We start from the raw sequence: 57,671 nt of genomic DNA, 5'->3' as shown, positions 1-57,671 counted from the left end.
AAACTGGAACTGAAGAAGCAGCTGTGCCTACTGGCTGTGGAACTCACTTCCGAGATTGTCGAGCTGCGTAAGCAATTGCGCAAGGCCAAAACATACCACGACCTGATGGATAAGGACCTTAGGGAACTTTCGCTCCAATTGGACGAGGGCCTCCCTAAAGCCGACAACCAAGTTTAAGCCAATCCGGATACATTTAATACACTTACGAAATCTCGGTATTTTTGCCGAGATTTTTTTTGTGATTTTCCCTTGTTTTTATCCATCAAGAAACATATATTATACGTGGGCATCCCACGGATTTTACACCCGATCTAACAGGAATAAATCAGCTCGTTGCTCTTGTGGTTCAGTTTAGGCGCGCATCGACGCGAAAAACAAATCCCCGAGGCGCTGCTATCATTGTAAAATAGTAGTTTCGAGTGTTCGTACCGTAGGAGATGCCCTTTTTTTATTGTGGCAAAATTTGCCGGGGCGAAAATGGAGATCTCCGAAAAACTATCCAAACTTTTAGAGAAAGCAGAATCCGAAGATATTTTTGACAAGGCCGTCGTAGGTTATTTGCTCCCAGACGGCACGAGCCACACCGTTACGCTCAACACCCCCGAAGACACTGTTTTCGACATTGCGTCGCTCACGAAGGTCTGCCCCACCTCGACGCTTGCGCTCTCGTACATTCTCGAAGGCAAGCTCTCCATTGATGCCAAAGTCATCGACTTTATCCCGGAACTCAAGACAAACTACCGCGACCAGATTTGCGTTTCGCACCTGCTCACGCACAGCCTCGATTACCGAGTGCCGATGAAGACGCTCAGAACGCTCTCGCCCGAAGGAATCCTGAACGCCCTTTACACGTACCAGTTCAGTGCTGCTCCGGGAACAATTTTCAACTACGGAAACCCGGCAAGCGTATTGCTCGGCATTTTGTTGCAAAGGCTTACAGGCAAGAACTTGCAGGAACAAGGTAACGAACGATTCTTTACGCCGCTCGGCATGACGCGTTCGGGCTACAACCCGCTCACACGCGTCCCGAAATCAGAAATTGCCGCAACCGAGCTTTGCGAATTTCGCCATCGAGAAATCCAGGGTGAAGTCCACGACGAAAGCGCTTGGGTTCTGCAAAAGCTTTTCCCCGTCGGGAGTGCCGGCATGTTCAGTTGCGTCCCCGACCTTCTGAAGTTCGTGAAGATGATTCTGATGGACGGCAAGTTCGAGGACAAGCAAATCGCCCCCGCCGGAATCTTGGACATCGTGAGCCACAACGCCCTTGCCGATAGCGTCGGCGCACAGACCGCCCTCGGCTGGGAGCTGAATGCGCCTAAGTTCATGGGAACCAAGGTCTCGCCGCAAGCGTTCGGTAAAACCGGGTTCACGGGTGCAAGCATCGTCGCCGACCCGGACAAGGGAGGCGCCATCATTCTCCTCAGCAACTTCACCTACCCGCACCGCGAACCGAACGCCGACAGGATTCACGCATTCCGCGCCACACTTTCAGACGCGTTCTTTGGCGCAATTTCGGAATAAAGCAAAAACGGCCCGCGATGCGGGTCGTTTTCGTTCAAAGGGGGATTCCCGCTCGGTGGCGGGCTTGACAAGTTCTACAATCAATAGATCCTTCGACTTCGCTCAGGATGACACATTAGCGGCCAGCGGCCTTGCGGAGCATTTCCTTGCGCTGGGCTTCAGCAAACATCTTCGCCATTTCCATGCGGTTGTCAAGGATTTCCTTTTTCTTGGTTTCTTCCTTGCAGTTCACGCACTTGGTTGCAGTCGGTACGGCCATAAGTCTCGCCTTCGGAATCAGCTGTCCACAAATCTTGCAAACGCCAAAAGTTCCATTCTTGATGCGCTTAAGAGCTTCTTCCAAATAAACGAGGTACTTGCCTTCGCGGGCTGCCAGCGAAAGGTTCGTTTCAAGCGAGTTGATGTCCGTTGCAGAATCTGCGCCTTCGGAATCGCCGCCGTCGCCAGACTGATTCTTCTGGTCCAAAAATACGTTAGCCTTTTCGGAATCGCTCTGGGCGGTCACAAGCTCGCGTCTCTTTTCCAAAAGCATTTCTTCAAAGAACTTAAGATCAGCATCGCTCATCTTTACGGGTTTCTTCTCAGCCATATTAAACTCCTTCTTTGTGAGTTACACTGTGATAAGCACCGCTTTAAATTATCTTTTTTTTACAAAAAAGAACAATTAAAATATTATTTTTCAAAAAAAAATGTTGATAAGTCGGTAAAAAAGGAGTTGTCCGGCTAGAATATATCCACGTTGAGCTTGAGGCCGTCTTTTTTGACACCGCTGAGCAACGCATCGAAGTCTTTTTGCAGCAAATCGAAGTCTTTGTGGAGCTTAGAAGACTTATCGAGGAACATTCTTGCCGAGCCTTCGCTTTCGTCAAACTTGGTGACAATGGCGAGCGCCTCGTTCTTAGAAACTTCAACACGGTCCAACAGTGCACGCACGCGGTCCAATGTTTCGTTTGCCTTTGTAGCGCTTTCGCCGCCGCGAGCCGAAAGTTCCTTAAGCGAGCGTTCAAGATTTTCACCCGCAGCCTGGTAACCGTCGAGCACTTCATCCACTAGGGATTTCCACTTGCGGATATCAGCATTGGTCACGCGGATTAGCTTCTTGACCTTCTTGCCAACACGGTCCATGCGCTTGCCAGTCTCGCCCACAGTCAACGAATCCGCAAATTCAGTAACCATTTGCTTGATTTCGCCAATATCCTTGAACACCGCGGCAAGATTTTTCGAAATTCCCGATGTACCCTCATCATAAAGGCCGCTTACGGTATCGCCGTCGGCAACAAGTTTGCTCGAGTTTCCGGTGATGATGCTCATTTCGCGTTCGCCCATGAGGCCAGCCGTCACGAGGCGGAATTCAGAATTCACGGGAATCTTAGCTTCGGCAAGCACGCGTGCAGAGACATAGACCGCTTCGTCCGTAAGTTCCACATCAACTATCTCGCCCATCGCAATACCACGGACGCGCACAAGGTTCCCCGGAGAAAGCGTACCAATCGTTTCGTACTTTACGACAAACGTATAGCGCTTGTGGTAAGGGCTAGACGGATGGTAATAATAAGCCGCCAGCCCACAAGAGACCACGATAACGAGAAAAATAAGACTTGCTACAAAATTTTTCTTGATTTTAAACAGCAAACTATTCATAGAAAGACCAGTTCTGCGGATTAAAATCTAGCAAATCATCGGTGAATTCACCCTTTGCCTTCGCCTTAATCTTCTGCATCAGGGACTCGTTGAAGTCCTTCGCCACGTTCTGGCCGCTCATTTTCATAAGCGCATTCATCGCAATGACTTCAGAAATCACGGTCATGTTCTTGCCAGGCGCCACAGGCAGCACCACCTTCGGGATACTCACGCCCATGACGTTCTCTTCAATCTCGTTCAAGCCCGTGCGCTCATACGAGACATCCTGGCGCCACTGCTGCAGCTCGACAATAATCTCGATTTTTTTCACCTTGCGAATTGCGTGGATACCGAACATCGAACGAATATCCAAGATGCCCACACCGCGAATTTCCATGTGATGACGAATCAAGGGATCGGGGCGGCCAATAATCGACTTGCCCACATGGCTGATGTGGACAACATCATCTGCCACCATGCGGTGCCCGCTTTCGACAAGGTCGAGCACGCATTCGGACTTGCCAACGTTGCTTTCGCCCACGTAAAGCATGCCCACACCATACACATCCACGAGGCTTCCGTGAATAATGGCGTGCGGAGCAAAGAACTCGTCGAGAATCCTTTGGGTAATCTTGAAAAATTCAAACGTATGGAGTGTTGTCGAGAACAGCGGAATGTGCAAACGGTTGCACATATTCCTAAGTTCGTCGTGCGGGGTCTGCGCATGAGTCACGACCCACATCGGGGCGCGGAACACGGACAAGTTCTCGAAAATTTTCGCACGCGCTTCAGGACCGACGGATTCGAGATAATTCCATTCCGTATGTCCAATGACCTGAATCTGCTGCGAACTATAAACTTTAGTATAACCTGCCATGGCTAGGCCAGGGCGGTGGATTCCGCTTTCTTCGATGCAAGACTGCATGTCCTCATCGGGGCAATGCTGCACCATCTGCAAATCTTTGCCGTAGCGGATAAAAAAGTCCCGCACCGGGAATCTTTCTCGGTGCAGGATCTTTAAGTCGTTCAACCTATCAGCCATTACGTGAGTTCAGAAACCGGCTGAGATCTGTGGTCATTCTGCTTGTCGTTGGCCTTCTTGAGCTGGACCTTGATACGTTCAAGCGTGACATCGACTGCCTTGCCCATGTTCTCTTCGTCGGCAGAAGCGACAATGACGGAACCTGTGATGTTGACAGAAATTTCGCAATGACGCTGGTGTTCAACTTCGTGGTCAAGAATTACAGAGGCGCTAGTGATATTCGGGTAAAATTTGGCCAACTTATCCATTTCTTCCTGAATACGGTCCTGAAGACCTGCCGATGCGTTAAAATGACGAGCAGAAAACTGAATATCCATAATGAACCTCCGTATGTTAATGTTAAGATATATTAACGTTAAAAAAACTCTTTGGAACTTCCGTTCCGCAATTAAAGTATATACATCTTTTTATTTCAAAAATCCACAACTAAATTGGATTTTGCAAAAAAAATCGTTCCATCTTGGAATATTTGCTATGACAAATAGCCCAAAATCATGATTTTTTAGCGTTTTCTTTGGTTCTTGGGCAAAATTTTGAGTTCTTTTTCGCGGTATTTGGCGACTGTACGGCGAGCCACCTTGATTCCCTGCTTCAAAAGTTCGTCGCTGATGTCCTGGTCGGAGAGCGGAGAGGACTTGTCCTCTTCGTCAATGAGCGTCTTGATGGCATCGATAATCTGCGCGGAGCCCACTTCTTCGGCATCCGGAGCTGTGCCCTGCTTCACACCCGATGTAAAGAATTGTTTAAGTTCGTAGATGCCGTAAGGCGTTTCCACGTACTTTTTGTCGGTCGCACGCTGCACCGTGCTCACAGCTAAATGAACATCATCGGCCACATCCTGGAGGATCATCGGCTTGAGGAATGCGGGGCCGTTTTCGAAGAACCCGCGCTGGCGTTTGACAATCGAGCGCATCACAAGCTCAATCGTCGAGAAGCGGTTATCGACCGCCTTGATGAGGTCCGTCGCCTTCGCTAGCTGCGCCTTCACATATTCCTTGTCCTGCTTCGATGCAGACGGGTCCGTAAGAATCGCCTTGTACGTTTGGTTGATGCGAAGCGACTTCTGCATCTTGGTCTTAAAGCAGACGACTTCGTAATTGCCCTTCTTTTCGACAACCTTCAAATCCGCATTGATAATGTGCGAATACGAATGCGAAAGCTGGAAGCCCGGATGCGGGCGCAAACGCGAGAGGCTTGCGACAGCCGTCTTGACTTCGTCGGCGGAAACGTTCAACGCCTTTGCAATTTTTGCATAGCGGAGCTGCAAAAGATTCTCGTATTCTTCTTCGAGAATGCGGATAGCAAGGCTCGGAAAATTTGGAATCGCGTACGCCTGGATGAGGAAGCATTCACGCTGGTCGCGGGCACCAATGCCGCTCGGCTTGAAGGACTGCAAAACGTGAACGGCTTCGCGCACCGGGAGGCTTGCGTCTTCGAGCTTGAGTTCCCCGCGGAGCATGCGTTCAATCTCGTCGATGTACTTGTCGTCCGACTGGACAACCATCGCTTCAGATTCATTGTCGCGGTTGGCATCGCAAAGGAATCCATCGTCGTTAATGGAGTTGATGAGGTACTGGACCAGCTTGCGAAAATGTTCTTCAGTCACACCGTTTTCTTGCAACTGTTCCTGCAATTCACGGGTGCCGTTCCAAAGTCGGAGCTGGTCTTCGAGCTGTTCCTGCAAGCTCTTGCCCACGTCCTTGATCGGGCGGTCCCAATCTTCGTCCGGGTCCTTCCCGCCAGAATTCAAATCGTTAAAAGGAGCGTCATCGTACGATGTGCCATCACCCAAATAGCTATCCCAGTTCACATCCGAAGATTCCCCATCGAGGTAACTGCTATCGACATCGGCGGTATCGTCCAAAGAACCGCGAGCCTTGTCCTCGATATCATCGGGAATTTCATCGGAATCGTTTGCTCTCGGGTCGAGTTCTTCGGGGTCCTTGTCGACGGGAACTTCCTGATCGTCAAAGTCGCCATCGTCCACTTCCAAGAGCGGGTTGACTTCGACTTCTTCCTTGATGGCGGTTTCCAGTTCCTGCGAAGTTTTCTGAAGCATCTTCACAGACTGGAGAAGCGCAGGAGATAGAGTCTGCTCCTGCGTCTGTCCAATATTTGCCTGCATTCCAAGATTCATAATAACTCCTAATCCAAGCGGAAAGAATCACCGAGATATATGCGACGTGCTTCAGGGTCTTCGGCCAAGTGTTGCGAAGAACCTTCCGTGAGCACCTGGCTCTTGTACATAATGTAAGCGCGGTCCGTAATCGAAAGCGTTTCGCGAACGTTGTGGTCCGTGATGAGCACGCCCATGCCGCGGTCCTTGAGTTCCGAAATGATAGACTGGATGTCGGCAACGGCAATCGGGTCAATGCCCGCAAACGGTTCGTCGAGCAAGAGGAACGAGGGGTCACTTGCAAGCGCACGTGCAATTTCAAGACGGCGGCGTTCACCACCGGAACAGCTCATGGATTTCGTCTTGCGAATATGCGTAATCTTGAATTCTTCGAGAAGCTGTTCCAACTTCTTTTTGCGCTCAGCACGCTTCATGTCTTGCGTTTCGAGAATCGCCATGATGTTGTCTTCAACGGAGAGCTTGCGGAAGATGGAAGCTTCTTGCGGGAGGTAACCCACGCCGAGGCGGGCGCGCTTGTACATCGGCTTGTCCGTCATCTCGATATCGTCCAAAAAAATGTGACCTGCATCCGGGCGGACCATGCCCACAATCATGTAGAACGTGGTCGTCTTGCCGGCACCGTTCGGGCCGAGGAGCCCGACGATTTCGCCCTGCGAAACTTGAATGGAGACATCGCTCACCACCTGGCGGTGGCCATAAATCTTGCGCAGCTTGTCGGTGCGTATCGTGCTAACCAAATTTTTCACTGTGCGTCCTCCGTTTTCGTTTCGCCCACCGGCTTTGATATTTCCCTGCGGCGGTTGAAAAGACCTCTCAACTTTTTATCGTTCGCTGATTCCTTTATCGTCGTTGAATCGCTTTTAGTCAAATCCTTCTTTGAACTTTTTTCTTTTGCAGCAAGCGAATCAAGCCTAGCAAGCGAATCCTTCTTGGCATTTTCCTTGATACGGTTCGCCTTTTCCAAGTCGATAAACCGCCCACTGGCGTTCGTTTTGCGGCCCAGGAGCTTAAGCGACTTCACGGCGTTCTTCTGAGCGTCGAACAAAATGTGAATCGTATCGCCTGTCGCCTCGTTCTTGCCAGAGACGGTCCTGTCCTTTTTCACGTAAAAGTAGGTGCTCTGCGCCTTGCCCGAAACAACAGCGCGGTCCATGCGGCCCTTTTTAAAATACAAATCGAGGCGGTCGCCGTCCATCAAATTGCGATATTCTTTCAAATCCGTTTCGTAGAAAAATCCCTTGGCGTTCACGTTCACGTAAAGGCGTTCAATTTTACCCTTTTTGAATTCACAGTAGAGCGTATCGCCAAAGGCTTCAGTCACGTTGCCGGGATTGCCGCGCTTCGGGGCTTCGTTCTGGATGCCATGCGCATTGCGGATTACGAGTGCGGACTTGAGCATCTTGCCTGTTTCATCGAGCACGAGAAAAATGGAATCGCCCGTGAGGTGGTAATTCTTCATGTCGCAAGTCGGATGGCCCTTCATGCTGAGCCAGTTTTCTTTGCGATTAAAGTAACCCGTATCGCAAGTGACCACGAGATCTTTCTGCGTGAGCTTCACATCTTGAAAGGCTTGCGCAAAGCTGTTCTTCTTGTCGAAAATGAGGGAGCGCGATGAAATCGTCACAGTATCGATCGTTCCATTCTTCTGCTTTTCGTACTGATAAAGTCTCGGCGACATCGGAATGGAGACAATATCTTCTTTGCGGTCATACTTGAGGTACTGACCGGTCATGAGGTAACTGCCCGCAGAATCGCCTGCGCTCACTTCGCCGGAGGCAATTGCAATTTCGCTTTTTCGTTGGTAAGAGCCATTCCTTGCGCGCACAAATCCAGACGGATGCGTGAAGAGGAACCCGCCGCCACATTCAACTGTTTCGGTGTTACGGTTCCAGGAGGCGCGCTGCGTCTTGAACGCAACACTATCGTGAACAAAGTGGACATTGCCGGTCAAGAGGAGAGTTCCGCGCTTGCGGGACACGTCGAGGTTGTCGGCGTGGTACATGATGAGCGGCGAAGACTGCGCAAATGCGAGAGTAGACGCAAAAATCAATGCGACGATGGAAAGGAGTGCGCGGAAATTCATTACGGCATCCCTGCCTTCGGCTTGAGCGGGAGACCGCGTGGCGGAGCCTTCCTGGACGGTGAAGATGCAGGCTTTACCGCCTGCGATGACGAGGACGGCGGATTGCTTAAACGTTCCGCCTCAGCCTGTCGTTTGTCTTCATCCTTCATACGCTTTGCCGCATCCTGGAAAATGCCCGTCACGTTCGAAAGGATTTTCCAGTTGTCGAACTGCGCATCGCTTTCAAAACCGACACCTTGCAACACGTCGCCATCTTCAGAGACAACGCGCACATAGCTTGCGGTTCTGACCAAATTATCCTTCTTATTCCAGAGGAGCGAATCCGCACGGACCGAGGCGCCCTTGGGAGTCAGCGCATAAACGTGACCGTAAGCGTAAACGTACGTGAATGTCATGTCGAGACTGCCGGAGTCCGCACGCAGAAACGCCACACGCTCGCCGATGGAATCATAAATGTCCACGAACACCGGACGCACCGTCACGATTTCCTTGTCGGCCCAACGTTCCAGATAAGCGGTTTTCAGGCGCCAGTTGAGTACGCCCTTATCGTAGCTGTCGAGAAGAGTCGTATCGGTAAAGAGCATCTGCGGGCGCTCGACGCGAATCCAAGGCTTGGGTTCTTCGATTTCTTCGCATCCAAGCAAAAACGCAGCTAAAATGGCACAAGCAAGAACGCCCGCCGGGCGAGATGCCTTGCGAGACACATTACGAGATGCACAACAAGACGCCGCCGGGCGAGATGTCGGCGCAAACGCATTTTGGACATTCTGAATATTCTGCAAAAATTGTGCCACAAACACAAATTACAAATATAAAAGCACGTTATTTAGGGATTTCTTGGAAATTCGAGGGAATTTGGACGGATTTCTTAGTGATAAGCTCCATTTCAGCAGGACTCAATCCAAGATATTCGTCCACCTCCCCTACTTTCCACCCTTTCTTTCCCAACTTTCGTTTCTTTAATTTGTCCATAAGCTAAAATCTTCCTCATTTCAGTCATTTTTTCTTCTTTCGTTCCACATCTAACAGAATTTCCGACTGAAGAAATTCTGCGTATTCCTTTTCAAAAGCCATCTTCTGTTTCAGGTCAGACATAACCTTTTCAAAAGTCGATTTAGTCTTTTTCATAACAGACGCACTCCTCATACTAAAAGTATCATCCCTTTGATGTGGAGTCAAGGGAGCGATTTTCAAGAGATAACCAAAATATTCATTACAGCCAATATCAAAAGTATTGATTTGTAATGACATTTATAGTATATTTAATAAAAAAAAAGGAGTCGAACATGGCGACATTGCAATTAAGAGTAGATGATGAATTGAAGAAAAAGTCAGACGACTTGTTCCAATCACTGGGCTTGGACACATCCACCGCTATTCGCATTTTTTTGACATTCGCTATCGAAAAGAACGGCATTCCTTTCGATGTCCGCCACGCCCCCGAAGATTTATCTCTTGAAAAGGCGATTAGTGATACGCGGAAGCAAGAGAATCTACACGGTCCCTATTCATCTGCGCAAGAAGCCGTAGCCTCCATGCTGGAGGATTAAGTTTGTACCAAATCAAATACACCAACAGAATGAAGCACGATGTCAAGACCATGCAAAAACGAGGCAAGGATTTAAGCAAGCTCGTTTCCGTTCTTGACAAACTATCAAAAAAAAATTCCTCTCCCTCCCAAGTGTCATGACCACCAACTTGTCGGCAGTTTGAAAGACTTTAGAGAATGTCACATCGAACCCGATTGGCTTTTGATGTACCAAATAATTAACGATGAACTGATTCTTTCTGCTACTGCAACAGGAACACACGCTGATTTATTTGGAAAATAACGCAAGATTGAATACAGAAAAAAGGACTGCGCGAAGGCAGTCCTTTTGAAAAGGGGATTCCCGCTCGGTGGCGGGAATGACAATGCTAATTAGCCTTCGCAGCCGAGCATGAAGGCCTTCTTGTTGCCTTCGTGGAACTTTTCGGCAAAGAGCTTGTTCAAAGCGACGAGCCATTGGTCCACGGTGAAGTCGAAGTGCTTGGAGAGCTTGCCGAGCATGGCGACGTTCAAAGCCTTCACGTTTTCGAGCTTGGAAACATCGATGTCAGCCGGCGTGAGGAGCACGCCGCCCTGCTTCATGTAGGCTTCGTTCACGACAACCTGAGTTTCGTCAAAGACAACGAGGTAGTCGGCTTCGCCGCACGGGATCATCGGGGACTGCACTTCTTCATCTTTTGCAAAACGCACGTCAGAAGCGATGGAACCACCGCGCTGGCTCATGCCATGGACTTCGGCTTTCTTCACGTCGTAACCTTGTTCGAAAACAAGTTCGGCCATCACGTCACTAGCCTTGATAACGCCTGTGCCACCGAGGCCTGCAAATTTAACGTTCATTACGCTCATAATTATTCAACCTCTCTATTAAAAGTTATTGTTCTTCTTGGCAGCGGCTTCTGCTTCGGCCAAAGCCTTTTCGGCCTTTTCCTTGTTTGCCTTGTCCCAGGCAAGGATGCTCTTGAGGGCGAGAATGCAGGGGCTCTTAGCAACGATAAGCGTGAGTTCGTCCTTTTCGAGGGATTCCTTCACGAGGCGCTTGAATTCTTCCGGTTCCTTGACCTGGTTGACTTCGTAAACGTTGTCGAAACCGGCGACCTTTGCAACTTCCTTATAGTCAATCTTGTAGGCCGGGCTGTGGTCGAGGTGACGGCCCGTACCCGGGTGTTCCTGCTGGCCGGTCATAGCAGTGATGCTGTTGTCGAGGATGATGACAACGTGGCCAGTTTCCGGGCGGTTGTAGCCTGCTTCCACAAGGCCGGTGATGCCACTGTGAACAAACGTAGAGTCACCAATCACGGACACGACGCGCTTTGCCTGTTCGCGCGGGAGCACGTTACGGAGGCCGATACCCATACCGATGGCGGCACCCATGTCAATCATGTAGTCCATGGCGCTGATGGGCGGGAGAGCAGCCAGCGTGTAGCAGCCGATGTCACCGGAAACGATGCAGTCGAGTTCCTTAAGCACGGCAAAGGAGCTGCGGTGCGGGCAGCCCGGGCAGAGCATAGGCGGCTTACCCTTGACCGGAACCGGATCCGGGTTCTTGTCGCCAGCGATAATGCGGCGGACGCGGTTCACGTCGAGTTCACCAAAGCGGAAAATCGGGTCAAACTTGCTTTCGCACTGGATGCCAGCGGCCTTGATGTTTTCAGCAAGCCACGGGTCGTTTTCTTCGATGACCATGAGGCGCTTGCCTTCGAACTTCTTAGCGAAATCCTTGATGAGCTGCATCGGAAGCGGATAAGTCATACCGAGCTTGAGGATGCTTGCTTCCGGGGCGGCTTCGCGGACGTGGTGGTAGCTGATGCCGCTCACGATAATACCGAAATCGGCGCTGCGCATTTCGACCTTATTCGGGCCTTCGGCCACGTTCCAGGCTTCCATTTCGTCCATCTTGGCGCGAAGGCGACGGCCAGCCGGCTTCGAGAATCCCGGCACCATCACGTGCTGGGCGATATTGCGTTCGAAGTTCGGCACCATTGCCGGGAGTTCTTCCTTCGGCACGACGATAGACTTGGAATGGTCCACGCGGGTGGTCATGCGGAGGATGACAGGAATCTTGAATTTTTCGCTCGTCTGCATGGCGATGCGGAAGAAATCGTAGGCTTCCTGGGAGTTACTCGGTTCGAACATCGGGCAAACGGATGCCTTCGCGTGGTTACGCGTATCCTGTTCGTTCTGGGAACTGCCCTGGCCCGGATCATCGGCAACAATCCAAACCATGCCGCCATCGACACCGGTGTAAGTTGCGGTATAGAGAACATCACTTGCCACATTCAAGCCAACCATCTTCATGGTGACCACACTGCGGGCATGTCCAAAAGCGGCACCGAGAGCGACTTCGGCAGCGACCTTTTCGTTCGGAGCCCACTGGGCATAGCCGCCCAGTTCAGAGTAATCTTCCAAGATTTCGGTAGAAGGCGTTCCCGGATAGCCTGCGGCAAGCTGCACATTGCAATGGCGCATGGAAAGGGAAATGGCTTCGTTGCCCGAAATCAGCATCTTTTTCGCATTTGGATCAAAAGCTGGCATGATATTCCTTTTTTGTTTTAATCGTTTTTTAAACGAACTGCAATATAGAAAAAAACTATTTTGCGCATCCTTGGCACGGACTTCAAGAAACGCTCAAGTCCGCATTTGACGAGACTTCTGCAGCAAAGTTCAAAAAATTGCACTTGCAAATTCGCGAAAAGTTTAGGGAAAGCGTCATTCGAAATTCAAAAAAGGAGATGCCAGAGAGGAATCCGGCATGTCAAAGCAAAGGAATATGATTCCATGCAGAAATGCCCCACCGGCTTTTTCGTCAAGCAATGACTTTTTTGAAGAAAAAATAAAGAGTTTGTTCATTTTTTATCAACAAAATGCTACCCCCATCTTTATTTTGAACATATTTTTTGTATTTTTCTCAAAAAGGAAATTTTATTTTATGTGGATATCAAAAAAGTTATTCGCACTAGCCATTGGAACTTGTTCGCTTTTCGCCGCTTGCGGCCAAGATTCCAACCCCAGCAATTTTTCATCAGGGAGCAACACTCCAAACACTCCAAAATTCGAAGCATTCAGTTGCCAAGAAGTTTCTGACCCGAGCGTTTCGGCAGAACTGGAAAAAGCAAAGGCGAATATCGCAGACATTTTAAAAGATATCGGCAAAGGCAATTTCAAGAACGCGCAGGTCGTGAGCGCTCAAACCAAGGGAACCTTCAAAAGCGTCCTTGACAAGTATCCAGGCAACTGCGAAGCTCAATTGGGCTACGCCTTGAGCATCATCACCGACCTCGTCAATAACAAAGATATCAAGTCGTTCATCGATACTGTCCAGAACAAGATGGACCTAGACGACATGGGCATAAGGGACTTCAACCAGCTCCTCATTACAAGTGACGGGAAACTCCTCACCACATTTGCCCAGGACGCTATGGTCCAGGCAATCCCGTCTATTGACTCGGCTATCATTTACATGAAGAACATTGTCGGTGATGACAAGTTCATCTGCAATTACACCTACGAAGACAAGACCTACGAACTGGACCGCGGTGAATTCGCTCCGGCACTTGCCGCCATGTTTGTAACCAAGGCAATCCTCACATTCGGCGCAAGCATCAACATCGATTTTTCGACTGACAACAAATACGACTGGATCAACGACAACCGCTTTACCGCCCATGAAATCACTGAATCTGGCGCTCGTAAAATCATCTCCCTCATGAGCAAGGAAAGCGCTTTCTCCAGAGTCTACAGCAACTGGACTGCCCGCTATACAGACATCCCGAACTTGCTCGATACGGCCATCGCTTTTGTCGAAGTCGGGTTGCAATATGGCATTGACGAAGCCAAGAACGGTAACGCCACTCAAAAGAACGACCCCTACATTGTCGGCGATGACGAAATGTCGGATGTGAGCGTCCGCGATTTCCAAAAGGCCATCGACTCCCTGGAACACTACCGCGAGTCGTTACATACCGGTGTCACCATCACGCTTCCGCATGGCACGAAGCTCGTCGTGAACCTCGCCAAGTTCTTCCAGATTACGGACGGATTCCAGCAATACCTCCCCTACCACAAGTTCAACGATGCCTCGATCTGGAACATTCCGGTTGAAGGCTTTGAATGGTCCACGGATTTCGGATATCACGGAGTTACTTACGCCGAAAACGATCTTATCGACGCCGTGAGATATCAAGTCGAAAAAACAATCAAGTTCGACTATTTCCACGCCCATGTAAATCAAGACTACTCAAATCCGGAGAGGTTGTATTTCTGCCTCAACTACGAAATTGGCGACAACCGATTCAACAAGTGCTACGACCTCCAGTTCAACAACTGCGTGGTGTCCTTCTCTCCGATTTCCCACAATTACTACAACGACAATGTCGTAGAATTCGTCCCGTCGTCGGTCACGCTCAACTCTTCCGTGTGCAAGGTCGAAAACGGAGTCCGCCTCTTTGCAAACGCATACCTCGACGATGTTCCCAACGCATTCGACTTCACCAACGCCTCGGGCGCAAAGACTATCTCGTTCCAGAAGCTCGCCAACGGAAAGCCGACTGCAGACGGCACAAGATACGAGGACTACACGTTTGACGACATGCAGAACTTTATCTTCTTCCCGGACATTACGTTCGGCGGAGTTTTCCCGGGCATGACAACCGACGCCTTCTGGAACCTCCTCAAGACGGAATTCCGCGACAACGAAGATTAAGATTAGTGTCAAACACTAGAAGCACTTTACTTGCGCTTGGGCTTGGCGCGATTCAGGTCCTGGCGGCAAGCAATGTCGGACTCGCCGATTGTGGCGGGCTTTTTATGCTGCACCAAAAAGACAAGCACTTTGCAGCAAAGGGCTGCAGTGTCAAAGACTCGTTCAGCATCAAGAACTTCGTTGTGCATGGTTCAATACAACATTTAGACATCCGTTCCCGTTACACCGAGAACAACTGGCACCTCAAAAGTGTGAGCAGACAAACTATTGCAAGCGCGGGATTTGAAAGCAATTTCAAAAACTATTCCCTAGGCCTCGACGTAAGCACTCTGCCGATGGTCATGCCCAAAGCAACATTTCACCGTGACGATTCCCTGTTCAGCGCAAAAACCCGTTTCGCCTTCGGCTCCATAAATCTAGGCACCATCAGTTGGATCCCCACAAAAAAGACTGACCTCATCAGCACCATTCCCGTCGATTGGGAGTCACACTTTGTCTATAGCGAACTTTCGGCAGGCTCCAAGATAGGGAGCCATTACTTTAATTTATCTTTAAATTATATTCGAACATTTCCACGCAACCCGGACAAGGAATACTACCTGAGAGATTCCGCCGGGGTTCTCATTCTAAACGGCGAATATGGCCACACCTTCAGCGGCTCCCGTCTTGACGCGGGCTACGCATACTTCGACGCGGACATGACAGTTTACGGGATTTACCACGAGGAGACAAGCCGCAAGCGGTTCATGTATCTTCCGATAGAAGCAAATGTACACATGGCCTACGCCAGATGGCAAAAGGAAAGGTTGTGGACGCACCTAGAGCTCATGCACATTTCGGGTAAAATATTCTCGAACCAGGAACGTTTTTACGAAACACTCGCCCTTAACAGGGCTCTCCCAGGCTCGGTCCTCAAGGGACTATCGTTTTCGTTTTTGCAAAGGACTTTCCGTGCCGATGCGGAACTGGACGCATCCGCAATCGTCGGCGGAGCCTCTTACTACTGGAAAATGGGCAAGCGTTACATTTTTAAGCCAAGCATCGAGCTTGACTTCTTTGGCGCGGGCGGCGAGGTGGACATCCAAAAAGAAATCGAAACGGTCATCCTGACGACCCACCAAGTTACAAACGAAAAAACGCTACGCAAGGTCAGCAGCATCGGAAGCGTCCTCTCCCTCGGCTTTGAGTTTCAGAAAGAAGGGCCGCTCAGCCTTTCTCTCCAATACGGGATTTCGCAGATTATCCCGTTCTACGTGGATTACAAGGATTACCTCGCCGATTCCGACGGAGACAGAAGCACCCCTCAAAAGCCTTCGAATGGCAGCTCGGGCTCAACAGCGAAGTCGAACCAACAAGTCGCCAAGGACAAGAGCGGTTCCCTGGAACGAAGCGCGTCGGCACTACTGTTCCGCAACGGTTTTGCAACGCACTTGGGCATTTCCGTCAAGTTCTAGAAAGAAGGCAATGTTGGAGAAACACATGAAAATATCAATTTATTTGACTGATTACTGACAAACAAGTAATTTTCACCAGAGGGAAACGTTCCCAATCAAACAAAAACCTCGGCATTGAGTTGCCGAGGCCTCCAATTAATTCTTGCCCGCAAGTTCCTGTTCGAGTTTCTTGTTGCGGCTGTCCTGCATTTCGCAGACGTTCTTGAGGTTGTTGATTTCGGCGTTCTGCTTTGCCACCTGTTCCTTGAGGTCTTCGCACTTCGCGGCGTAGGTCTGCTCGGATTCGATACGGCGGTTTAACTCCTTGCGGAGAGAGTCCACGGAATTGTGGAGCTTTTCGACCGCGTCGTCGGCATCTTTCAAGACCGGGTTGTCACAAGTTTCATTCTCGTCGCAAGAGCAACACTTAAAAAACTTTTTTGTGATAGCAACGGTCGCTGCGGCACCGAGAATGGCGCCGACTAAAAAGCTATTCGTCTTCATGGTCAAACTCCTTGTGATTAAATCCACCTAATAATATCCATTATGCAAACATAAAAGTCAAGAAATTTTTCAAAAAAGCGGGATTTTAAGCGTAAAAGCCTAAGAAAAGACCAAAAAAAACACATGTTTTCCCCGTGGAGGATGAAGAAACGGCAAATATCCTTATACAGCCACCCAAGGAAAATGACGCTAAAAGAACAACAGCTCTTAGGGCGAGAATCCCCCCGTGACGAAAAACACAGCTTTCCGCAAAAGTTGCAAAATAGCTACAAAAAACTTATATTACACTGGACTATCGTAAGGGGTTTATGGTTAATTCGCTATACTATGTACTAGCATTCACATGTGCGCTCGTTTTGCTGATTTTCATGAATCAGTTCAGGTCTGCCTTGGACAAAAGCGAAAAGACAGACAAGGACTTTCTATTCCTCTCCAACTGGACCATTCTTTTTTGCCTTCAGGACGGCATTTGGGGTGTCCTCGGCGGTGGATTTTTTGACAGCACTACGCCATTTTTCGTATCTTCGACGATTTTTCACCTGGCGGCGGCCGTTTCGGCGTATATATGGCTGAGCTATATTTTGAATTTTATCAATATTGAACGTGAAAAGGCGATTCCTGCCAAGATGCTCTCGATTGCACTTGTGCTTTTCCAGTTTATATTGCTCATCGTGAACATCAAGTCGCGATTTATTTTTGACATAGGCGCAGATGGGGCATACATCGCACGGTCTGGGCGCAACCTGCTTTACTACTGTAAATACTCCACATTTTTCCTCATCGCACTGTTTGCCGCATACAAATTTATAAGGGCCCGAAAAATCAGTGCACGCCGCCACTTCACCGCAAGCATCCTGTTCATCCTGGCGCCAATCCTCTGTGGCCTCCTCCAAAAGGCATATCCGCTCGCGCCCTGCGATTCCATCGGCTACATGCTCGGCTGCTGCACTATCTACGCATTTTTCATTTCGAAGATTACGCGAAACAGGGACCTGTCGCAAAGGGCGGTCATCATCGCCGGGCTTTCCGCGGACTACGACCTTGTTATGTACGTCAACACGGCCAGGAATCAGATAAAGTATTACCAGGTCAGCAATAGGTTTGCGCCGCTTTTGGCCGAGAGCCGTACTGCTACCGACCCAAACAGCTTCGACAACCTGATGAAGCGAATTTTTGTCCCGAACGAGTTCAGCGACTTCATCGAGAAATCGACTCTCGAGAAATGCAAGGAAATCATCCGTACAACGCCCTATTACACGCTCCCGTTCCTTGCAAAAATTGACGACCATATCGAACACTTCCGCCTGAAAATCGCTACAGACAAGGGCAACACGCAGTCTTTCGTCGTAGGCATCATCAATGTCGAAATTGAGCACCGCCTTGAGGAGACGGCGTTAAAGCTGAGAAAAGACCTCCAGCACACAAAGCTCATCGCGAACAAGGATCCGTTAACAGGCGTCGGGAGTATCGCAGCATTCAAGGCTAAAAGCGATCTCATCGATGCAGAAATCAAGGCTAAGGATAAACTAAAATTTGCAATCTTAGAATGCGATGTGAACGACCTGAAAGTCATCAATGACACGTTCGGGCACGACATGGGCGACGAATACCTCAAGAACTGCAGCAAGGTCTTCTGCGATATTTTCAAGCACAGTCCGGTCTACCGCATCGGTGGTGATGAATTCGTCATCATCCTGTTTGGCGAACAGTACGAAAAACGCACAGAACTTTTTGAAAAGCTGAAATCATCCGTAAACCGCAAGCCAGACGTCCCAAAGGAGAGCATTTCGTTTGCAGTCGGCATGGCGGAATTCAGCCCACAGGTCGATGAATGTGTAAAGGATGTGCTCAAGAGAGCCGACACGTTCATGTATATAAATAAAGGTAAATTGAAAAGTTAGCAGCTTGTAACGTGAATAGCGACCCCGGCACGATGGCCGGGGTGACGAGTGTAAGAAAAAACCCCGAGTCTTTCGACTCGGGGCTTTTCAGCGGGAAGAGCGAGATTCGAACTCGCGATAGGATTAAGTCCTATACGTCCTTAGCAGGGACGCGCCTTCGGCCAACTCGGCCATCTTCCCATCTTGGGGACCCAAATTTTAACAAAATTTCGCCATAATTTCAAGGGGTAACAGCCAAATTCATCGTTTTTCCACAAAAAAGCCCCTAATTTTTACATATTACGGATCCCTGGGCAGGTCACCCCCTCAAAACTTTTATATCTTGTAAATCGTTAATACTCAATAATTTACGTAAATATGAATAAGTTTGTTAAAATCATCGTCGCCATTTTCCTTGTAGCCCTGATTTGCTACATCCCCTTTTACATCGTCGTGTTCAAGATTCTCCCCGAACGCGATCCGGACAACCAGTTTAACCGCGCCAATATTTTGCAGGTGCTCTCCGGCGAAACCCGCGTCTTCTACGAAGACGGCGAAAACCTGCTCGGGGCATTCTTCGACGCCAACCACCGCGTTTACGTGCCCTACGGCGATATTCCGGTCAACTTGATCAACGCCCTTATCGCGGCCGAAGACTCCCGCTACTGGACCCACAACGGTTACGACCTCAAGGGGTTCATGCGCGCCATGGTCAACAACGTCAAGTCTGGGCGAATGAGCCAAGGCGGCTCCTCGCTCACGCAGCAGGCTGTCAAGAACATTTTTGGTCGTGAAGAACGCAGCATCAAGGAAAAGCTCAAGGAATTTTTGAACGCGCTCCGCATGGAGAAGCATTTTACCAAGGAAGACATCCTGGAATTTTACCTGAACCAGTTCCACGTTTCGGGTACGGGCAAGGGTGTGGCTATCGCAGCCCAGTATTTCTTTAACAAGGAACTCAAGGACCTCACGCTCGCCGAATGCGCCTTCATTGCAGGCTCGGTCAAGGGGCCGTTCAACTACGACCCGTTTATCCAGCGCACCGAAGAACGCAGGCAAAAGGCGATTGCCCGCGGCGAGGCCCGACTCAAGTATGTGCTCGGACGCATGGTCGAAGAAGGCTACATTGAGCAGGCCGACATGGACGCAGCCATTGCAAAGCCCTTGGAATTCAACCACGGCAATTTCCGCTTCACGATGAGCACGACACTTGAACGCTTGGAAGAACGCCTCGACAGCGACTTTTTCCACGAACTTTTCCAGCAGGAAGGTATCGAAGATTGGCGCAAGGCACAGCTCGAAATCACGACAACTTTGAACGCCAAGTCGCAGGACGCCGCCAAACGCGCATTGCAGACAAACATCAGTAACTTGCAACTACAGCTCGGTGGCTTTGTGCTCCCGAAGGCGCAATTCGCAAACCGCGCCCGCACCGCTCGCAAGGGCGATTACCTCTACGGCGCCGTGGATAGCGTTTTCTACGATACGACCGGCAGACTGCAATCGCTTAAGTTGAACTTCGGACAGCTCAAGGGCATTGTCACGGAGCAATCCGTAAACGACTTTGCCAAACTCGCCGGTGGCGATGTGAACAAGATTCTCGCGACCCAGCTCAAGCCGGGCGCCATTCTCCTCGTGAGCATTATTGACGAAACCCCGATTGACGGTTACGCCCAGTGCAAGATTGAAACAGAACCGGTGCTGCAAGGCGCCCTCGTCGCCATCCAGAACGGCAAGGTGCTCGCAAGCCAGGGCGGTTTCCACAACACAGGATTTGACCGTAGCTTCAAGGCGCTTCGTCAGCTCGGTTCTAGCTGGAAGCCGATTCTTTACGCTCTCGCCCTCAAGTACCACTGGAACTACCTCGACAATCTCGAAAACGAATTCAACGTCTTCCAGTACGGGAACCAGTTCTACTTCCCGCGCCCAGACCACAAAAACAAGGGTGACGTTGTCAGCATTGCATGGGCCGCCACGCGTTCCGAAAACATTGCAAGTATTTGGCTTTTGGAACACCTCATGGACAAGCTCTCGGACAAGGAATTCGAAGACGTTGCCTGCGAAAACGGCTTTGCCCGCAGTCCGGACGAAGAACGCATCAAGTTCGTGGAACGTTTGCGCGACAAGTTCGGCCTCATGATGAAGGAAGACGTCAAGCGCGAAATCGAATTCACGAAGGCACGCGATGCGCTCGTGGAACGTTATATGAACGACGGCAAGGTATTGCAGGCCCGCGCCGTGCAGAACTTGCGCTACGGCACGTTTACGGACATCGGTTTGAAACAAGCGAAGCGCGACCCGAAAATTACGAAGTACGTAAACCACAACTTCAAGCGTTACTCTGAAATCTGGCGCGCCCGCGAAATACAGGAGCTCGACCCGGATGAATCGACAAAGCTGTTGCCGCTCGATTCCGTACAGCTAATTGAAAACTTTACGCTTGCCGACTTTAAACGTTTGAACGCCATGATTGAACCGGTCGATAGCGATGCAGATTACTTTGACATGGCTCATCTGCGTTACTGGCCGGATTACCGCCGTGCGCTTGCGATGGCCGACTACGCCCGCTTCGCAAACGAAATCGGCATCCACCAAAAATTGCAGAAAGTGTTCAGTATGCCACTCGGCGTAAACGACATTACGCTTGCCGAAATCACGACAGCCTACCAGACGCTCCTCACGGGCAAGATTTTCAAATGCAAAGACGCCAACTGGACCGAAGCCTGCTTTATCAAGGAAATCAAGAACCGCGACGGACGTACGATTTTCAGGAACAAGATGGAATCGATGACGGTGCTTGACGATACCGTGACAACGCAGATGGGCGTGATGTTGCGCTCCGTGTTCACGAACGGTACGGCACACAGCCAGCTCACCGCACTGAGCGTCAAGAATCCAGAAGGGGCCTCAAAGCTCCGTTACCCGGTGATGGGCAAGACGGGTACGACAAACGATTACCGCAACGTGGCGTTCCTTGGTGCGCTCCCGACGTACGTCAAGGAAAAGAACGGCATCGCACTGGATTCCGTGATTGCCATTGGTAGCTATGTGGGCTTTGACGACAACAAGCCTTTGAAATCGGGACGCACGCGTATTGCAGGCGCCTCGGGTGGTTTGCCGCAATGGGCAACGTTTGCGAAGGAAGAAATAGACATTCTCGGCATCCCGAAGCAAATCGACTTCCTCGACATTTCGATGATCGCCACGGGCGAAGTGCCGTTGATGCTGACAAACGAACGCGGTGAACTCACGGTAGACCCGATGACCGGTGAAGCTTTGGTGAACGGAGAAAAAGGCCGCCCGCTCCCGTGGCTCGATGTGCCGGGATTCACGCCGCCGCAAGTGCAAAAGATAGCCGCTGAAACAATTGCAAAATCTGGAATTGTCGTGAGCCTGCCAATGCCGCAGGCAAGCACGCCACCGCAAACCGGAAACGCAACAGATTCCGCGACGGTTAAAGCACAAGAAGCCGCGCCCAGTGTCGCACAGCCCGCTACTGCGCAAGCTGGGACAGCGCCAATCACAAGTGCGCCGAAGCCGCAACAAGTCATCCCTGCTGATGCAAGGCCAGTTTCAGAAGTCATGAAGGCAGATTCCATCAAGAAGGCAAAGGAAGCCGCAAAGCAGATTCCACTTGATCCGCAGCAGACGTTCACGCCAGTTCAGCCGCCAAAACCGCAAGCCGCCATGCCAAAGGATGACGACTGGGATTTGCCCGAAAACTTCAGCAGCCAAAACGCATTCGTACCTATCGAAGCCGATGCTGAGTAACAATTAGTTATCAGCTGTTGGTCATTAGTCAATAGCTTAAGCAGCAGAAGCCATCACGGCTTCTAACAACTAATGACCAATGACTATTGACTGCACTAGGTTTTACACATTCTAATTATTATCTTTGATAACGCAGGAATATTGAACTTTTTCGGAGTGTTTCATGTCAAAATCTACGGTTCTCGTTCAGGTTGCAACACTTGCCTCTGCATTCTCTCTTACCGCATGCATCGGCACAAGCCAATGTCCGTCGCCAGACGCAAACCCTTCAAGCAAAACTGAACCCGCTCCGTTCACGAAAATCATCGGGCAAGACACGGTCCAATCCGCCGAGACACAGACCGGCACGCACACCGAAATGCAGGTCGTCACCGGCGATAGCGCGTCACAACTTCTCGACCAGTTCAAAATTTCGACACCCGACCAGTTCAGCATCACAACGCCCGACCAGACGCCAACAGTTCTCGTACAAACTCGAGTCGATACGGTACTCATGATGTTGCCGCCATGCGACAAGACGCATTTTTCGCATTGCACACTCGAAACGACGATGGACCCGTACAAGGCATTCCCCGCACTCGCCAATTACGTCTTTAGCTACGCCGACACGCTCAGCCGCGCAGGCCAAACGGACTCCGCCTCCGTCATCTTGAATAGTTTCTCGACAATGGCGCCGATGTGGGAAAAATGGCAAGCGCATTCGGACACGCTCCGCGAAGCTTTCGGCAAGCGCCGCGAAGAAAAGGCAAAAGAATTCGAATCCATGGCACTCCAGATTCAGAACATGAACCGCGTGCAAGCCTCGTACAGCATGGTCGCCGAAACGGCGGACAGCTTGATTTCGCAGCTCGCTCCTGGCGACTCGCTTGCAAACTGGGCGAAAGGCCAGAAGAAAATCGCTTATTCAAACACACTCAAGAAGGCATCGAAAGAATTTGACGAAATCAAGATTCTCGCCGACGAAAAAGCGCAATTTGCAGAAGCCCGCAAGCAGACCGAAACATTCCGCATCCGCTACCGCGATTTCGAAGACACGCTACAAGTGCAGGCATTCCTGAATCACATCGAAGAGCTCGAAAAGGCGACCAACTCCGAAACCGCCAAAATGTGGGAAAAGCAAGACCCCGCCGCAGCACTTGCGAAAGCAGACACGCTCATCGCAAACGAGAAGTTTGACAAGGCAAAGGATTTGCTGAACAAACTCAAGACGAGCAAGCTCCGCAAAGAAGCAAACGAAAAGTACATCGCCCTTGCTGATGCTTATTGCAACAAGCAGCGCAAAACGACATCGCAAATTTTTGCAAAGTCTCTAAAGCAAACGGACGAAGAAAAGAAAAAGAAACTGCTGAACGACGCCATCGCACCACTCGACAAGTGCCTTGCGGAATTCCCGGAAACAACGCAGCGCGAGAAAGTCGAAAGCAACAGAAAGTTTATTGAAAAGGAACTCGCCAAGTGACAGAATGGTGGAATTACGCCCAGTACCCGGCGTTCTTTATTTTGGGTGCAGTCGTAAGCCTCATCAACAGCATCGCAGGCGGAGGTTCCACGCTTAGCCTCCCCATCATGATTTTTCTCGGGCTTCCTGCGACTGTCGCAAACGGCACAAACCGCATCGGGCTCATTATCGGGAACTTCAGCAGCGCCTATAATCTTGCGCGTCACGGCTACCTGAACAAAAAAATTTTCTTGCAGCTCTTGTTGCCGACTTTCTTCGGTGCACTCCTTGGCGCATGCTTCTTGGTTCGCATTGGCGATAAACTATTTCAGGCGATTCTCGCCGTCGTGATATGCCTTGTGGTGGTCATGAGCAACTTGCGCAAGGACATTCTCGGAAAGCCCCCTGAGACACCTCCCGAAAAGCTCACCATCAAAGGCGCCCTCGGATTTTTCGGTATCGCCATATATGGCTGCATTGTGCAGGTGGGTGTCGGTTTTGTACAAATTTTTGGACTCACGCGCTACACGGGTCTTGACCCGATTCACGTGAACGCCATCAAGAACGCACTCACGAATGTGTTCCTGATCGTAAGCACGGTTGCACTGGGAATTGCCGGAAAAATCGACTGGCCCATCGCCATCATCATGGCGGCAGGCGCATGGTTTGGCGGCTACCTTGGCAGTTTCACGCAACGCAAGAAAGGCAACAAATTCATCCAGCGCTTCATCAGCGTCTGTAGTATCGGTATGGCAATTGCCCTCGTCGTAGATTTGGCCGTAAAATGAACAAACGTACAAACGCCATAAAATTTTATTTCTATCATTAACAAGTAGGCTAAACCATACCATATTCAAAGGGGATTTTATGAAAAAGCTTCACGGACTTTCCCTGTTCACCGCAGCCCTATTGGCTATGACGCAAACCGCCATAGCCCAATTCAATACTCACATAAGCCATAGGCTCATCAGCGGAAAGTCGGTGCAGACGGTAAAAGCGGGAGACGTCATCGAACCTGTCGTTTACGAAATTACGGAACTCAATCGAGTTTATGATTTTTATATCAATTACCCGGTAAATACAACGGTCAAGACGCTGGGACTGAAATTGGATTGCGGCACACTGCCAAGCAGTAAAGCCGAGTGCACCATATCCGGTCGCATTCCGGCTAACACCCCCGGGCACGAATACGAAATGTCATTTACCGCAGCTGGGAATTATGCCCATGAATACCTGCAAATCACAACCGGTATAAACGTCACCCCGTTAAATGAACAAGTGGAGCATGTCAGCGGAAGCCTTGACCAAACAGTTACCGCAAGCGATGAGATAGAACCCATTGTGTTCGGTTATACAGAATTGCTTAAAGCAAATCTTTCTGGCGTGCCTGAGGGAATTTCGGCAAAAATAGACGACGAATCTGCTATAATTACAATTTCGGGTGCCACGGGCCAGGACCATCCCGATGGCGATTTTAATTATAGACTTGCAGCCTACATTACGGAAAAAGATTCCATCGTCTTTAACGGCACAATTAAAGTAAACCACAAGCCTTTTACAACAACATTAGTCACAAACGAAAACGAAACACAGAATGTTGTTGCCGGTGATGAAATCAAGCCAATCGCGTTCCGGTATGCGCACATGCAGAACTACAGTATTTCAGGAATCCCCAAAACTCTTGAAATCAGCCAGGACAAGGAAAAAGACCTTATCATCATTTCAGGGAACATCCCGGTAACAAATGGCGACCAGGTTTACACCATTACTGTCACCGCAAAAGGGAACGACAACGATGCCGAAGCCTCCGCCACGATCAATGTGACACACAAGCCTGGGGTAACAAAACTGGAGCATGTTAGCGGCAGTACTTCGCAAACCGTGAAGGCTGGAGACGAAATCGAACCTGTCGTATTCAATTTCGAAAATGTAACCAAATTAGACAACATCTCCGGACAACCTAACGGGAAATTCGCACTAACACCCGACAACGAAAAGCAGACCTTGACACTTTCTGGAACGGTCAGCGCCCTTTCCGAAGGCGAATACAAAATCGCAATCGTCGTTGAAGGAGAGATTAACAAGGATACCGCCTACGTTACGCTCAACGTCCAACCGAACCCAGCTACAGTCTCTTTGACCAGCGGCAAAGAAACACAGACCGTATTTGTAGGCGACGAAATCGAACCGCTCATATTCAAGTACGATTACGCAAAGAGCATTTCCATCGGCGGCACAATTCCCAAGGGCGTTGCGTACACTCAGAATAAAGACGAGAAAACGGTAACGTTCTCGGGCAAGGTAAGCGAAGAAAACAGTGTAAACTCTTATACAATCGAATTAACTGTTGAAGGGAACAATATTGACGGCAAGAAAAACACGGCTACCGCAAAAGCAGCTATCATCGTCAAGAGCAAAACTGAATCATCATCTAGCAGTAAAGAAGTAGCAAGTTCTTCGAGCGGTGAAGCAAGCAGTTCCAGCAGCGTCGTAAGTTCCAGTTCTGCAAAGTCCTCGAGCAGCGTTGCAAGTTCTAGCTCTTCCGCAAAATCTTCAAGCAGCAAGGAGAACACCGCAAGTTCAAGCTCTTCGAGCAAAAATGAAAAATCTTCGTCCAGCAAGACCACAAAGATGGATATCGCCTTGCACAATTCCCTCCATTTCAGTTTCGCTAGCAACGAACTGACGGTAAACCTCGCAAGTACATCACACGCACGCATTCAGATATTCGACATGGTCGGCCATCTGCTCGAAACCATCGATATAGGCGCATCAGCTAAAGTCAATCTCGGCCACTTGCCGCGCGGAGCTACAATCTTAAAAATTTCGACTGAAGGCTTTACAAAGACAGCAAAGATTACAATAAAGTAAATCACAAAAATTTCAGCCCAGTTCTTTTGAACTGGGCTTTTTACTGTATGTAAAAAAAATCGCGCCTAGCTAATCTGCGCCCCGTGACGTTCAAGAAGTTGCCGCAGGCTAAGGGCGTTCTTTTTTTCCTGTTCCGTTTTCAAATCCGCCATGACCTCTGCAAAATAATCGGCCTTTTCATATTCTTTTGCAATGAACGCATCCTCGTAACTCCGCTGGGCAACCGCAACCACTTCGGGATTAAATCCAATCGTGATACCCAGCTTTTTACAGGATTCCTCCATTTCTTCATCGCACATATTCATGTAATCCATGCCAATTTTTGGAATCAGCATAACCATGTCATGCAATATGTCCATAAAGACATCATTAGACAAAGAATACCGGGAGCGCAAAAAGCTACAGAACAAGGCTTCCTTGTTCATTTTCTTTCTTATAAAATAATACTTCAAGTACTGAAAGCAATGGACAATATCTTTCGAACGACACACATACTTCATGCAGCAAATAATTTCGCCGAGCAATTCATCCCAACGCTCCTCGGCACTGCTTAAAATTGCATACAAGAGCCTACATTTCGCAGACGTCGGATTCCACTGGACCACTTCGGTCAAGGCATTCTTTGCGCAAGTGTAATCCCCAAAATCTATAGACGCAAGGATATACTGGCGAAAAATCAGGTCCATCGGACAAATGGAACTAACGTTTTTCACCAAATGCCCTGGCGGCACCTGAAAAAAGTAATGGTATAGAGCCCACTCCATCTCATCGGAAATGGAGACATAGGTCACCGCACCGTCCGATTCGAACGGATGGTCCTTGATTGCATCTAACAACGGCTCAAGAATTTTCAATGACTTTTCATAATCCTGACTTTTGTACGCCGCCAAGGACAAACTCAAAATTTCCATCACGCCTCTTCGACCGCCAATGCTCTCGAGCTTTTTGCCCATGATGGCGGCTTTAACCAGGAACAAGTCCTCTAGATTTTTTGCGGTCTCGATAGAAATCATACAGCTACTAATGTACATTCATTTTTCAACGAAAACAGCCTTGTCCCCAATTTTGCGCTATTAAGTTTCTGCGGTTACTTTTTGCGGACGCTTTCTTTCCGGATTCTCGCCTTGCGCGCGACAAGCGTTTCACCAAGGCCAGCGAGCAATTCAGCAGATAAAGCCTCGTCGCCTGCGGCAAGGAGATCCTTTTGCCTGCGGTCCAGCTTTTTGATACGAGCCTCCAGGCGGAGCGCCTCTTCGCGGGAGCCAAGTTCAAACGTGCGCAGCATACATTCCGGCGGGAACGCCTTTGTGAACTTCGCCCCTCGCCCACAGCAATGCTCTTCAAAACGAGCCAGGGCATCCACGGCATAGCCCGTATAAATGCGATTGCCCCTGCAACGGAGCATGTAAACGAAGTGCGGCATTATTAGACGAGAGAACGGACCTACGGTCCTACAGACGAGAGACGAAAGAAATATAGTTAAGGAAATAGTATCTGCAATTTGAACCGTATATGGAGATGCCGGCATGCTTCGACTACGCTCAGCACAGGCTGCGGCCGGCATGACATTTCTAAGTTCTAAGATCTAAGTTCTGCCAACTATTCTTTCTTAGACACGATACTCATATAAATGGTACCGAGGATGGCTGCGCTAAAGCTTCCAAGGAGAATGCCAAGTTTCGCAGAGTCCTTGTTGCCGCCGTCTTCAAAGGCAAGGCCTGCGACAAAGAGAGCCATCGTGAACCCGATACCGGCAAGCATGCCGCCACCCCAAAGGATCTTCCAGGAGTAGCTCGGCTTCTTGGAAACGCCAATCTTTACAGACAGGAGGCTGAAGAGGAAAATACCTATCGGCTTACCGAAAATAAGCGCAAGTGCCACAGCGCCAAGCACCGGGACATCCAGACCGCCGAGTTTGATTTCGACACCGGCATTTGCAAGCGCAAAAATCGGCATGATGCCAAAGTTCACCCAAGGCACAAGCATCTTGTACAAGCGTTCCTGCAAGGAGACGCTTTCGCTTGCCCCGCGCTTGAGCATCGTAAAGACTTCATACTGTTCGTTGCGGTCCTTCGTCTCGCCAGAGAGCACGTTTCCAACACTGTTCGTGAAGCTTGCGACCATGCCTTTCGCCACCACGGCCTTAGCAGGCACGGAAAGGCCAAGGAGCACGCCCGCAATCGTCGGATGCACACCGGACTTGACAAAGAACGCCCACACGGCAATACCCGTGAAATGGAGCAGCAGCATGTTGCGGACACCGATGCGGAAGAACACGTTAAACAAGGCGAGGAGCACAAAAGCCATTCCAAGAGCGCTAAAGTTGATGCCGTCTCCGCTCGGGTAGCCAATGGCAATCACGAGAATCGCACCGATATCATCTGCAATCGCCAAAGTCAAAATCATCACGCGGAGCGCATGCGGCACCTTCTTGCCCAAGATAGCCATGCAGCCCACCACAAACGCGATATCCGTCGCCGTCGGGATTCCCCAGCCATGTGACGTCCCCGGAGGGCAGAGCGTGAGGTAGATAAGCGCCGGGAAAAGCATACCGCCAGCAGCCGCGATAATCGGGAGGCTTGCCGCCTTCGGGTCGCGCAGTTCGCCGTAGGTCATTTCGCCTTTGACTTCAAGCCCGATATTGAAGAAGAATATCGTCATCAGCGCATCGTTGATGAACCAATGCAAATCGGCCGAGCCAACCCAGCTGCCAATCGTCACCACGATCGGCAAATGCCAAAAGTGCTCGTACGATGATGGACTCAGGTTCGCCCAGATGAGAGCTGCAAGCGTCATAATGATAAGCACTATGCCGCCCGTCGTCTCCACCTTCATCAGGCGTTCGATAGGGGTGATAATCTTACGTACCGGGGTTTCCGGAAACATATCTTCAATTTTATCGCTACTTGTTACTCTTGCTGACATATGTTTTTCAATATAGATAACTTTTTACATTTTTTTGGAGCCATACCGCCGTTGTAACAGATAAATAGGAATAAAACTACAAGTCCGTTACAAGAACATCGCCAGCACGTCCTTCAGCTTTTCAATACTGACCGGCTTTGCGATATGTTCGTTCATGCCCGCCTCGAAAGAAGCCTTGCGGTCTTCGTCAAACGCGTTAGCGGTCATGGCGATAATCGGGATTCCGGCAACATCCTTGTTTTCGAACGCACGGATGCGCTTTGTCGCCTCGTAACCGTCCATCACCGGCATACGGACATCCATCAAAATGACATCGAACGGCCTCGATTTCGCCTTCGAAAGCATTTTCACGGCAATATCGCCATCTTCCACCGCCGTCACGATAAAGCCATTGTCCTGGAGGATTTCCATCGTGATTTCGCGGTTGAGGATGTTGTCTTCGACCAAAAGGATTCTCTTGCCAGCAAAGCCCGAATTGACAATCGGTTCGGCATTTCCGTCGCTCTTCTTGGACTGCACAAGCTTGAATTCAAACGTCATGACAACTTCGGTACCGACATTTCTTCGGCTTGCAATTTCAATCTGGCCACCCATCATCTCGACGGAATTCTTCGTGATGGCAAGTCCAAGACCCATGCCGCGAACATCTCTCGACACCGTAGATTCCCTTGCAAACGGTTCATAGACCATCTTGAGGAACTCCTCGCTCATGCCGACACCGTTATCCTTGATGCGGAATTCGTATGCCGCATAGCTCGACTTAGAAAGCGGCGTTTCCTTGACGCTCATCGAGACCGTTCCGCCTTCCTTCGTAAACTTGATAGCGTTCGAAAGAACCTTGAGAAGTGCCTGGCGCAAACGTTCCCTGTCGCAGACGACTTCGTCGTCATTGATGTCAACGCAATCCAGTTCAAACTTGAGGTCTTTCACCTGCAAGTCATTGCGGATATCGCGTTCCACCTCGTGCACGACTTCGAACAAGTGCATCGGAGCCTCGTTGAGGTCGAACTTGCCCGATTCAATACGGCTCATGTCGAGAATGTCATTGATAATCGAGAGCAGGCGGTCGGAACTCTGGTCAATTTTCACAAGGCAATCCTTGACGCGATCACAATCCCCCAGATGCGACGAGGCAATCGAGGTAAGGCCAATGACAGCGTTAAGCGGGGTACGGATTTCATGGCTTATGCTATTGAGGAACTCCTTCTTGGCGCTGTTTGCCGCCTGCGCTGCCGAAAGCGCCTGTTTCAAGGCCTCGGCCTGCGTTTCGAGCTGTTCCTTCTGTTCCAGCTGCAAACGGGTTGACTCATCGACACTGATAAAGCCTGCCACCATCTGCTCCTGCGCGTCAGGAGCCTTGCCCACCATTACAAACTTGAGTTGCCAGTATTCAACAGCCCCGTCAATAATCATACGGTAGTTGACGTAATAAGCGCCCTTTGCCGCAAGCTTTTCCTTCACAACTTCGCTAGACGTCATTTCCATAAACATCTTGCGGTCATCGGGGTGCACAAGCGTGTTGGCAATCAGCTTTAGGCGGTCTTCAAAATTCCCAACCTTTCTCCAATTCGGGTTGTCGGCCCAGTTGTTCTTCTTGACATAGTAAAGATGGTCTTCGCGTGTGGCCGGGTTGATGAAGCTCACGAGCGTAAAGTCTTCCGAAAGACCCTTGATTACAGAAAGTCTTTCGCGTTCAGCTTCAACCGCGACCTTTTCGTCGTTCACGTCTTCTACACCTATAAGCACATAGCCGCCACCCTTGCCATCGGCAAGACCAATCAGCGTATGGCGCAGCCAGACCCAGTTGCCATTGATGAACCAGCGCATGTCCACAACTTTACGGGATTCATTCGAACCCATCATTTCAAGGAACGCTTCCCTGTTGAACACGCTATGGCAAAGTTCCAAATCGTCCTTGTGGATTTTCGTGAGTTCGTCATTGTTCATGATGTCGTACAGCGAAACGTTGCAGTCAAAACGGCTGAGGATTTCCTTGTACAAGTCATTCTTGGAGCTCGGATAAACAACATACGAACCCGATTCCGGATTCACGTAGTAAATGTGAATAAAGTTCTTGGATAAAAGTCCCAAGAGCTTCATCTGCATATAGCGCACCTTGCCCACATCATCCTGCTTTGAACGGTCCGCCACCCCCGCAAGACTGCGGAGCGCCACGCGATGGAGCAACACAAAGTAAGCGACAAAGAACGCAAAGACGGCGATGCCAAAGCAAAGCAGAATAAAGCGCACCTTGTGGATTGGCGCCATCACCACCTTTTCGGGTGACGAGATGACAATGCTCCAGCGATTTACCGGTAAAGGCCTGTAGTAGAAGCAGTGCGCCTCTTCCCAATAATTTTCGATACAAGATTCCCCTGTCGCACCGGCAAGCACGCTATCCACAAGCACCGAGTACAGCCCTTTCTCGTTGTCCATCTCGTTTTTGTAATCGAAAATGCTCTTGAGCGAATCGTGCTTTGTATCTGCGATAAACCGTCCGTCATCGCGATTGACCACGAAAACAAACATCTTGCGGTCGTAGCGGACATCCTTGCGCAAATACTGGTGGATTAACCCCAAGCTGAAATTCCAATACGCCAGGGCGACCGTCCGCCCGTAGCTCTTGATTGGCACAAAATGGTACAAGAGCTTTTCTTCGGGCTTGTCACTTTCTAGGCGGACAGACACATGCATCCCTAATTTGGCCTCATCCTCGTACGAAATGTTCATCTTGGTGGAACTCTCCAAGACCCCATCCGGCATAATCACCATATCACCCGGCAAAAGGATGCTGATTTTCTGGTCGCGCAAAAACGGCTGCAACTCGTTCAGTTTCGGCTGCAAGCTGTCTATAGAATAATCCGCACGGTCACTCAGGGCATCTGCCACAAACTGTAGCGTTCCGCCATAATGCAGATTGTTCATGATAAACTCATTTGAAGCCACCTCGGCATATTCATGAAGTTTGTCGAAGCAACCGTTCTCGACAATTTTCAGAATCTTTTGACAAATAAACAAAAAAACAAGCGCCGTCAATGCAACAAGAATCACGGCAAAAACAAGATGATCCCGATGCATCACCCTTTCATTGTGCACGCCATCAACATTTTTCATCATTCAGCAATCACTTTTTAAGGAATTTAGACAAAATATACTTCATTTTATCTATGTCGATAGGTTTGGAGATGTGTTCATCCATACCCGCATCAAGAGCCGCCTTGCGGTCCTCTTCAAAAGCGTTCGCCGTCATGGCGATAATCGGGATGCGTGACTGGTAACCTGCCGGAAGCATTCTAATTTCGCGGGTCGCAACAAAGCCATCCATCACAGGCATCTGCACGTCCATGAGCACAAGATCATACTGGCCAGGAGTTGCCATCTTCATAAGCTCCACAGCCTGCTTGCCGTTTTCTGCAGTAAAGACCTCGAATCCGTTATCGTTAAGGATATCGCATGCAATCTGGCGATTCATCTCGTTGTCTTCGACAAGCAAAATCTTTTTGCCCTTGAAGCTGACGTTTTCCATGGAGAAGCTGAAGCCGGCACTTCTCTTTTCATGGAGCGAAAAACCGATATTCAGGACAACTTCAGTGCCCTTATTTTCTTCGCTGAAAATTTCAATATGGCCGCCCATCATCTCCACGATATTCTTCGTAATGGACATGCCAAGGCCTGTTCCCTGGATTCCGCTCACCGTCGAGGAATTTGCACGCGTAAACGGTTCATAAATCGTCTTCAGGAACTCGGCGGTCATGCCCATGCCATTATCGCGGACTCGGAACTCGAACTGCGCCGTATTCGGCTTGTCGGATTCCTTCTCGTTTACCTGCATCAGGATCGAGCCGCCCGCATGCGTGTACTTGACAGCATTCGAAAGCACGTTCAGCAACACCTGATTCAAGCGCAACTTATCGCACACGATTTTTGAATTGCAAATATTCATCTGCACTTCAAATACAAGCTTTTTCGTATCGACATCGGCCTGCACAATATCCTTGAGCGTATTAATGATATCGATAAGGTCTTCGGCATTTTCCGAAAGCACCATCTTGCCCGATTCAATGCGGCTCATGTCCAGCACATCGTTAATGAGCGAGAGCAAGTGATTCGAGCTCTGTCCCAGCTTACGCAAGTAATCCAGCACGACCTCCTTCTCGTCGATATGCGCCATTGCAAGGCCCGTAAAGCCCACAATCGCATTCATCGGCGTGCGGATGTCATGACTCATGTTCGAAAGGAACGTCGTCTTTGCACGGTCCGAAGACTGCGCCATCGAAAGCGCCTTCTGGAGCATCACCTGCTGCTTTTCGAGCAAGTCATTCTGTTCGGCAATCTTGGCATCCAGTTCCAGCTTTTCGACCTGGTCATCGCTCAAAAGCATGAACGAAAGTACAAACGAGACGACCTCGTTTTCGTCGTTGCGTTCGATGGTCGTGAATTTTGCACGGAGCCATTCGCCGCTCACAATCTTGAATTCCAGTTCACGCTGGTCAGCATCCTTCAAGAACTTTTGCACGTAAAACAGGTTCGAAAGTTTCAGCCAATCCTTTTCAAATTCATCCTGCACAACACCGCTGATATTCTTGATTTCATAGGAATAGGTACTGTACAGCGGGCGCTTTTCGACCCACGAGACATTAGACGCCTTTATCGTGCGGAACGAGTTGTCCTCGACATTGACAAAGTAAATAGACACGTAATCATCGTACAGGATGTCGTTTACAAATTCCTTGAGGATGAGGTCGTCCTTTTCGGCAAAGCCAAGCGCCACGGCCTTCGGGCTATCGAACTCGCCGCCCACTTTCACGAACTTCATTTCGCAATAATGCGGCCTGCCATCGACATTGCCGCGGTACGTCGTAATGAACGTCTTTTGTTGCGCAAGCTCCAGCTTGATATTTTCAACCGCACCGGCATCGCGCATCATCTGCTTGTCGCGTTCCCAGACAACTCCGTCCACATATTCCTCAAACGCCTTGGAATACGAAACTCCCGAACGGAAGCGGCTGCCAAAGAGCGATTCGGACTCCTTGTTCATCGAGTATGGCGTGATGGAGTCCTTTTCTAGATCGATGTAATAGACCGACGAATATTCCGATGCGAGGATGTCGATGATTTCCAAGTCTTGTTCAATCTTTTTCTGGTGCATACGCGCCGTGCGGATTTGCTCATCCTTATCCGCAAAGCCAATGACAAAGGACTTCTGCTTTTTGCTTACCGCAACGACCTTGCATTCACAAAACTTGTCCGTATAGCTTACAAATTCAAAGCTCGTAACGCCCTTTTTCTGCAGGAGCGGCTTCAGGTTCTTGACAGAGAGCTTTTTCGTGACAAAATCGACATTGTCCGGAGCCACCACCTTGCTTGCGATAAAATCTATGGAACCACTGTAAGTCTTGTCCGCAAGCGAATCCCCAATCATTTTCTGGATGTTCGAATTGAGTTTGTGCGCCGTCACGCAATCCGTTTCCAGATTGCAATAGAAAATGCACGAATAGTCCGACGCCAAAAGCGAGGTCACGGCGGCATCTTCGTCCATGCGCTTACGGCGGTTGATTTCGTTTTCGACAAAGCCAGCCACAAGCTTTAGGATTGCAAAATTTTTCTGCGACTCCTTCGGATTGTCCAAAATGACAAAGCCGTACCGCTGTTCGCTAGACACAATCGTTGCGACATTGATGTTTTTTACATCCTGGAGAGGAAGTGTCTTGTATATGCGGTCCCAGACACCGTACTCGTCATTGTGCGAATCGAGATTGACGGCATCCATGTAGCCAAGCGCATCAATCCATGACCCAATCAGGTCAAACGGGACGTGCTGAATCGCCGCCTTGTTCGGACGCACTCCCTTGCGGCACCATTCGTATGTGCTGTTGAAAAATTCACGGTCCTTGTCAAACTCCAGAATATACGCCCTGTCCGCCGCATAATAAGAAGCAAGAGCAGCAAGCAGTTCTTCGATGGCATCCTTGGAGCGGTTTTCCTTGTAAAGCAAGTCAATGCAATCGCGAATGGTGGCATCACGCTTCTGCTGTTCCGAGACATTGTACGCCACCATCATCGCCTGGTATTCGTTCAGGATTTCATCTTTTGAAACATAACATACAAAGCGGCTGAAATGCCAACCGATATGCGGGGAATAGAACCTGCAGGTATATTCCGGCATCGATTCGCCCTTCTGGAACTGGTCGATTAGCGACTTCGCCGAGAGACGCTGGACAAAGGCGCTCCGATATTCCTTGTCAACAAACTGGTCTGCAACCCTTCTGATAATCGCATCGTAATGCGGAAAGTCCGTACCAAACGAACCGCTTACATCCCTCAGTTCACCTTCGACAATCTGGATAAAGGGCTTCGAGACCTTCCCTTCGGAAAGATTGACCTTGAAATACCCGTACGCCTTGTCGAGAATAGCCTTGCCGTAAAGCTTTTCGTTGAGGGCGCTCTGGAGGCGTTCTCGCTTTGTATCAAGATCCATCGTCTTGATTTCGTCGCGCAGCTCTTCTTCAGTGGTTTTCTGGATTAGCGCAAGCTCTGTTATATCCTTGTGCCAGCCTTCAAGCCTTACACCCTTCTTATAGTCATAATTGCGGGTCCCACCGCAGCGGACAAAACGGACACGGCCGTCAGGTGCATGCCAAGGATACTGTATCTCAGGCGCCTCGCCTGCACTCATCTTGTCGACATACGCCTTGACTTCGGCAAAATGTTCCGGATCTATATTGTCAAACCAGGCATGAAAAACATCCTCGGCAGACACGCCCTCCTCAAGCCCAAGCAGCTTGAGCATAGTCGGATTTGCAGTCATACGCGGAGCGCAACCGTCGTCAATTTCGACAGCCCAAAGCCCTATGCCAACCCCGTCCAAGATATTTGTCGTCAACGGTATCGAGTGTTCATCAGCCATAAATTGCTTCCCATATCCTATCTTATAAAAATAATACGTTTTATTATTAAAATTTCAAATCAACGAAAATATTTATGTCAAGCTAAACAACACCTCAAACCGACATTTAAACCAATTTTCCAGAAAAAAGTTCAAAAAAAACAAAAAATCCGGACATCTTGCGACATCCGGACTTTTTTCCATATACAGACTCTATTAGAAGAATGCAGGCGGCCAACGCGGGTTCTTCGAGGACATATCGATCTTGTAGAAGTCCTTCTCGAAACGGCCATCGTCCATGCCGTACATCTGCATCACGTGACGAGCAATCCACTTGCCGAGCTTGAGCACGGTGAGCTTCTTCCTCAGGCGGCCCTGGCAGTCACGGTTCATGATATCTGGGAGCGTAGAGGTCGTGAGGATTTCGTCAATAGCCGGGCTGTTGAGCTTTTCGCGGGCTTCGGCACTGGTGTGGAAGTGCGTGACACCAAAGCAGACGCGGTTCGGGTTACCCTTCTTGATATGTTCGCAGCACTGCACAATCGTCGTACCGGTACGGACCATGTCGTCGAACACGATCACGTCCTTGCCTTCGATTTCTTCGATGCTGATGTCAGAAAGTTCCGGGTTGAAGGTCATGCTGATTTCACGTTCGCCAGTACGGACCTTGTCCATAACGACGCGCTTGCATTCCGGGAGCTGGAGAGCATCGAACACGGCGTTCATGAACGGGCGTGCACCCTTGTCCGGGGAGACAATCACGAGATTGTTGCCGTCCTTACCGGTCTGGACAAAGTTGCTATTCTTGATGTAGTGGGCGTAAACGTCCGTCGGAATCAAGTTGTGGAAGTTGCCTTCGAAAATTTCGTTGAAGAGGTTCTGCACCTTGATGCTGTGATTGTGGCAGGTGACAACGGCATCGACACCAGCAGTCTTCAAAAGCTGGGCGTAAAGGAGGCTCGTGAATGCCTGGCCGTCGAACTTCTTGAGGTCGATGTCCGGGCGATCCTTTTCGAGTTCACCGATGCGGTGCGGGCCGCGGTCCTGGGCGCTGTAGAAGAGGTCCGGTTCAACCAGGACGACCTGTTCTGCACCATTATCCTTGGCGGCGCGGGCCAAGATGAAGTTACGCATCGCATAGTCGTTGCGGCTGCGTTCATGGTTAGAGACAGAGCAAATCAAGACAATCTTGCCTTCCAGGCGCTTGCCGATATGTTCCAAGTCGTCCATATCCAGCATGTAGCGGGGGCAGAATTCGGAGTTGGCGAAAGTCTTCAGGGAGACCACGTCGGAGATATCTTCACGGAGGCCGATGTACTGAGCCATGTCGATGGCAAACGGATCATCGGTAAAGTTGCCGGTCACGATAAAACGATCTGACATTTTCCTAGCCTTGATTTAGGGTTGCTTTGATTTAACCCCAAATATAGTTAGAATCTATCCACGTTTCAAGTTTTAGGGCAAGAAAATTGCCAAATGCAAAAAAGCCCCGGCTTAACGCCGAAGCTCTTTTTAGATACTTTGTTCTAAAAAAACGGTCGCCGTCGCGACTCTCGCCTGATTAGGCCTTCTTGCAACCCTTCTTGCACGGAGCCTTCTTGGCAGCCGGAGCAGCCTTGGAAGCCTTGGCACCCTTGCGCGGATCGCCAGCATAGACAGCAGCCTTGCCGAGTTCTTCTTCGATGCGGAGGAGGCGGTTGTACTTGCAGACGCGGTCCGTACGAGAGAGGGAACCAGTCTTGATCTGGCCAGCGGCAGTACCGACGGCGAGGTCAGCAATGAAGGTGTCTTCGGTTTCGCCAGAACGGTGAGAAACGATCGGAGCATAGCCTTCAACCTGAGCGCGCTTGATAGCAGCGAGAGTTTCAGAAACAGAACCAACCTGGTTCACCTTGATGAGGATAGCGTTAGCGATGCCAGCCTTGATGCCTTCGTCGAAGATGGTCGGGTTCGTGACGAACAGGTCGTCACCCACGAGGTTAATCTTGCCACCGAGCTTGTCGGTAAGAACCTTCCAACCTGCCCAGTCAGCTTCATCGAGACCGTCTTCAATGGAGAAGATGGAGTACTTGTCGATGAGCTTTTCATAGAGCTTGACCATTTCAGCAGACTTGAGGGTCTTCTTGGTGCTCTTCTTGAACGTGTAGGTAACAGCCTTGGAGCCTTCCTTTTCAGTTTCCTTGTCGCAGAATTCGGAAGAAGCAACGTCAAGAGCGATCTTGATGTCCTTGCCGAAAACGTAACCAGCGTTTTCAGTAGCGGTCTTCAAAGCAGCGAGAGCCTTTTCGAGGGTCATCACGTCCTTGATTTCGTAACCGAACTTGTTCTTAGCCGGCTTGATAGCAACGCCCGGAGCAAAGCCACCTTCGTCACCAACCGTCGTATCGAAACCACCCTTCTTGAGGACAGCCTTAAGAGCGTGGAAGATTTCGGTCACCATCTGGAGACCCTTGGAGAAAGTCTTAGCGCCAACCGGAGCGATCATGAATTCCTGGAAGTCGATCGGAGCGGAAGAGTGAGCACCACCGTTGATCACGTTGCACATCGGGCACGGGAGGGTGAGCTTTTCAGTGCCATGGAGCTTAGCAATGTACTGGTAAAGCGGAAGGCCAGCATCCTTAGCAGCAGCAACGCAAACAGCCATGGAAACGCCGAGGATAGCGTTTGCACCGAGCGTGTTCTTGAGCATGCGGTTGCCGTCGAGTTCGATCATAGCGTCATCAACTTCAGTCTGCTTGGACGGATCCATGCCAACGATCTTCTTAGCGATCTTGGTGTTGACGTTCTTCACGGCAGTGAGAGTGCCCTTGCCGAGATAGGTCTTCTTGTCGCCGTCGCGGAGTTCGCAAGCTTCGCGTTCACCGGTGGAAGCACCACTCGGAACAGCTGCGTGACCAACGATACCGTTGTCAAGAGTGACATCGACTTCGAGAGACGGATTGCCACGGGAATCCAAAATCTGACGAGCCCAAACTTTAGCGATTTTAGCCATTTTATTAACCTTCTGTTAAAGTGAAAATTTTTGTGTTTTAAATATAAAAAAGTGGTTAGTGATTAGTGGTTAGTGGTTAGAAAAAATGTGAAGATTTAGTGATTAGCGATTAGCCATTGGTCATTAGTTGTTAGTCATTAGTTAACGTTTCTTCGTCATCCTGACGACCAAAGGAAGGATCCAGTAAAGTTTTAGTGATTAGTTGTTAGTAGGAAGAGGACGGTAGTTACTAGTTATGAGTTACTAGATAATTGCAGTTTGTCATCCTGAGCGAAGTCGAAGGATCCTGTGAAATTACTTTATTGCGAATCGCAGTCCCACCCAAATTGTATGAAGGTTGAACATGCTGTATTCCTTTTCAAATTCAACAGGATTTTCAAACGCCGCGGTCAAAGCAATACCCATATTCCACTTTTCGTTAACAGACCAAGTATGTCCCACATCAAAAGTGAGGCTGTAATTTGGGGCAGATGTTATCTCAATAGCACCATGATTCCGGTCTGCAACACCAGTCTTTTCCTCTTCTACCTGCGTCTCGATAATAGAAAAACCGAATGATGCGCCGGCATGGAAACCCGTCAAGGGCGATTCTTTCTTTGCAAAGGGAAATACCGTAAATCCGGCCCCAAAGAACAATCGCGTTGAAAAGGAATGAAGCTCACTATAGCGAAGATAGTCTTCATACTCCACTCTATGATTGTGGAACGCATAACCTTCATGGTCGCCATTGTATTCCACGGGTTTACTCATTACATAACAATCAAATACATGGAAACCTTCGGTGTACGCTCCCTGAATAACACCAAATACAGCCAGTTTTTCCCAGCCATACCCCACTTTCAAATCCAGCACTGGGCCATAGCCCACGTATTCCACCCTGTCCCGCGGAGCATAATCCCCGCTAGGTCCCGTATCCTCGCAACCCTCAATGTCGAGGCATTCTCCAACATGGTCATCGGCCTGTTGCAACTTGCGAGGGCGTTCCTGTTCCACGTAATCCGCCTTGGCGATGCCCAAAGAACCTTCCAAATAAAGTCCTTTGGCCGAAGCACCAGCGGCAAGAATAGAAATCACCAAAATACAGCTTTCAAAAATCTTTTTCATAAAAATGTCCTTACGAAAACCAGCCATCCTCAATCTTTACCAATTCCCATTTTCCGTTTTTCTTAGACAAATAGTAATACCTTCCTCGATCCCCATCTCCGACATTTAGTTTTACTAAATCGTGACTTTTGTTAAATACGGCATTAGATATAATCGGAGGCGATTCAAGTAAGAAACCACCCCAAAAAAGCGGTACAACAATAATCTTTGGAATCCAGAAAGATTGAATTTTCCGCCATAATGGCCAATCCCAATGTTCCCAATCAACTTTCGCATTCATAAAGTCGTTCAATAGTGATTCATATTCTTTGTTCAAAATAAGAAGCTTGTGGCCCATCGGTGTTTTATCCATGCAGGCAACTTTCGCTTCTTTCCTTCCATCCCGACGTGCATGGAACATATCAATCTTATCCATTTCATTCGTATCAGAAGCAGACGTGTCAAAATACATCACGTTCATTCTCTGAACAAAGTAAATACTATCATATATGCTATAAGCCTTTTTCAAGCCAGACACAGCCTCTTTAAGCGGGATATCCGCAATCACCGCATTTATCAAATATGTATTGTCCTCCAAATCTTTCAGATTGCCACTAGGTTCAGTAAGTTCTATTAAGGGTACACTATCTTTTTTCATAAGGGATTCGCGCTTTTCCTTATCAAGCGTATGCCAATAGGTATCTTTAGTATAAAGCTCCATTACAACTTTATAGATTTCGCGTAATTCCATCGCCAAAGAATCGTCCGGCGCAACCGTCCCGCAGAGAGAATCCGAAGTCAATTCCCATCTCGCAAAAAAGTGGTCCCTGTAATCGTTCATGGAATCGCGCAACAGCGTATCACCCGTCGCCTTATACTGCTCGTAAAATTTATACGCACGCGTAAGGACCGTGTCCAATGGCAGTCCCTTCAACGCCTCAAAGCGTTTTGCTTTTCGCACTTCATCTTCATTGGTCCGCGAGCACCCGACAAGGAACAACGCTATCAATAAAAACGGCAGCCAACACAATTTCAAAAATTTCATCATTTAACGCCTAGTACGTCTTATGGCTCTTCACAATATCCAACAAAATTTTTTCGATATCCGTTATGCGATTTTTCTGATTGACTTCAATCGTGAAATAGTTATTGTTCTTCGTCATGAGCACCGCATACGCGACACCATAAGAGCCATTTGAAGTCACCATCCAAGCAAACGCATCGCCATCCTGCCTTTCGAATTTTGTCTCGCTATACTGAATCGGCTTATCGGAATTTTCAGCTTTCGTCATCGTCTTGTAATGATCGAAAAGCCCCACGAGAATCAGCGAATCCGACTGGCCAAAATCCACACCGCTTTCAGTTTCAAGACTTTCGAACAAGCTCTTAGTCTGACCATCAATCGCCACCTTCACATACGAATCGGCCACACCTTCTGCAAGCTCGACCCGCGTATTTACACCTTCCTTCTTTTGAATTTTAAGAGGAGTCCATTCAGCAGACGGGAGTTCAAAAGTGAGCGGTTCAGGATACGGGACATCCAATTTAATCACCGGGCTCCCCGTCCAAAAAGACGTTGTCTTATGAAGAATGATATCGTTATGGTTCTTGGCACAACCGCCAAGGAACAGTACGGATGCAGAAAATAAAAGAGCAATAGACAAATTCAAATGTTTCATGTTATCGAATATACTTTATTTCAAATCAATAAATTTAAAGCCCCTTTTTGAAAATACCATTTTTTTGGAAACGCACAAACACTAGCGACACTTTGAATTTTTTACACGCTTTTATCTGGGCTCTTCTAGAGCATTCAACGTATCTTTAAAGCGTAACAAAAACTCAATGGGGTCTTTATGAACAACAAGCTTTTCATGTCTCTTTGCGTTGCACCTGTTGCAGCGATGGCATTCCAAGTCGGCGCTTGGGTCGGAGGCCCCGGACAATACCCGCAGCCCACAAAAGAGAACGTGCAGGCCTTCCAAGAATTGCAAGGCAGCAAGCTTGACCTCATCAGCTATTTTGCAGTCTTTGACGTGAACGATTGGAACAACGTAAAAGTCTACGCAGACATCGCCAAGGACAACGGCTCCACACTAGTTGTCACCTGGATGCCGAACGGCCACAACGCCCAAGAAATTGTAGACGGCAAAACGGACAACTACATCCGTGAATTTGCTAAAGGCATCAGAAACTACAGCGAAGAAATCTGGTTACGCCCACTCCACGAAGCAAACGGCGACTGGTACGACTGGGGTGTGGGCAAAAAAGGCGCCGGGAATACCGACGCAAATGTCGCCGAAGCCTTCCGCCGCATCGTCAAGATTTTCCGCGAAGAAAACGTGAAGAATGTCAAATGGATCTGGACCACGAATGTCACGAACCACGGCGAAGGCGCCACGCTCACAGGCAACTATCCCGGTGACGAATACGTCGACTACATTTCCATCGACGGGTACAATTGGGGCAAGAGTCAAAGCTGGTCCAGCTGGAAGTCCTTTGCGCAAGTCTTCGATGACGCCTACAAGGCGCTCGCAAACATCGACAAACCGCTCTTCATTGCCGAAATTTCCAGCTCCGAAAAAGGCGGTAGCAAGGCCGAATGGATTGCCGACATGTTCGAGCATTTCCGCACCGACTACTCACGCGTATTTGCCGTGATGTGGTTCAGCCAAAGCAAAGACTACGAAGGCGACTGGGCGCTCAACACCTCGCAAGATGCCGTCAACGCCTGGAAGACGGGCATCAAGAAAATGAAGACAAATTCTAAGGGCAAAAAGAGATAAATCGATATTCTACGATATCCAGCCTTCCCGGAGCATCACGACTTCCCATTTTCCCGAGCGCTTGGACAGGTAGTATAAGCCTCCTCGGCCGTAGCCATCATTCACATTCAAGGTTACCATATCATGGTTCTTGTTAAATACCGCACTCACTATGGTCGGGTAAGAATGAAAGGAAAAATCATCTTCCCAAAAACGTGGCGAAACGGGAATCTCCCACATCAAAAAACGGCGGTTCCCTCGCGCTTTCGTTTTCATAAAATTGTTCAACAACGATTCATATTCCTTGTTTAGAACAAGAACCTGCTGGCCTATCGGAGTTTTTTCCATGCAGGCCGATTTCGTTTCTTTCCACTCATCCCGCTTTATATCGAACGGATCAATCTTTTGAAAAGACTCCATATCAGCAGCTACAGTATCAACATAATGCACCTGCAGCGTTTGAATAAAATAAACGACTTTAAATACACTAGTAGAATCCTTTTTCAAGACCGACAAAGCCTCTTCAAACGGAATACCCATAATTGTCGCTTCATCTTCTTCCCTAGTATCCCATCTCCACCCAGGCGCCGTCAGTTCTACTTTTTGTGTACTATCTACCTTCCCAAGAAGGGATTCACGCTTTGCTGTATCAAGCATAAACCAATACATGTGTTTAATATGATATTCAAAAAAATATTTCGAAACCGCTTCATTGATTTCGCGTAAATCAGCCGCCAGGGAATCATCTGCCGGAATCGTTCCGCAAAGAGAATCCGTAGACCTTTTCCACCTTGCAATGAAATGACTTTTGTAATCGTTCATGGAATCGCGTAGCAGCGTGTCATTCGTCGCCTGGAACTGCTCGTAGAATTTATACGCACGCGAAAGAACAGTATCCAGAGGCAGAGTCTTCAATTCCTCAAACCGTTTTGCGCTTTTCAAATCATCTTCATTAGACTCTGAACACCCGCAAAGGAGCGCTACAAACGTCACCGCCAGCAAACAAAAATTTCGCAGAAATTTCATACACAACATAAATAAAAAATTTTATCCAAAAAGGATTATCCTTTTTGGATAATCCTAATCGGATAATGAAGATTCCCGCTCGTCCCCGTCATCCCCGTCAAGCGAGGACAGGCGCGAGGACAGGTAGGCGGGGATGACAACGGAGCCGAGAGTAGCGCGAAAGCTTGCTTTCGCATTACCGAGGCGAACAAGTCATGCGATAGCGCAATGACAGGCTCTGGCGGGGATGACAACACTCGGCATTCCGCATAAATGCAGAAAAGGCTCCGCAAAAGCGGAGCCCTTCTCTAGGATAATTCTGTGCTTGCGCGCAAGAATTAGAAACGGAAGTGAGCGAAAGCCTTGTTGGCTTCGGCCATCTTGTGCGTATCGTTCTTCTTGCGGACTGCGTTGCCTTCGCTGTTCTTAGCGGCAACGAGTTCTGCTGCAAGACGTTCTGCCATGTTGGCTTCGTTGCGGTTACGAGCTGCATCGAGGAGCCAGCGGAGAGCGAGAGCCTTGGCGCGATCCGGAGCAACTTCCATCGGGACCTGGTAGTTTGCACCACCAACGCGACGGGACTTGACTTCGACACGCGGCTTGATGTTTTCAAGGCACATTTCGAACTTTTCGAGCGGAGTTTCCTTACCTTCAACCTTCTTGTCGAGGAGGTCAAGAGCGGTATAGACGATCTGTTCAGCGATGGTCTTCTTACCCTGCTTGAGAACGACACCGACGAGTTCGGTAACGAGGGTGGACTTGAAACGCGGATCCGGGAGGATGGAGCGATGGAGAGCCTTTCTTCTTCTAGACATAGATTACTTCCTTACTTCTTGGCCGGAGCGGCACCTTTCTTCTTAACACCGTACTTGGAGCGGCCGTTCTGACGGCCGTTGACTGCCTGAGTATCGAGCGTACCACGGATGATGTGGTAGCGAACACCCGGAACGTCCTTCACACGACCACCGCGGATGAGCACGATGGAGTGTTCCTGGAGGTTGTGGCCTTCACCCGGGATGTAAGCGGTAACTTCCATCTTGTTGGAGAGGCGCACACGGGCAATCTTACGAAGAGCGGAGTTCGGCTTCTTCGGGGTGCTGGTGTAAACACGGGTGCAAACGCCGCGCTTCTGGGGGCAGGACTTCAAAGCTACGGAAGCGGTCCTGTTGCTGATCTGTTCACGTCCGTTACGGACGAGCTGTTGAATAGTTGGCACTGTTTAATCTCCTAGATTTTGGAGTGCAAATATAGTTTTATTTCCAAATATTTCAAGTACTTAGCTGTTAATTATCCGAATCTTCCTCGTCAGAAGAGCCGATTTCGTTATCCAAGAGCTGGATTCCGGAACCAGAGTCGTAATTTTCAGCCTGTACATTCTGCAAACGAGAGCGTTCTTCCATTTCGTCGGCATCGGCATCGATCACTTGGACGTTCCTCAAGTGACGGGCACCAGTACCGCACGGAATAAGTCGACCCATAATCACGTTTTCCTTAAGACCCATGAGCGGATCCACGCAGCCTTCGATGGAGGCGCGAGTAAGGATTTTTTGGGTTTCCTGGAACGAAGCAGCAGAGATGAAGCTGTCCGTTGCCAAAGAAGCCTTAGTGATACCAAGGAGCATCGGTTGATACTTAGCTTCGGCCTTACCGAGAGCGCGCAGACGTTCGTTTTCGGTACGGAGACGGATCTTGGAAATTTCTTCGCCTGGCAAGAATTCGGATTCACCCGGATCTGTAATGCGGACCTTGCGCATCATCTGACGAACGATACATTCGATGTGCTTATCTGCAATAGCCACACCTTGCAAGCGGTAAACCGCCTGGATTTCGTTCACCAAGTGGCGCTGCACATCCTCGGGTCCGAGAACGTCGAGGATATCGTGCGGATCCACACTGCCTTCGCTGATCTTCTGACCAGCACGGACACGGTCACCGTCATTGACCGCCAGATGGATACCACGCGGAACCAGCACTTTCACTTCGTTGCCATCCATCTGCTGAATAATAACTTCTTGGTTGTTGCGCACTTCGTTACCGTACTTGACGAGACCGTCAACCGGTGCGATGAATGCCTTGTTCTTCGGAACACGTGCTTCGAAGAGTTCAGCGACGCGCGGAAGACCACCGGTAATATCGCGGGTCTTACCAGCTGCACGCGGAAGCTTTGCGATAACCTGACCGGAAGTAACGCGGTCACCCTGATGCACGGCGAGGATAGCGCCGTCAGGCAACATAAAGTGGCCAACCTTTTCGCCACGTTCATCATTGATGATGATGACCGGACGCAATTGGTTCTTACCGTGCTGTTTGTCGCTGATGACGATCCACGTTTCGACGTCGGTCATTTCATCGCGTTCGATACGGTAAGTTCTGTTTTCAATAAGATTGCTAAATGCGATCGTACCAGACACGTTCGTGATAATCGGGCTGTTATACGGATCCCATTCGAACATGCTTTCGCCCTTCTTGACGGTAGCATTGTTTTCGACGTGCAAGATTGCACCATACGGAATCTGGTAACGACCCTTGTTAATGCCGGTCGTATCGAAAATAACGAGTTCGCCCATACGGGAGACGACAACCTTCTGGCCTTCATGGTCGACAGTTTCGACCTGTTCGAGTTCGATGTGGCCATCGACTGTAGCCTTCTTGTCGCTTTCAACAGTCAAACGGGAGGAAGCACCACCGATATGGAACGTACGGAGGGTAAGCTGCGTACCCGGTTCACCAATGGACTGTGCTGCAAGCACGCCAACAGCTTCGCCAAGGTCAACCGGACGACCGGAAGCAAGCATACGGCCGTAGCACTTGGCGCAGACACCGTTCTTGGAATTACAGGTGAGCACGGAGCGCATCTTGATGTGTTCAAGACCCGTAGCAGAAATCTTCGGGAGGTCACGTTCGGTAACGAGTTCGCCAGCCTTGACGATCACTTCGCCTGTCACCGGGTGCTTGATGTCATCGACCGGTGCGCGACCGAGGAGACGTTCTTCAAGAGGAATGACAGTATCGTCACCGTCCTTGAATGCGGAAACTTCAATGCCGTCCGTGGTACCGCAGTCTTGTTCGGTAATCACGAGGTCCTGGCCCACGTCCACGAGACGACGGGTAAGGTAACCAGCGTCAGCCGTCTTAAGAGCGGTATCAGCAAGACCCTTACGGGCACCGTGAGACGAAATGAAGTATTCCATCACGTTCAAGCCTTCACGGAAGCAGGACTTAATCGGGTTTTCAATAACTTCCTGACCACCGAGCTGCTTGATCGGCTTCTGCATCAAACCACGCATACCGGACAGCTGCTTAATCTGTTCACGGCTACCACGAGCGCCGGAGTCAGCCATCATGTAGACCGGGTTGAAACCGTCACGGTCGTGAGAGAGCAAATCCCACTGCTTGGCAGCAACGTCGGACGTCGTCTTGGACCACACGTCAATCGTCTGGTTATAACGTTCACCGTCAGTAATGACACCGTCTTCGTAAAGGGCGCGAATCTTAGAAACCTGTTCGGCAGCCTTGTCGAGCATTTCCTGCTTTTCCTTCGGGATCACCATTTCGGCGATAGCCACAGAAGAACCAGCGCGGGTAGCCCACTTGTAACCGTTAGCCTTGAGGTCGTCGAGGTAGTCGACGGTCACGCGGTTGCCGGTACGACGATAGAGGTCGTCGATGGACTTAGCAATCACCTTCTTGCCGAATGTTTCGTTGGCGTAGCCAAGAGCGTTCGGGACAAATTCGTTGAAGATGATACGGCCGACAGTCGTCTTGATGACGTTGTCTTCCTTAAGGGTGAGGAACTTAATCTTTTCGCCAGCCTTGACCTGGACTTCGAGATTGCCATTGTCATCAGCCATTTCGCGGATGCAGGTGCAATCCTTTTCGAGAGCGCCCATATAGATCTTGCGACCTGCCGGGAGCTTCAAGTAAACATTGGCGTTCAAATCCACGACGTCGTTTTCATAAGCGCGGACGGCTTCAGCCGGGTCGTAGAAGTGCATGCCTTCACCCTTGCGGTTCGGACGCGGCTTGGTCAGGTAGTAGAGTCCTAGCACGATGTCCTGGCCCGGCACAGCAATCGGCTGACCGGAAGCCGGGTGAAGAATGTTGTTCGAAGAAAGCATCAACACGCGGCATTCGAGCTGAGTTTCGAAGCTAAGCGGAAGATGGCAAGCCATCTGGTCACCGTCGAAGTCAGCGTTGAATGCTGTACAGACGAGCGGGTGGAGGCGAATCGCATTACCTTCGATGAGCTTCGGATAGAAGGCCTGGATACCCAAGCGGTGAAGCGTCGGAGCGCGGTTCAACATGACCGGGTGGTCTTCAATAATCTGTTCGAGAATGTCCCAAACTTCAGGACGTTCTGCGTCAACGTACTTCTTAGCAGACTTGAGCGTGTAGACAATGCCTTCTTCTTCCAAGCGCTGGATGATGAACGGCTTGTAAAGTTCAAGAGCCATGCGCTTCGGGAGACCGCACTGGTGCATGCGAAGTTCCGGTCCCACGACAATCACGGAACGGCCGGAGTAGTCCACACGCTTACCGAGCAAGTTCATACGGAAGCGGCCCTGCTTACCCTTGAGGAGTTCAGCGAGGCTCTTGAGCGGACGTGCAGAACCTGCACGAGCGGTGCGGCGGCCGCTATCGAACAGCTGGTCGACAGCTTCCTGGAGCATACGCTTTTCGTTGCAGAGAATCACGTTAGGGGCACGGATGTCAATCAACTTCTTCAAGCGGTTGTTGCGGTTGATGACACGGCGATAGAGTTCGTTCAAGTCGGAGGTAGCAAAGCGGCCACCTTCGAGCGGTACGAGCGGACGAAGATCAGGCGGGATAACCGGAAGAACGTCGAGGATCATCCAAGACGGCTGGTTAGCGAGCAAGCGAGCTTCGTTCGGATACTTGTGGCGGAATTCTTCGTAGGCATCGGCAAGCACAAAGTCAGAGTGCTTGGATTCGTAGTCTACCTTGAATTCGGCAACAGCTTCGGCAAGACCCTTGAGCCAGGCCTTGCTTGCGTCGCGGGCCGGATCCGGATTCTTGTAGTAGCTGCGGAAGCTTTCCATCTGGGACTTCTTGAAGGCTTCGACGACCTTGAGGCGCTTCACGGCATCGTCCTGCTTGGTCTTGGACTTGGAAGTAGCCTGCAAGCGGAGTTCTTCGGAGAGCTTGGTCAAGTCGACGCGGTCGAGCAACTGCTTGATAGCAGATGCGCCCATCTTGGCTTCAAATTCACGGCCTTCGGCAACGAGGTCCTGATACTGAGCTTCGTCGATCAGGGAGTTCGGTTCGAGGTCGGTCGTACCCGGATCAATCACCACGTACTTTTCGTAGTAGATGATATGGTCGAGGTCCTTAGTATTGAGGTTGAGGAGTGCACCGATGACGCACGGCTGGTTACGGACGAACCAGGTGTGGGTCAGAGGGATAGCAAGTTCGATGTGGCCCATGCGTTCGCGACGGACCTTGGAGTGAGTCACTTCAACGCCGCAACGGTCGCAGATGACGCCCTTGTAGCGGATGCGCTTGAACTTACCGCAGTTGCATTCCCAGTTCTTAACCGGTCCAAAGATCTTTTCGCAGAAAAGACCATCCTTTTCAGGCTTGAAGGAACGGTAGTTAATCGTTTCCGGCTTTGTCACTTCGCCATAGGACCAGTAACGGATCAGGTCCGGGGAGGCGAGATGAATAGAAATGTCGCCAAACTGTTCAGTCATTTCTTCAGCCATAATTACTTGTCTCCAGTGGTCTCGATATCAAGACCCAAAGAATGAACTTCGCGAATCATAACATTGAAGGATTCAGGGATACCCGGCTTCGGAGTATTCTGACCCTTGACAATGGCATCATAGACCTTGGAACGGCCCTGCACATCGTCAGACTTGACGGTGAGGAGTTCCTGCAACGTATAAGCGGCGCCGTAAGCTTCCATAGCCCACACTTCCATTTCACCGAAGCGCTGACCACCGAACTGGCTCTTACCGCCAAGCGGCTGCTGCGTCACGAGAGCGTAGCTACCGATAGAACGTGCGTGGATCTTGTCGTCGACCAAGTGACCGAGCTTGAGGTAGTACATGTAACCGATGGTCACCGGGTTCAGGAGGGCTTCACCGGTCTTGCCGTCGTAAAGCTTTGCCTTACCGATAATCTTGTTGTTATCCGGATCCATTTCGTAGTTCACGATCGGGTTCTTCTGGTAAGCCTTTTCGAGTTCCTTGCAGATATCTTCGAACTTAGCACCGTCGAACACAGGAGTAGAGACCTTGAAGCCGAGAGTCTTTGCAGCCCAGCCCAAGTGAACTTCAAGCACCTGACCGATATTCATACGAGAAGGCACGCCCAGCGGGTTCAGAAGAATCTGAAGCGGACGACCGTCTTCAGTGAACGGCATGTCTTCAACCGGAACGATTCTCGAGACGACACCCTTGTTACCGTGGCGACCTGCCATCTTGTCACCGATGGAGAGGCAGCGCTTCTTGGCGATGTAGACCTTGACGCTCTTCAAGACGCCCGGCTTGAGTTCGTCACCCTTCGTGACCTTGTCGATTTCCTTTTCCATCGTGCGGGTAAGGGTATCGAGGTTGTCGCGAGCGACGAGAACGAGAGAGAGCACCTTGTCCTGGAGGTCGTCGTCATCCACAACGAATGTGGACATCGGAGAGACCTTCGTCACGTCGATGAATCTGAGGTTCTGTTCGTTATAAGTCTGACCTTCGCGGATCAAAAGTTCGTGAGTTTCGTTGTCCATGACCTTGCCAGCAGACTTGCCTGCGAGGAGGTCGAACAAGTGTTCACGGCATGCATCCTTGATGCGGTCGATCTGGCTCTGGAAATTCTGACGAATTTCTTCGATCGTTTCCTGATCCTTTTCCTTGCTCTTCTTGTCGGCCTTGTCCTTCTTGCTGAAGATACGGGTTTCGAGCACGACGCCCTTCATTCCCGGAGGAGCCTTGAGGGAAGAGTCACGCACATCGCCGGCCTTTTCGCCGAAGATGGCACGGAGCAAACGTTCTTCCGGAGTGAGTTCGGTTTCGCCCTTCGGGGTAACCTTACCGACGAGGATATCGTCCGGACCGACTTCAGCACCGACGCGGATCACGCCGTTTTCGTCGAGGTTACGGAGAGCGTCTTCACCGACGTTCGGAATTTCACGAGTCAATTCTTCCGGACCGCGCTTGGTGTCGCGGACTTCCATTTCGTATTCTTCGATATGGATAGAAGTGAACGTGTCCTTGATGGCAAGTTCTTCGGAGATAATGACAGCGTCTTCGTAGTTATAACCATTCCACGGGAGGAAGCCGATGAGGATGTTCTTACCGAGAGCGAGTTCGCCGTGGTCAGTAGAAACACCGTCAGCCAACACGTCGCCGACCTTCACAAAGTCACCAACGTTCACGATCGGCTTCTGGTTGATGCAGGAATCCTGGTTTGAACGTTCAAACTTGCGGAGCGTGTATTCGTCAATCGGATCCTTGCCGAGGAATTCATAGTTTTCGCCAAGGCCAGTGAGCGGTTCAAATACGCCGTTCACCATCTTGCCGCGCTGCACAGTGATGTTGCGAGCGTCAACAAACGTGACCTTACCATCGTGCTTTGCACGGACAACCGTACCCGAGTCAAGAGCGGCACGGCGTTCGAGGCCAGTACCCACGACCGGAGCTTCGGCGCGGAGCAGAGGCACAGCCTGGCGCTGCATATTAGAACCCATCAATGCACGGTTAGCGTCATCGTGTTCAAGGAACGGGATGAGGCCTGCTGCGACAGACACAATCTGCATCGGGGCCACGTCCATGAGGTCGATACGTTCAGTTTCGGTGTCGCCGATAGCGATGGAATCCTGCTTCATCAAGTGCGGGTATTCACTCTTGTCGCGGACGATGACGTAGCCGTCCATGTCGCCCTTGAAGCGGTTGTTTTCGTCAAGTTCGGTAGAAGCCGGAGCGACCTTGAAGGAGTCTTCTTCGTCTGCAGTGAGGTAGCTGATGTAGTCGGAAACGATCTGTTCCACGACGTCGCCCACCTGCACGTAGTCCGGAGTGCCGTCGAAATCATCGAGGGCAAAGCCGTTCTTGCTGTAAGAAACGTTACCGTCGGCATCCTTAAGCTGGAACACCTTGTTCACGAAGCCTTCGAACAATTCGCGCTGGCGGTTGTCGAGGTTCAAGCGGACTGTGTCGATTTCCTTCTGGGTGAGTTCAAGTTCCACGAAGAGGTGCGGGTCATGAACGAAACCCTTGAAGATGCCGAAATGCCACTTTTCTTCCGGGAAGTAGCACTTGTTGCCCTGAGCGTCCTTGAATTCAACGAGACCCACAATACGGTACGGGGTTTCGATGAAGCCGAAGTGGTTCACCACGGCGTAAGAGGCGAGGGAGTTGATAAGACCGATGTTCGGACCTTCCGGAGTTTCAATCGGGCAGAGACGGCCATAGTGCGTGTAGTGAACGTCACGGACTTCGAAGCCTGCACGTTCACGGGTAAGACCACCAGGACCGAGAGCGGAGAGACGACGCTTGTGAGTAAGTTCAGAAAGCGGGTTCATCTGGTCCATGAACTGGGACAACTGGCTCTGGCCAAAGAATGCCTGGACGACAGTAGAGACCATGCGAGTATTCACGAGTTCGCGCGGAGTCGTCTGTTCTTCTTCGGAATGGAGAGAAAGGTTTTCGCGGATGACGCGAGACATACGGGAGAGGCCGACGGAAATCTGACCGGCAAGGAGTTCGCCCACGGAACGTGTACGACGGTTGCCCAAGTGGTCGATATCGTCAAGAGTGTAGCCTTCGTCGCCGTTGAAGAGGCCGACCATGTATTCGATGATAGCGAGGAAGTCAGTCTTGCTCATCGTCATCTGGGTCACAGACGGCATCTTGAATTCGTTGACGCGGTCGAAGCGTTCAGCAACTTCCTTAACCTTGGCAAGAATGGCAGCGGTGTAAACCTTTGCGTTCAAGCGGTAACGACCGACTTCGCCAAGATCGTACTTGTGCGGGTCGTTGAGGAAGAGTTCGTCAAAGTAGCGTTCGGCGGTCTGGAGGTTCGGAGCTTCTTCCTGCTGCTGGTGGGTCACGGAGTAGACAGCCTTGAGGGCGTCTTCGCGGGACTTCGTCTTATCGGCAGCGAGCGTGTAGTGGATGAGGAGGTTGTCTTCTTCCTTGGAAAGCACGGTGATCTTTTCGACACTGCTTTCACGGAGGCGTTCGAGCTTCTTGTCGTCGATGACAGTGTTAGCTTCGAGGATGATTTCACCCGTTTCTTCGTCAACGACATCGTTAAAGATGATGCGGTTGATGAGGGTGCAGACACCTTCCTTGTCAAAGTCATTGAATGCGGCATCGTCGAGAACGATTTCGTCGGTCTTCTTGTAGAAGAGGTTCAGGATATCCTGAGTCGTTTCGAAGCCGATGCAGCGAAGCATGGCGGTAGCGGCAATCTTCTTCTTGCGGTCGATGATGAGGTAAAGGATGTCGCCTTCGGTGTTGAATTCAACCCATGCGCCGCGGTGCGGAATAATACGGCTCTTGTAGTCGGAGCGGCCGTTGGGTTGCATTTCTTCGTCAAAGCTCACACCAGGAGAACGGTGCAACTGCGAAACGACGACGCGTTCGGCGCCGTTAATGATAAACGTTCCGTTCTCGGTCATGATAGGAAGTTCGCAAACCAAGACATCGTTCTTGATTTCTTCCTTGAGCTTGCTTTCTTCTCCGTCCTTTTCGAACACCTGGAGGGAGAGAGTTGCAAAAAGTTCCATGGAATACGTGAGACCGCGCTCACGGCATTCGGGGATGCTGTATTTCGGGATGCCGAAATAATATCCTTCATACTTCAAGGAATACAGATCCTTGTCATCGGTGATCGGGAAGATATCGCGGAACACGCGTTCAAGCCCGACGTTCATCCTTTTTTCTTGCGGAATGTCCTTTTGAAGGAATTGCTCGTACGAAGCCTTCTGGACTTCGATCAGGTACGGGAGTTCCAGGTGGAACTTGTTGGAGGAATAAGACTTTCGCTCCGTCGTCATTAGAAATACCTCATCCGGTGAAGAGCCTAATTGTAGTCAAAAAACACCAAAAGCCCGCACTGGTGTGCAGGCAATTGGTAAGGAAGAATTAATGCAGCAAAAGCATTACTTAAGGGTAACCTTTGCTCCGAGTTCTTCGAGTTTCTTCTTGAGAGCTTCGGCGTCAGCCTTCGGTGCAGCTTCCTTGATGACGCTGTTGGCAGTTTCAACGACCTTCTTGGCTTCAGCGAGGCCGAGACCCGTGATAGCGCGAACTTCCTTGAGGATAGCCATCTTCTTGGCCGGATCGATTTCGGCGAGGATGACGTCGAATTCGGTCTTTTCTTCAGCAGGAGCTGCAGCAGCTGCAGCCATAACTACAGCGCCACCGGCAGCGGCTTCGATGCCGTGGGTTTCTTTAAGGTAGTCAGCCAAAGCCTTGGCTTCGAGAAGGGTAAGACCAACGATTTGATCGCCCAATGCCTTGATATCAGTTGCCATGATGTGTTTCTCCGATTATTCCGTTTAAAATTTTTGGTTTGTGGTTTGTTGTTAAGCTTCCGCTGCAGCAGGGGCTGCTTCGGAACCCGATTCTTTTTCCAGTTTTTCCTGGAGGGTCTTGAGCTGACCGGCGATCGTGGAGCCAGGTCCGAGAGCGATAGAGACGATCATTGCGATCATACCCTTACGATCTGGAATCTTGGAGAGGTTCACGACTTCGGAGCCCGGCATTGCCTTGCCATCAAGGTAAATGCTCTTGGCAACCAAGAAATCAGGGTTTGCTTTGTGGAATGCTTCAATTTCGCGAGCCGGCAGGAGCGGGTCTTCTTCGAAACCGACCATCACAGACGTTGCGCCAGTGAGGGAGTCGTTGAGACCTTCAACCTTGAGTGCTTCGAGAACGCGCTTGAGAAGAGTGTTCTTCACAGCGTGGTACTTGACACCCTTAGCAGCGAGGGCCTTGCGGAGGGCATTGTCCTTATCGACAGTGATGCCCTGGAAATTGAGCAGATAGACGGCGGTAGCGCCCTTGAAGGACTCGACGAGCGCGTCCACGGTCTGTTGTTTTTTAACTACAGCTTTCATGGTTTCTCCTAGCGCGTCAGTGCCATATCAAGTTTGATGCCCGGGGCCATCGTAGCCGTCAATGTGAGGCTCTTGATGTAAGTGCCCTTAGAAGATTGAGGCTTGTTCTTCACAACAGAGTCGATAACAGACTTCGTGTTTTCTGCGAGCTGATCGACAGTGAAGGAAAGCTTGCCAACCGGAGCGTGGACGTTTGCGCCCTTGTCAACGCGGTAGGAAATCTTACCGGCCTTGAGTTCCTTGACGGTCTGAGCGACGTTAACAGTCACCGTACCAGCCTTGGGGCTCGGCATCATACCACGAGGACCGAGGACACGTGCGACCTTACTAATCACCGGCATCATGTCGGGAGTAGCAACGACAGCGTCGAAATCCAGCCAGCCTTCCTGAATCTTCTGAACCAAGTCGGCACCACCAGCGTAGTCAGCACCTGCGGCTTTGGCAACTTCAAGGTTGTTGTCCTTGCAGAACACCAAGACGCGGACCTGACGACCGGTACCATGCGGAAGCACGACAGTGCCACGAACCACTTGGTCGGAATGTTTTGGGTCCACACCGAGATTGAAGTGTACTTCGACCGTCTGGTCGAACTTCAATTCGGACTTTTTGAGTATTTCGATTGCTTCCTTCAAATCGTACGCTTTGGTGCGATCGAAAGATTCAGCAATCTTTTTGTATTTTTTTCCTCTGAACATGAAATTTTCCTGTCAGATACGTAACGGTGAATTACCTGCCTCAGTCAACCACTTCAATACCCATGGAACGAGCAGTGCCCGCAACCATGCGCTTGGCGGCTTCGAGGTCGATTGTGTTTAGATCCGGCATCTTCTTTTGGGCGATTTCCGTGATCTGGGCTTGAGTGATCTTGCCAACTTTCTTACGGTTGGGTTCACCAGAGCCGCTCTGCACGCCAGTAGCCTTCTTGATGAGGGCCGGAACCGGCGAGACCTTCGTGATGAAGGTGAAGCTCTTGTCAGCGTAGACCGTGATGACGACCGGCACAATCATGCCCTTGTCATTCTGGGTCTTAGCGTTAAACTGTTTGCAGAACTCCATGATGTTCACACCCTTCTGACCAAGGGCAGGACCTACCGGAGGAGCCGGGTTGGCGGCACCGCCAGGAATCTGGAGCTTAATATAACCTGTGATTTTCTTTGCCACTGTATTATCTCCGTTTCAAAGACCGTAATCAATTATGCGTCGGCGGATTCGACCTGGTTAAAGGCGAGTTCGACTGGCGTAGAACGACCAAAAACGGAAACCATGACCTTGATCTTGGCTTCCATAATTTCATCTACGACGCCCACAAAGCCCTTGAACGGACCTTCCTTGATGCAGACATTTTCGCCAATTGTATACGGAATTTGGATCTCGCCTTCGATGGAGTTTTCAGGATCAACACCCAGAAGACGATCGACCTCGCTCTGACGAAGCGGAATAGGTACTCGAGAAGCGCGAGTCATTCCGCCGAAATGGGTGACACCATTGATGGTGGACACCAGGTGCTGGGTGAGCTCGTCCAGCTCCATTTCAATAATGATATATGCAGGAAACAAATTTTGGACGCTTACCCGACGCTTACCACGAACGTTGGAAACAACTTCGCGAGTAGGCACGATAATACGTCCAAATTTATCTTGAACGCCTTCGCGCTCAATCATTTGCTCAAGGCGTTTCTTGATATTGTTTTCTTGACCGGTAAAGGTGTGAACGGCATACCACTGCATGGACATACACTAACCTCTACCCATGATGAAATTGACAATCCAAGAGAGCACAAAGTCGAGCCCTGCAATATAGAATCCCATGATAACGCTGAAAAGCATTACAACAAGAGTAGAACCTTTAAGCTCTTCCCAAGTGGGCCAAGTAACCTGTTTCAGTTCTTGGACAGATTCTGATACATATTGCTGAACCTTACGCATTTTTTCTCCGGGAAGTGAGCAGGTCGAGAGGGACTCGAACCCCCAACCAACGGTTTTGGAGACCGTGACTCTACCAATTGAGCTATCGACCTATTCGGACTTCCTTACTTGGATTCCTTGTGAACAGTATGCTTGCGGCAGAAGCGGCAGTACTTCTTGTATTCCACGCGGGAAGGATGAAGACGCTTGTTCTTGTCGCAATCATAGTTGCGCTGACCACATTCTGTGCATTCAAGCACGATGAGTTCTCTGGGCATTTTTTACTCTATTACTTGATGATTTCGGTTACAGAACCTGCACCAACCGTGCGGCCACCTTCACGGATAGCAAAGCGGAGCTGCTTTTCCATGGCGATCGGAGCGATGAGGTTCACGTGGATCGTGACCGTGTCACCCGGAGTAACCATTTCAACACCTTCCGGGAGCTGGATCGTACCAGTAACGTCGGTGGTGCGGAAGTAGA

45 protein-coding genes, 2 tRNA genes and 2 pseudogenes (1 of these 49 cut by a window edge) are annotated in these 57,671 nt (G+C 50.0%); 12 read left to right on the top strand and 37 right to left on the bottom strand.

Going from position 1 to position 57,671, the window contains the following annotated elements; translation table 11 throughout:
• Positions 1–177, top strand: the 3' portion of a protein-coding gene (locus B3A20_RS05885) for a hypothetical protein (RefSeq protein WP_014545952.1). 138 nt of this gene lie to the left of the window's left edge; only the last 177 of its 315 coding nucleotides appear in the window; the start codon falls outside the window, past its left edge; it ends in the stop codon at positions 175–177.
• A gap of 300 nt (positions 178–477) precedes the next feature.
• Entirely contained in the window at positions 478–1,521 is a 1,044-nt protein-coding gene (locus B3A20_RS05880; protein WP_290762756.1) for a serine hydrolase domain-containing protein, read from the top strand.
• Between the two features lie 115 nt (positions 1,522–1,636).
• Here the strand turns inward: B3A20_RS05880 and B3A20_RS05875 are convergent, their stop codons facing one another.
• The 9 genes from B3A20_RS05875 to B3A20_RS05835 form a co-directional block, all read right to left on the bottom strand.
• Positions 1,637–2,110: a TraR/DksA family transcriptional regulator gene (locus B3A20_RS05875; protein WP_014545954.1), complete on the bottom strand. Its 474-nt coding sequence runs from the start codon at positions 2,108–2,110 to the stop codon at positions 1,637–1,639.
• 134 nt (positions 2,111–2,244) lie between these two features.
• Positions 2,245–3,162: an MlaD family protein gene (locus B3A20_RS05870; RefSeq protein WP_173563468.1), complete on the bottom strand. Its 918-nt coding sequence runs from the start codon at positions 3,160–3,162 to the stop codon at positions 2,245–2,247.
• A complete protein-coding gene (hprK, locus tag B3A20_RS05865) occupies positions 3,155–4,183 on the bottom strand; it encodes an HPr(Ser) kinase/phosphatase (protein ID WP_290762753.1) in 1,029 nt (342 codons plus the stop codon). Before hprK ends, B3A20_RS05870 begins: the two co-directional genes overlap by 8 nt.
• Positions 4,183–4,500, bottom strand: coding sequence for a ribosome hibernation-promoting factor, HPF/YfiA family (gene hpf, locus B3A20_RS05860; protein WP_014545957.1), 318 nt, complete (start codon positions 4,498–4,500; stop codon positions 4,183–4,185). Before hpf ends, hprK begins: the two co-directional genes overlap by 1 nt.
• 185 nt (positions 4,501–4,685) lie before the next feature.
• Entirely contained in the window at positions 4,686–6,320 is a 1,635-nt protein-coding gene (gene rpoN, locus B3A20_RS05855; RefSeq protein ID WP_088660158.1) for an RNA polymerase factor sigma-54, read from the bottom strand.
• Between the two features lie 8 nt (positions 6,321–6,328).
• Complete coding sequence (lptB, locus tag B3A20_RS05850; RefSeq protein WP_014545959.1) at positions 6,329–7,057, bottom strand: LPS export ABC transporter ATP-binding protein; 729 nt, start codon at positions 7,055–7,057, stop codon at positions 6,329–6,331.
• 5 nt (positions 7,058–7,062) lie between these two features.
• Positions 7,063–8,403: a hypothetical protein gene (locus tag B3A20_RS05845; protein ID WP_290762750.1), complete on the bottom strand. Its 1,341-nt coding sequence runs from the start codon at positions 8,401–8,403 to the stop codon at positions 7,063–7,065.
• Entirely contained in the window at positions 8,403–9,185 is a 783-nt protein-coding gene (gene lptC, locus B3A20_RS05840; protein WP_290762749.1) for an LPS export ABC transporter periplasmic protein LptC, read from the bottom strand. The genes B3A20_RS05845 and lptC overlap by 1 nt, the downstream gene beginning before the upstream one ends.
• A 214-nt stretch (positions 9,186–9,399) precedes the next feature.
• Positions 9,400–9,531, bottom strand: a complete 132-nt coding sequence (locus tag B3A20_RS05835) for a hypothetical protein (protein WP_290762747.1) — start codon at positions 9,529–9,531, stop codon at positions 9,400–9,402.
• 158 nt (positions 9,532–9,689) lie between these two features.
• Here B3A20_RS05835 and B3A20_RS05830 point away from each other — a divergent pair, with 158 nt between their 5' ends.
• Together B3A20_RS05830 and B3A20_RS15540 are read left to right on the top strand one after the other, a co-directional pair.
• Complete coding sequence (locus B3A20_RS05830) at positions 9,690–9,953, top strand: type II toxin-antitoxin system RelB/DinJ family antitoxin (RefSeq protein WP_072829918.1); 264 nt, start codon at positions 9,690–9,692, stop codon at positions 9,951–9,953.
• Between the two features lie 2 nt (positions 9,954–9,955).
• Positions 9,956–10,235 (top strand): annotated as a pseudogene (locus tag B3A20_RS15540) (type II toxin-antitoxin system YafQ family toxin).
• Between the two features lie 89 nt (positions 10,236–10,324).
• Here the strand turns inward: B3A20_RS15540 and B3A20_RS05820 are convergent.
• Together B3A20_RS05820 and B3A20_RS05815 are read right to left on the bottom strand one after the other, a co-directional pair.
• Positions 10,325–10,798 (bottom strand): 2-oxoacid:acceptor oxidoreductase family protein, encoded by a 474-nt coding sequence (locus B3A20_RS05820; protein WP_349680067.1) that lies wholly within the window; start codon positions 10,796–10,798, stop codon positions 10,325–10,327.
• An 18-nt stretch (positions 10,799–10,816) separates the two neighbouring features.
• A complete protein-coding gene (locus B3A20_RS05815) occupies positions 10,817–12,484 on the bottom strand; it encodes a thiamine pyrophosphate-dependent enzyme (protein WP_072829924.1) in 1,668 nt (555 codons plus the stop codon).
• Positions 12,485–12,878: 394 nt separating this feature from the next.
• Here B3A20_RS05815 and B3A20_RS05810 point away from each other — a divergent pair, with 394 nt between their 5' ends.
• Complete coding sequence (locus B3A20_RS05810) at positions 12,879–14,651, top strand: hypothetical protein (RefSeq protein ID WP_290762741.1); 1,773 nt, start codon at positions 12,879–12,881, stop codon at positions 14,649–14,651.
• A gap of 5 nt (positions 14,652–14,656) precedes the next feature.
• On the top strand, positions 14,657–16,105 hold the full coding sequence (locus tag B3A20_RS05805) for a hypothetical protein (protein ID WP_290762739.1): 1,449 nt from the start codon (positions 14,657–14,659) through the stop codon (positions 16,103–16,105).
• A 135-nt stretch (positions 16,106–16,240) separates the two neighbouring features.
• On the opposite strand, the gene B3A20_RS05800 is transcribed toward B3A20_RS05805, so the two are convergent.
• Positions 16,241–16,588 (bottom strand): hypothetical protein, encoded by a 348-nt coding sequence (locus B3A20_RS05800; protein WP_290762738.1) that lies wholly within the window; start codon positions 16,586–16,588, stop codon positions 16,241–16,243.
• A 308-nt stretch (positions 16,589–16,896) separates the two neighbouring features.
• Here B3A20_RS05800 and B3A20_RS05795 point away from each other — a divergent pair, with 308 nt between their 5' ends.
• A complete protein-coding gene (locus B3A20_RS05795; RefSeq protein WP_290762737.1) occupies positions 16,897–18,489 on the top strand; it encodes a GGDEF domain-containing protein in 1,593 nt (530 codons plus the stop codon).
• A gap of 91 nt (positions 18,490–18,580) precedes the next feature.
• Here the strand turns inward: B3A20_RS05795 and B3A20_RS05790 are convergent.
• Positions 18,581–18,669, bottom strand: a tRNA-Ser gene (locus B3A20_RS05790).
• Between the two features lie 177 nt (positions 18,670–18,846).
• Here B3A20_RS05790 and B3A20_RS05785 point away from each other — a divergent pair.
• From B3A20_RS05785 to B3A20_RS05770, 4 genes are all read left to right on the top strand, one after another.
• The gene (locus B3A20_RS05785; RefSeq protein WP_290762736.1) at positions 18,847–22,239 is read left to right on the top strand and encodes a transglycosylase domain-containing protein; all 3,393 of its coding nucleotides are present in this window, start codon (positions 18,847–18,849) and stop codon (positions 22,237–22,239) included.
• Between the two features lie 163 nt (positions 22,240–22,402).
• Positions 22,403–23,698 carry a hypothetical protein gene (locus tag B3A20_RS05780; protein WP_290762734.1) on the top strand — a complete coding sequence of 432 codons (1,296 nt, stop codon included), beginning with the start codon at positions 22,403–22,405 and terminating at the stop codon, positions 23,696–23,698.
• Entirely contained in the window at positions 23,695–24,465 is a 771-nt protein-coding gene (locus tag B3A20_RS05775) for a sulfite exporter TauE/SafE family protein (protein WP_290762732.1), read from the top strand. The genes B3A20_RS05780 and B3A20_RS05775 overlap by 4 nt, the downstream gene beginning before the upstream one ends.
• 79 nt (positions 24,466–24,544) lie before the next feature.
• Entirely contained in the window at positions 24,545–26,548 is a 2,004-nt protein-coding gene (locus tag B3A20_RS05770) for a T9SS type A sorting domain-containing protein (protein WP_290762730.1), read from the top strand.
• Between the two features lie 65 nt (positions 26,549–26,613).
• Here the strand turns inward: B3A20_RS05770 and B3A20_RS05765 are convergent, their stop codons facing one another.
• The 10 genes from B3A20_RS05765 to B3A20_RS05720 form a co-directional block, all read right to left on the bottom strand.
• Positions 26,614–27,561 carry a hypothetical protein gene (locus B3A20_RS05765; protein ID WP_290762728.1) on the bottom strand — a complete coding sequence of 316 codons (948 nt, stop codon included), beginning with the start codon at positions 27,559–27,561 and terminating at the stop codon, positions 26,614–26,616.
• 74 nt (positions 27,562–27,635) lie between these two features.
• Positions 27,636–27,971 carry a GIY-YIG nuclease family protein gene (locus B3A20_RS05760; protein WP_290762727.1) on the bottom strand — a complete coding sequence of 112 codons (336 nt, stop codon included), beginning with the start codon at positions 27,969–27,971 and terminating at the stop codon, positions 27,636–27,638.
• Between the two features lie 176 nt (positions 27,972–28,147).
• On the bottom strand, positions 28,148–29,473 hold the full coding sequence (gene nhaA, locus B3A20_RS05755) for a Na+/H+ antiporter NhaA (protein WP_290762726.1): 1,326 nt from the start codon (positions 29,471–29,473) through the stop codon (positions 28,148–28,150).
• 87 nt (positions 29,474–29,560) lie between these two features.
• Complete coding sequence (locus B3A20_RS05750) at positions 29,561–32,590, bottom strand: response regulator (RefSeq protein WP_290762725.1); 3,030 nt, start codon at positions 32,588–32,590, stop codon at positions 29,561–29,563.
• 7 nt (positions 32,591–32,597) lie between these two features.
• Positions 32,598–36,380: a PAS domain-containing hybrid sensor histidine kinase/response regulator gene (locus B3A20_RS05745; protein WP_290762724.1), complete on the bottom strand. Its 3,783-nt coding sequence runs from the start codon at positions 36,378–36,380 to the stop codon at positions 32,598–32,600.
• A gap of 195 nt (positions 36,381–36,575) precedes the next feature.
• Positions 36,576–37,742 (bottom strand): ribose-phosphate diphosphokinase, encoded by a 1,167-nt coding sequence (locus B3A20_RS05740; RefSeq protein ID WP_088640961.1) that lies wholly within the window; start codon positions 37,740–37,742, stop codon positions 36,576–36,578.
• Positions 37,743–37,920: 178 nt separating this feature from the next.
• Positions 37,921–39,351: a phosphopyruvate hydratase gene (gene eno / locus B3A20_RS05735; protein WP_290762723.1), complete on the bottom strand. Its 1,431-nt coding sequence runs from the start codon at positions 39,349–39,351 to the stop codon at positions 37,921–37,923.
• 294 nt (positions 39,352–39,645) lie between these two features.
• The gene (locus B3A20_RS05730) at positions 39,646–40,455 is read right to left on the bottom strand and encodes a hypothetical protein (protein ID WP_290762722.1); all 810 of its coding nucleotides are present in this window, start codon (positions 40,453–40,455) and stop codon (positions 39,646–39,648) included.
• A gap of 10 nt (positions 40,456–40,465) precedes the next feature.
• On the bottom strand, positions 40,466–41,482 hold the full coding sequence (locus B3A20_RS05725; RefSeq protein ID WP_290762720.1) for a hypothetical protein: 1,017 nt from the start codon (positions 41,480–41,482) through the stop codon (positions 40,466–40,468).
• A gap of 7 nt (positions 41,483–41,489) precedes the next feature.
• The gene (locus B3A20_RS05720; protein WP_290762719.1) at positions 41,490–42,113 is read right to left on the bottom strand and encodes a hypothetical protein; all 624 of its coding nucleotides are present in this window, start codon (positions 42,111–42,113) and stop codon (positions 41,490–41,492) included.
• Between the two features lie 177 nt (positions 42,114–42,290).
• On the opposite strand from B3A20_RS05720, the gene B3A20_RS05715 reads away from it, so the two are divergent.
• Complete coding sequence (locus B3A20_RS05715; protein ID WP_290762718.1) at positions 42,291–43,220, top strand: glycoside hydrolase family 26 protein; 930 nt, start codon at positions 42,291–42,293, stop codon at positions 43,218–43,220.
• A 9-nt stretch (positions 43,221–43,229) separates the two neighbouring features.
• Here B3A20_RS05715 and B3A20_RS05710 read toward each other — a convergent pair whose 3' ends face one another.
• From B3A20_RS05710 to tuf, 14 genes and pseudogenes are all read right to left on the bottom strand, one after another.
• On the bottom strand, positions 43,230–44,225 hold the full coding sequence (locus B3A20_RS05710) for a hypothetical protein (RefSeq protein ID WP_290762717.1): 996 nt from the start codon (positions 44,223–44,225) through the stop codon (positions 43,230–43,232).
• Positions 44,226–44,542: 317 nt separating this feature from the next.
• A complete protein-coding gene (rpsG, locus tag B3A20_RS05705; protein WP_290762716.1) occupies positions 44,543–45,019 on the bottom strand; it encodes a 30S ribosomal protein S7 in 477 nt (158 codons plus the stop codon).
• 11 nt (positions 45,020–45,030) lie between these two features.
• On the bottom strand, positions 45,031–45,420 hold the full coding sequence (gene rpsL / locus B3A20_RS05700) for a 30S ribosomal protein S12 (RefSeq protein ID WP_015731968.1): 390 nt from the start codon (positions 45,418–45,420) through the stop codon (positions 45,031–45,033).
• Positions 45,421–45,487: 67 nt separating this feature from the next.
• Positions 45,488–49,927: a DNA-directed RNA polymerase subunit beta' gene (rpoC, locus tag B3A20_RS05695; protein ID WP_290762713.1), complete on the bottom strand. Its 4,440-nt coding sequence runs from the start codon at positions 49,925–49,927 to the stop codon at positions 45,488–45,490.
• 2 nt (positions 49,928–49,929) lie between these two features.
• Positions 49,930–54,219, bottom strand: coding sequence for a DNA-directed RNA polymerase subunit beta (rpoB, locus tag B3A20_RS05690; RefSeq protein ID WP_290762711.1), 4,290 nt, complete (start codon positions 54,217–54,219; stop codon positions 49,930–49,932).
• 105 nt (positions 54,220–54,324) lie between these two features.
• Positions 54,325–54,699, bottom strand: coding sequence for a 50S ribosomal protein L7/L12 (gene rplL / locus B3A20_RS05685; protein ID WP_015731969.1), 375 nt, complete (start codon positions 54,697–54,699; stop codon positions 54,325–54,327).
• A gap of 51 nt (positions 54,700–54,750) precedes the next feature.
• Positions 54,751–55,284: a 50S ribosomal protein L10 gene (gene rplJ / locus B3A20_RS05680; protein WP_014545988.1), complete on the bottom strand. Its 534-nt coding sequence runs from the start codon at positions 55,282–55,284 to the stop codon at positions 54,751–54,753.
• Between the two features lie 8 nt (positions 55,285–55,292).
• Positions 55,293–55,979 (bottom strand): 50S ribosomal protein L1, encoded by a 687-nt coding sequence (gene rplA / locus B3A20_RS05675; RefSeq protein WP_290762709.1) that lies wholly within the window; start codon positions 55,977–55,979, stop codon positions 55,293–55,295.
• Positions 55,980–56,019: 40 nt separating this feature from the next.
• Positions 56,020–56,445 carry a 50S ribosomal protein L11 gene (gene rplK / locus B3A20_RS05670; RefSeq protein WP_014545990.1) on the bottom strand — a complete coding sequence of 142 codons (426 nt, stop codon included), beginning with the start codon at positions 56,443–56,445 and terminating at the stop codon, positions 56,020–56,022.
• Between the two features lie 32 nt (positions 56,446–56,477).
• Entirely contained in the window at positions 56,478–57,017 is a 540-nt protein-coding gene (gene nusG / locus B3A20_RS05665) for a transcription termination/antitermination protein NusG (RefSeq protein WP_088630086.1), read from the bottom strand.
• Between the two features lie 3 nt (positions 57,018–57,020).
• A complete protein-coding gene (secE, locus tag B3A20_RS05660) occupies positions 57,021–57,209 on the bottom strand; it encodes a preprotein translocase subunit SecE (RefSeq protein ID WP_014545992.1) in 189 nt (62 codons plus the stop codon).
• A gap of 19 nt (positions 57,210–57,228) precedes the next feature.
• A tRNA-Trp gene (locus B3A20_RS05655) sits at positions 57,229–57,301 on the bottom strand.
• Between the two features lie 12 nt (positions 57,302–57,313).
• A complete protein-coding gene (gene rpmG / locus B3A20_RS05650; protein ID WP_088640950.1) occupies positions 57,314–57,466 on the bottom strand; it encodes a 50S ribosomal protein L33 in 153 nt (50 codons plus the stop codon).
• Positions 57,467–57,477: 11 nt separating this feature from the next.
• Positions 57,478–57,671: pseudogene (tuf, locus tag B3A20_RS05645) on the bottom strand (elongation factor Tu); the annotation flags it as partial.

The sequence above is a fragment of the Fibrobacter sp. UBA4297 genome (assembly GCF_002394865.1).
Classification (GTDB): Bacteria; Fibrobacterota; Fibrobacteria; order Fibrobacterales; family Fibrobacteraceae; genus Fibrobacter.
Note: the sequence above shows the minus strand (reverse complement) of the source record. Positions and strands in the feature narration are given on the sequence as shown.

What these genes read in the sequence shown, in the direction of transcription:
- B3A20_RS05880 (WP_290762756.1), top strand. Translation starts at nt 478, where the DNA reads ATGGAGATCTCCGAAAAACTATCCAAACTTTTAGAGAAAGCAGAATCC.
- B3A20_RS05875 (WP_014545954.1), bottom strand. Translation starts at nt 2,110, where the DNA reads ATGGCTGAGAAGAAACCCGTAAAGATGAGCGATGCTGATCTTAAGTTC.
- B3A20_RS05870 (WP_173563468.1), bottom strand. Translation starts at nt 3,162, where the DNA reads ATGAATAGTTTGCTGTTTAAAATCAAGAAAAATTTTGTAGCAAGTCTT.
- hprK (WP_290762753.1), bottom strand. Translation starts at nt 4,183, where the DNA reads ATGGCTGATAGGTTGAACGACTTAAAGATCCTGCACCGAGAAAGATTC.
- hpf (WP_014545957.1), bottom strand. Translation starts at nt 4,500, where the DNA reads ATGGATATTCAGTTTTCTGCTCGTCATTTTAACGCATCGGCAGGTCTT.
- rpoN (WP_088660158.1), bottom strand. Translation starts at nt 6,320, where the DNA reads ATGAATCTTGGAATGCAGGCAAATATTGGACAGACGCAGGAGCAGACT.
- B3A20_RS05845 (WP_290762750.1), bottom strand. Translation starts at nt 8,403, where the DNA reads ATGAATTTCCGCGCACTCCTTTCCATCGTCGCATTGATTTTTGCGTCT.
- B3A20_RS05835 (WP_290762747.1), bottom strand. Translation starts at nt 9,531, where the DNA reads ATGAAAAAGACTAAATCGACTTTTGAAAAGGTTATGTCTGACCTGAAA.
- B3A20_RS05830 (WP_072829918.1), top strand. Translation starts at nt 9,690, where the DNA reads ATGGCGACATTGCAATTAAGAGTAGATGATGAATTGAAGAAAAAGTCA.
- B3A20_RS05820 (WP_349680067.1), bottom strand. Translation starts at nt 10,798, where the DNA reads ATGAGCGTAATGAACGTTAAATTTGCAGGCCTCGGTGGCACAGGCGTT.
- B3A20_RS05815 (WP_072829924.1), bottom strand. Translation starts at nt 12,484, where the DNA reads ATGCCAGCTTTTGATCCAAATGCGAAAAAGATGCTGATTTCGGGCAAC.
- B3A20_RS05810 (WP_290762741.1), top strand. Translation starts at nt 12,879, where the DNA reads ATGTGGATATCAAAAAAGTTATTCGCACTAGCCATTGGAACTTGTTCG.
- B3A20_RS05800 (WP_290762738.1), bottom strand. Translation starts at nt 16,588, where the DNA reads ATGAAGACGAATAGCTTTTTAGTCGGCGCCATTCTCGGTGCCGCAGCG.
- B3A20_RS05795 (WP_290762737.1), top strand. Translation starts at nt 16,897, where the DNA reads ATGGTTAATTCGCTATACTATGTACTAGCATTCACATGTGCGCTCGTT.
- B3A20_RS05785 (WP_290762736.1), top strand. Translation starts at nt 18,847, where the DNA reads ATGAATAAGTTTGTTAAAATCATCGTCGCCATTTTCCTTGTAGCCCTG.
- B3A20_RS05780 (WP_290762734.1), top strand. Translation starts at nt 22,403, where the DNA reads ATGTCAAAATCTACGGTTCTCGTTCAGGTTGCAACACTTGCCTCTGCA.
- B3A20_RS05770 (WP_290762730.1), top strand. Translation starts at nt 24,545, where the DNA reads ATGAAAAAGCTTCACGGACTTTCCCTGTTCACCGCAGCCCTATTGGCT.
- B3A20_RS05765 (WP_290762728.1), bottom strand. Translation starts at nt 27,561, where the DNA reads ATGATTTCTATCGAGACCGCAAAAAATCTAGAGGACTTGTTCCTGGTT.
- B3A20_RS05760 (WP_290762727.1), bottom strand. Translation starts at nt 27,971, where the DNA reads ATGCCGCACTTCGTTTACATGCTCCGTTGCAGGGGCAATCGCATTTAT.
- nhaA (WP_290762726.1), bottom strand. Translation starts at nt 29,473, where the DNA reads ATGTCAGCAAGAGTAACAAGTAGCGATAAAATTGAAGATATGTTTCCG.
- B3A20_RS05750 (WP_290762725.1), bottom strand. Translation starts at nt 32,590, where the DNA reads ATGATGAAAAATGTTGATGGCGTGCACAATGAAAGGGTGATGCATCGG.
- B3A20_RS05745 (WP_290762724.1), bottom strand. Translation starts at nt 36,380, where the DNA reads ATGGCTGATGAACACTCGATACCGTTGACGACAAATATCTTGGACGGG.
- B3A20_RS05740 (WP_088640961.1), bottom strand. Translation starts at nt 37,742, where the DNA reads ATGTCAGATCGTTTTATCGTGACCGGCAACTTTACCGATGATCCGTTT.
- eno (WP_290762723.1), bottom strand. Translation starts at nt 39,351, where the DNA reads ATGGCTAAAATCGCTAAAGTTTGGGCTCGTCAGATTTTGGATTCCCGT.
- B3A20_RS05730 (WP_290762722.1), bottom strand. Translation starts at nt 40,455, where the DNA reads ATGAAAAAGATTTTTGAAAGCTGTATTTTGGTGATTTCTATTCTTGCC.
- B3A20_RS05725 (WP_290762720.1), bottom strand. Translation starts at nt 41,482, where the DNA reads ATGATGAAATTTTTGAAATTGTGTTGGCTGCCGTTTTTATTGATAGCG.
- B3A20_RS05720 (WP_290762719.1), bottom strand. Translation starts at nt 42,113, where the DNA reads ATGAAACATTTGAATTTGTCTATTGCTCTTTTATTTTCTGCATCCGTA.
- B3A20_RS05715 (WP_290762718.1), top strand. Translation starts at nt 42,291, where the DNA reads ATGAACAACAAGCTTTTCATGTCTCTTTGCGTTGCACCTGTTGCAGCG.
- B3A20_RS05710 (WP_290762717.1), bottom strand. Translation starts at nt 44,225, where the DNA reads ATGAAATTTCTGCGAAATTTTTGTTTGCTGGCGGTGACGTTTGTAGCG.
- rpsG (WP_290762716.1), bottom strand. Translation starts at nt 45,019, where the DNA reads ATGTCTAGAAGAAGAAAGGCTCTCCATCGCTCCATCCTCCCGGATCCG.
- rpoC (WP_290762713.1), bottom strand. Translation starts at nt 49,927, where the DNA reads ATGGCTGAAGAAATGACTGAACAGTTTGGCGACATTTCTATTCATCTC.
- rpoB (WP_290762711.1), bottom strand. Translation starts at nt 54,219, where the DNA reads ATGACGACGGAGCGAAAGTCTTATTCCTCCAACAAGTTCCACCTGGAA.
- rplL (WP_015731969.1), bottom strand. Translation starts at nt 54,699, where the DNA reads ATGGCAACTGATATCAAGGCATTGGGCGATCAAATCGTTGGTCTTACC.
- rplJ (WP_014545988.1), bottom strand. Translation starts at nt 55,284, where the DNA reads ATGAAAGCTGTAGTTAAAAAACAACAGACCGTGGACGCGCTCGTCGAG.
- rplA (WP_290762709.1), bottom strand. Translation starts at nt 55,979, where the DNA reads ATGTTCAGAGGAAAAAAATACAAAAAGATTGCTGAATCTTTCGATCGC.
- nusG (WP_088630086.1), bottom strand. Translation starts at nt 57,017, where the DNA reads ATGTCCATGCAGTGGTATGCCGTTCACACCTTTACCGGTCAAGAAAAC.
- secE (WP_014545992.1), bottom strand. Translation starts at nt 57,209, where the DNA reads ATGCGTAAGGTTCAGCAATATGTATCAGAATCTGTCCAAGAACTGAAA.
- rpmG (WP_088640950.1), bottom strand. Translation starts at nt 57,466, where the DNA reads ATGCCCAGAGAACTCATCGTGCTTGAATGCACAGAATGTGGTCAGCGC.